Here is a 57671-nt window from a genome sequence, read left to right on the forward strand (position 1 = left end):
TTGGGGGACTGCCACGGGGCGACCGGCAATCCGCACACCGACGCGGACTGCGCCGAACACGCGGCGATCGGTCCCGCCGTGGTCACCGATCCGCTCGACGTCGACCCCGTGGCGACGCTGCCCCGGGCACTGCTCGAGATGACCGACGTCGCCGACGTCCGGGACCGGCTGCGGCTCGCCCGCGACTGGCGCGACACCGCCGCCGAACTGGCGCGGCGCAGCCGTTGGGCCGCGACGACCTGGGGTTTCCTGCGCAGTTCCGCGGTGCTGGGTGTCCCGGTGGCCGGGGTGCCGGGGCTGGTCCACGCCCTCGACCCGGACGTGCCGGCCGACGACCGTCCCTTCGCCGAGGCGTACGCGACGGCGATGCGGTCGCTTGCCGGTCAGGGCGACCTGGTCTACGCGGACCGGGTCTGCCTGGTGCCCGACCCGGTGCCCGGAAGTCAGCGGATGCCCAGCTTCGCCGGTGCGGTGGACGTGGCCGCCGGGCAACCGGTACGCACGTTGCGGCTGCCGTCGCCCCGCCGGCCGCTGAGCCGGCTCGGCCGCGGGATCCTGCTGCTGTTCGAGGCGCGGCACGTGATGCTGATCCGCCACGTCCAGCGTGATCCGGACTGGGAGTCCGAGGCGGCGCTGCACCTGTTCGAGTTCGGCATGCTCGAGGAACTCGGCGGTCCCGCGTACACCTCGGCCGTGGCCGCCTACCTGGACGCTCTCCGGCGCGAGGGTGAGTTGCTCGCCCGGCCGCAGCAGGTCCTGGACCGCCGCGAACGCCGGGCGCTCGCCAGTATCTTCGGCGACATCGACGACGAGGAACTGCACCTGTGGGGTTCGGTCGCCTACCGCAACGCGATCATGGTGATGCTGGGCAGCCAGGCCGCCTTCGCCGAACATCTTCGCCGGCAGGCGTCCTGAACCGACAGCGGGCCGGCCCGGGTGGGTGGGTTCGGTGCGCGAACCCACCCACCGGGGGGCGTCAGTTACGCAGGTTCCACTGCTGGTTGGCGCCGCCGTGGCAGGCCCACAGGTGGATCACGGTGCCGTTTGTGGTGCCGTAGCCGCTGGCGTCGAGGCACAGTCCGGACTGCGCACCGGTGATGGAGCCGTTGGCGTTGACGTTCCACTGCTGGTTGACCTGGCCGTTGCAGTCCCAGATGATCGCCAGGGTGCCGTTGCTGGTGCCCTGCCCCGAAGCGTCGAGGCACTTGTTGCCGTACACCATGAGTTGCTTGCTGGCGGTGTAGGTCCACCGCTGGTTCGTCCCGCCGTGGCAGTCCCAGAGCTTCGCCTGAGCGCCGTTGGTCGTGCTCGCACCTTCGACGTCCACGCACCGCCCGGACTGGGTACCGACGATCTGCACGTTCTGGGTGCTGCTGCCGCCCTGCGGACCGGCCCCGGCCATCACCGCCTGGGCACCCGAGGGCCAGTTCCCGTTGGTCACCGTCACGTTGCCGGACACGACGTTGCCCCGGTCCCCGTTCGTCACGTTGGTGCTGCCGTTCGTCGACCAGTTGTTGGTGACGGTGAAGTTACCCATGTTCTCGGCGTACCAGTAGTTGGCGGTGGCCCAGGTGCCGGTTGACGAGAACACGTTGTTGCGGGCGGTGTAGTAGCGGGATCCCTCGTCGAAGTAGACGCCGAAGTAGCCGTTGGTCCGCAGGCAGTAGTTGTCGCTGATCAACCCGCCCGGGTTCGCCGACAGGGTGTAGATGCAGCCACCGTCGTTCATCTGCTGCATCACGTCGTGCACGTAGTTGCCGATCAGGCGGTTGTTCGACGCGGTGGTGGCCGTCGTGTAGCGCGGCTGGTAGTTGTACAGGCCACGGCCGGCGTAGTGCTCACTGCCACCGGCGTCGTTGGAGCCCCAGCCGTACCCGATGGACATGCCGGTGTACGGCATGTTGTAGACCTCGTTGTACGACACCGTGGAGTTGGTGACGTAGGTGGTGAGCACCGAGACGATGCCCCGGTACTCGATGCCCAGGTCGTGCAGGCGGTTGTTGCTGATGGTGATGTCCCGGTTGACCATCCGCTGGTCACTGGGGTGGTGGGCGTCGGCGCGTACGCCACCGACGACGATGCCGCCGGCCGCGTTGCGGGCGATCTCGGAGCGGGTGACGGTGATGTTGCTGGCCCCCAGGCCCACCCCGCTGGCGTGGGCGTTGGCGTCGTTGCCGATGCCGATGGCCGTCTGCCCGAGGTTGACGAACTGGGAGTCGCTGAAGGTGATGTTGTTGGCGGCCGAGACCTGCACGGCGGCGGGCATCTGCTGCCAGTTCGGCCGGGTGGCCTCGAACTGCGGGCAGCCGTTGTGGCAGGAGGAGAAGCTGGGCCAGTTCCAGTTGCCGTAGATGTAGGCGCCGGTCTGCTGGTCCACGTAGCCCTGGTTGCTGCTCGCCCCCAGCCAGGTCGTGCCGGTGAAGGTGATCCCGGTGAACGAGATGTGGTGTGCCGGCGAGGCGTAGGTCCCGCCGAGGTTGACCAGGGACTGCTGCGTCGGCAGTTCCACGCTCACACTGCTCATGTTCTGGCCGGCGAGCGGGATGTAGTTCAGCGCGCCGCTGCCCGGGTCGAGGTACCACTCCCCCGGGGTGTTCAGGAACTCGTAGGCGTTGGCCAGGTAGAGCGGCCCGGCGCGGTGCGGGCTGGTGAAGGTGTCGTACCCGAAGTTGTTGTTGCTCCAGCCGGGCTGCTGCATCCGGATCAGGTTGCCGCTGATGCTCTGCACCGACACGTACCGGTCGGTGAACGAGTTGACGCTCTCCATCTGGATGCGGCTCTGGTTGGCCAGGTTGTTGAGGTAGCTCAGGGCGCCGCTGGTGAACCGCATGCCGGTGCTGTCAGCGGTGAAGTCCGCCCGGTTGACCTGGGTGCGGGCCCGGGTGGCGAGTGCGCCGTTGACGTAGAGCTGGCGGGTGCCGGCGCCGACGTTGGCCCGCCAGATGTTGCGGCCGGCGTCCACCTGCGACCAGCCGGTGACCGCCCGGGCGCCGCTGATCACGGGACGGGCCGACGGTGCCGCCTGCCAGATCACCCGGTAGCCGTTGGTGCCGGAGTCGGCGGCGGTGAACCGCAGCGGCGAGGAGAGCCGGTAGACGCCGTCGGCCAGTTGCACGACGATGTCGCCCGACATCGAGCTGTTCATCGAGCGGACGGCGGTCTGCGCACCGGTCAACGAGCACGGTTGGGCGGCGGTGCAGCTGCTGCCGCCACCGGAGGGGGAGGCGTAGAGGGTGGTGGTCGCGGCGAGGGCCGGTGCGGCGAACGTGGTCACGGCGGCCACGGTGGCCGCGGCGGTCAGCGCCACCGCCGCGGTCGCGGCGAGCACCCGTCGGGGTGTGCCGGGGGATGGAGGTACGGACACGGGGGTCTCCTTACCTGGGCCGGTGGTGCGGTGTGGTGGGTGGCTTGTGGACGGCAGTTCATCATACGAATGATGTCTGCGCAAGGATCGACCGAGCTCACGCCGGTGACCTGCTGCCGGCGTGGCGGCGCAGCTCAGCCGAGGATGCTGCGGAGATAGGCCAGCCCGTCCCCCGCGAGCCGGTCCGGTGACGGGGCGAGCGGGCGCCAGATCGAGGCGGCGGTCGCGATCGTCGCGTTCTCCGGGGTGAACGACTCGATGCAGATCGCCCCCCAGTAGCCGGTGGCGGCCAGGGCGGCGAGCAGCCGGGGCCAGTCCAGGTGATCCGACCCGGGCGCGCCCCGGTTGGTGCCGCTGACCTGTACGTGCTTGATGTGCGGACCCGCCGCGGCCAGCGCCGCGTACGGGTTCGCCTCCTCGATGTTCATGTGATACGTGTCAATCATGAGACCGACGTTCGACGGCAGACCGTCGATCATCTCCACGGCCTGTTCGAGCGTGTTCACGACGCTGGTCTCGTACCGGTTGAGCGCCTCCACCCCGATGGACACCCCCCGCTCGCCGGCCCGGTCGGCGACCGGCACCAGCGCCCTACGGAAATCCACGTAACAGGTGGCGCGTTCGGCCGGCGTCATCCGCCAGGTGCGGCCGACCGACGCGTAGACCGGACCACCGACGCACGGCGCACCGATGATCGCCGCGCTGTCCACGCAGCCGTTCAGGTACGCCACCGTGGCCTCCACCACGGCGGGCTCGGCGTTGACGAGTTCCCGCCCGGGCGGGGTGACCGCACAGACGCCGGCCGCGGCCAGCCCGTACCTGGCGAGCAGGTCGCGGACGCGGTACGGATCCCAGTCGCCCGGCTGCTCGATCGGCAGTTCGACCGCGTCGAAGCCGAGCGCCGCGATCCGTGGAATCAGCGCGGCCAGGGCCTCGTCGTCGACCGGCGAGGCCCAGACCCAGGGATTGACACCGACGGCACGCATCGGACGCCTACTTCCAGCGCTGCGGGTAACCCGGCAGGTCGGTGCAGCCGCACATGGCGTAGTGCAGCGGCGGCATGTTCGGGTCGAGATAGCTGTCCAGGTTCTCCTGGGTGATCGTCGGCTGGGGCAGCTTCCACGGGTCGGACACCTGCTGGCCGTCGAGGATCCGCAGCGCCGCGATGATCGGCGTACGCCACTGGTAGGTCGGGTACGTGGGCGCGATCGCGGTGAGCCCCTCGTCCTTCCACATCTTGAGGAAGTCGAGCTGGTCCTCACCGTTGATCGGCGGCACCGGCTGACCGGCGTCCTGGAACGCCTCCACCGCCGCGACGGCGACCGCGCCCGCGTCCATCCAGACGCCGTCGATGGTGCCGTGCCGCTGGATGTAGTCGTTGACGATCTTCTTGGTCTTGGCCGGGTCGCCGTCGGTGAACTCGACACCGACCACGTCGACCTGCGCCTTGTCGAACGCCACCTTCGCGGCGGACCACCGGGTCTCCAGCACGTCGACACCGGGCAGGATGCGCAGCGCGAGGACCTTGCCGCCGGGCTTCATCCGCTGGCTGACGAACTCCGCGCCGACGTGGCCGAACCCGTACCCGCCGATCGGGTTGATGAACGTCACCGGGCAGTCGGTGTCCACGCCACGGTCGAAGACGATGACCGGCAGACCGGCGTCGCAGGCCGCCGTCACGGCCGGGGTGAGCGTGGCGGTGGTGTTCGGCGAGACGATGAGCGCGTCGCAGCTCTTGCCGAGCAGGTCGTTGATGTCGGCGATCTGCTTCTGGTCCTTGCCCTCGGCGTCGACGTGGACGAACTCGGAGATCCGGTCGCCCTGCGCCTCGACCTCGGCCTGCATGGTCTTGAAGCCGACCTGCCGCCACGGGTTGTTCAGCGCCGCGTTCGAGAAGCAGATCTTGTGGGGACCGTCCTTCTTGAACTTGGCGGTGTCCACCATCTTCGGGTTGAGCACCTGCTCCCACGGCTTGTCGGCCGGCCCGGTCGGTGCGGCGTCGAGCAACGCGAGTTCGTTGTCGTAGTCGGCCTGCACGAAGAACTTCGACTGCTCGCCGGTGCCGGCCCCGGCCGGTGGTGCGGAGGCACCGTCCGACGGGGTCGCCACGGGCTCGTCGGTGGCACAGCCGACGAGGGACACCAGGAGGAGCGCGGCCGTGGCCGCCATGTGTCGTTTCATGAAGGATTCCCCTTATCTCGACGTGGAACGTCGGGTCGAGACCGCCACGGCGAACAGGATGATGGCGCCCTGGACGGTCGGTCTGAGGGCGCCGGAGACGCCGTAGAAGTTCATGAGCGTGAAGAGCAGTTCCAGGGTCAGCGCGCCGAGCATCGCGCCGACGACCGAGCCACGTCCGCCACCCAGGGCGACGCCGCCGAGGACGACCGCGGTGATGGCACCGAACTCCAGACCGGCACCGGCCTGGAAGGACACCCCGCTGTAGCCGCCGATCAGGATGGCCGCGACGGCGGCGGCGAGGCCGCTGAGCATGAAGGCGATGGTCCGGGTACGGGCCACCCGGGCGCCGCTCAGCGCCGCCGTCCGCGCGTTGTCCCCGACCGCGACCAGGATCCGGCCGAAGTCGGAGCGCATCAGCAGCACCGCGAGCGTGGCGAGGACCAGCAGGACGACCAGGGCGTACGGGATGCGGCCGAGCACCGGAACGTCCTCGAAGGCACGCCGGCCGAACCGACGGAACTCCTCCGACAGCCCGCCCTTCGGCGCGCCGTCGGACCAGAGATAGACCGCCCCCACCAGGATCAGGAACATGCCGAGGGTGGTGATGAACGAGGGCACCCGCAGCCGCGTGGTGATGAGCCCGTTGACCAGCCCGACGAGCACCCCACCGGCGAGCAGCACCAGCACCACCGGCCAGGTCCGGGACGGATCGCTGTCGATGAGCCGGGCGGCGACCACGACCTGCGCGGTGACCAACGAGCCCACGGACAGGTCGAACTCACCGGAGACGATCACGAAGTACTGACCGGCGGCGAGCAGGATGATCGGCGCCGACCGGCCGAGGAAGGACATCAGGGAGGCCGGAGCCAGGAAGTCGGGCTGGCGTACGGCGACCAGAACCAGCAGCACCGCGAGTATCGCGAGCAGGGGCAGCAGGCCGCCGGTGCGTACCCGGGACAGCTGGGGCGGCAGCGGGCGACGCTGGACGAGCTGCATGTCAGACGGCCGCCTTTCGCATGGCCCGACGGGCGTAGACGGCCACGGCGGCGATGATGATGGCCCCCCGGATGACCTGCTTGAAGAAGGCGTCCACCTCGAGCTGGTTGAAGATGGCGTCGATGCTGGCGAGCAGCAACACGCCGCCGAGCGTGCCGACGACGCCGCCCTTGCCACCGGCGAGCGCGGTGCCACCGATCACCACGGCGGCGATCGACTCCAGGTCGTAGAGGCCCTCGGTGCCCACCCGTGGGGCACCCGAGCCGAGCCGACTGGCCAGGTAGATCCCGGCGAGTCCGGCGCAGATTGAGCAGAGCACGTGAGCGGTGACCAGCACCCGGTCGTTGCGGACGCCGGAGAGTCGGGCGACCTCCGGATCACCGCCGACGGCGACCAGGTGGTGACCGAACCGGGTCCGTGCCAGGGCGAACCAGCACGCCCCGGTGACGGCGAGCAGCAGCAGGAAGGACAGCGGCACCGGGCCGATGCGCTGATAGCCCAGGCTCTGCACGAGCCCCGGCGAGGTGCTGCCGGCCGGACCGTCGTAGCCGTTGTCGAGATATCCCTTGAGCAGCAGCCCGACGCCGAGAGTGGCGATGAACGCGTTGATCCGCAGCCGGGTGACGAGCAGTCCGTTGAGCAGCCCGACCGCGGCGCTGACCGTGAGCGCCAGACCGACCGCGGGCAGCAGCGCACCGTCGCGGCCGTTCATCGTCTCGGCCGCGACGAGGGTGCTCAGGCTGATCACGTACGCCACCGAGAGGTCGAGCGAACCCCCGAGGATGACCAGGGTCTGCCCGACGGCGACGAGGCCCAGTCCGGCGGCGACGTGCAACAGGCTCACCGTCGTCGACTGGTTGAACAGCTGACCGCCGTCGATCATGACGACCAGCCAACCGACCGCCAGCGTGATGGCCAGCGCCACGAACACGCCCGGCACCGGCCGTCGGGTCGGCCGCAGCGACAGCACGCTCACGCCACCGAGCCCGGTGGCTCGCTCGCTACGCTCGCTCACGCCGCCGCCTCCCGTACCGTCCCGACCGCCAGGGCGAGGACGTCCTCCTCGGTGGCGCCGGCGGGTAGCTCACCGGCGACGCGGCCGTCGCGCATGACGAGCAGCCGGTCACTCATGCCGAGCAGCTCCGGCAGCTCGGAGGAGATCATCAGTACCGCCGCACCCGCGCGGGCGAGCCGACGGACGAGATCGTGGATCGCCGACTTCGCGCCCACGTCGATGCCCCGGGTGGGTTCGTCGAAGAGCAGGATCAGCGGGTCGAGTGCGAGCCACCGGGCCAGCACCACTTACTGCTGGTTGCCGCCGGACAGGAACCGGATCTCCTGGTCGTCACCGGCGGCCCGGACCTCCACCGCGGCGAGCAGCTCGCGGACGCGTGCGGTGCGCGCGGCGCGGCCCGAGCGGGCCGGCACGACCGCCCGGCTCGCGAGCAGGGCGTTGTCGAGCACGGACTGCCGGCCGACGATGCCCTCGCCCTTGCGGTCCTCGGTGACGTACGCGAGGCCGGCCCGCGTCGCCGCGCGCGGTGAGCGCAGTCGGGTCGGCCGACCGTCGATCGTGACCACCCCGGAGGTGAACGGTTCCACTCCGAACAGCGCGCGGGCCAGCGCCGATCGCCCGGAGCCCTGCAGGCCACCTATTCCCAGCACCTCACCGGCGCGCAGGTCCAGGTCTACGTCGCGCAGTTTCCGGTTGCCGCCGCCGCGCACGGTGAGCCGTACCGCGCCGATGTCCGCGGGAACGGCCCGGTCCGGGTAGTAGCTGGACAGTTCCCGACCGACCATCTGGCGCACCACGTCCTCGGCAGTGGCGTCGGCGGTAGGCATCGTCCGCACCAGCCGCCCGTCCTTGAGGACCGTGATCCGGTCGGACAGGTCGAAGACCTCGGTCAACCGGTGCGAGACGTACAGCAGGCCGATGCCCTGCTGTTGCAGCCGTCGGACCAGGCCGTAGAGCAGTTCGACCTCGTGGTCGGCGAGCGCGGCGGTGGGCTCGTCCATGATGAGCAGGCGCGCGTCCAGCGCGAGCGCCTTGGCGATCTCCACCACCTGCTGCTGGGCGACCCCGAGGCGGCCCACCACGGCCTCGGCGGGCAGGTCCGTCTCCCCGATGGTGGCCAGCAGCTCCGCTGTGCGGCTGAGCATCTGTCGCCGGTCGACCAGGCCGCGCCGCTTCGGCTCATGGCCCAGGTACACGTTCTCCGCGACGGTGCGCTCCGGCAGGAGGTTGAACTCCTGGTGGATGATGCCGATGCCGGCCCGCTGCGCGTCCCGCGGGCCGCCGAAGACGCGCGGTTGCCCGGCGAACTCGATGGTGCCGGTGTCCGGGGCGTACCCACCCGAGACGATCTTCATCAGGGTGGACTTGCCGGCGCCGTTCTCCCCCACCACGGCGTGCACCTCGCCCGGCGCCACGTCGAGGTCGACACCGTCGAGGACGCGTACCCCGAAGAAGGACTTGCCGATGCCCCGCAGGGTCAGCAGCGCCGGGGGTCGAGCCGACATCAATAATCCTCACGGATAGTAATCGCCAAGGGCATCGGTGTGCCACCTCAGAATTCGCTCGGGACCGGCCGGTCACCTGGCTTTAGTTATCGGAAGCGAAGCTTCCTGTTGTCGTGCTCAAACTTTCGCTTGACATGACCGAAACATCACACGTATGAAGATAGATGCTCGGGGATGGGTACGCAATCCCCGATCTTCCCGGACTCTCGACCGGGCCGGTAGCAGGCAACGACGCCGGGTCGGGTCCACTGGGGAACGCGGGTGCCGATGATCAGTCCCATTCATGTTGTCGTTAACATCAATATATGTCCATATCAACACTATTTAGGCTCCTTGCCATCACGGGGCCCGGAACCCACTCAGGCGTGACGCTGCGTTACATCCGGCACTGTCACGCCGGTGCGACGATCCGCGCGACGACAATCGCGCGTCCCGTCGTGGCACCAGGCACCACCCGACGTGCCGTGGGAGGCGACCGGACTCGTGGTCGCGCCCCCTGTTGCTCCGCCCCGACGAGGAGACGGCATGCGTCGTAAGACAGCCATCATCGGACTGATCACCGGTCTGTTACTGGCGCTCGCGCTGGTCCAGCCGGCATCAGCGGCTCCGGAGTTCCGCGCCCTGTTGTTCACCAAGACCACCGGTTACCGGCACGACTCGATCCCGGCCGGGGTCTCGATGTTCCAGCAGCAGGCCGCCTCCGACAATTTCGAGCTGGTACACAGTGAGGACTCCAGCGTCTTCACCGCAGCCAACCTGGCCACCTTCGATGTCCTGATCATGTTCCAGACGTCCGGCATGGTGTGGACCTCCGCCAGCCAACGCCAGGCGGTGGAGGGCTACCTCGCCAGCGGCAAGGGCATCGTGGCCATCCACAACGCCACCGACATGGGCATCGAGAACGAGTACCCGTGGTGGGACCAGACCATCAACGCGGGTGCCCACATGCCGGAGCACTCCCCCGGCGTCCTGCCCGGCACCGCCATCGTCGCCGACAAGAAGCACCCGTCGACGGCAAGCCTGCCGGATCGCTGGAACCGCAGCGAGGAGTGGTACAACTTCGACAAGAACCCGCGCGGTGAGGTGCACGTCCTGGTCACCGCCGACGAGCGCACGTACAACCCGGGCCCTCGCGCGATGGGCTCCGATCACCCGATCTCCTGGTGCCGTAACACCGGCGGCGGCCGGGTCTGGGCCACCGCGATGGGTCACGCCGCGGCCTCCTACAGCGAGACCCACTTCCGCAACCACGTCCTCGGCGGGGTGAAGTGGGCCGCCGGCAACGAGCCGGGCGACTGTGGCGGCACCGTCTGGGGCAACTTCGAGAAGCGGACCCTCGACAGCAACACCGTCGACCCGATGGCGCTGGCCGTGGCACCCGACGGCCGGGTGCTCTACGTCCAGCGTGGCGGCCAGGTCAAGATCTTCAAGCCGAGCACCAACAGCACGGTGACCGCCGGCACGCTCAGCGTCTACACCGGAGGTGAGGACGGACTGACCGGGCTGGCTCTCGACCCGAACTTCGCCAGCAACGGGTACGTGTACCTGTACCACGCACCGGCAAGCAGCTCCACCGACGTCAACCGGGTCTCCCGCTACACGCTCAACGGCGACACGTTGAACATGTCCAGCGGGGTGACGATCATCGACATCCCCGCCTACCGGGACCGGACGTACCCCGAGCCCGGGCACACCGGCGGGTACATCGCCTTCGGGCCCGACGGCAACCTGTACATCGGCACCGGTGACGACGTCGCACCGAACCTCGACCCGAACTGGCAGGGCTACGCCCCGCTGGACTGGCGCCCGGGCAAGCACATGCTCGACTCCGCCCGTACCGCCGGCAACACCAACGACCTGCGCGGCAAACTGCTGCGCATCCGCCCCTCCGCCAGCGGCGGCTACACCGTGCCGTCGGGCAACCTCTACCCGCAGGGGACGGCGCAGACCCGGCCCGAGATCTACGCGATGGGCTTCCGCAACCCGTTCCGCTTCTCGATCGACCCGGCCAACGGCTGGGTCTACCTGGCCGACTACGGACCGGACCGGAACCCGCCGACCACCAACCGGGGGCCCGAGGGCCTCGTCGAACTCAATGTGATCAAGGCGCCGGGCAACTACGGCTGGCCGTTCTGCCACGGCGACAACCAGCCGTACGCGCCGTACAACCCGGACACCGGCCAGGTCGGTGCCAAGTTCAACTGCGCCGCGCCGGTGAACAACTCGCCGAACAACACCGGCCTGACCAACCTCCGGCCGGTCGTCGCACCCAACATGTGGTACGGCTACGGCGCCTCGCAGAACTTCCCGGAGGTGGGCACGGGTGGCTCGGCACCGATGGGCGGACCGGTCTACCGTTACGACCCGGAGAACCCGTCTGCGACGAAGTTCCCGCCGTACTACGACGGCGTGCACTTCTTCTACGAGTGGTCGCGTGACTACATCAAGGAGATGCACTTCGACTCGGCGTCGGCGGTCACCCGGACCAACCCGTTCCTGCCCGCCACCCGGTTCAACAGCCCGATGGACCTCGAGTTCGGCCCGGACGGCTCGCTCTACCTGCTGGAGTGGGGCACCAACTTCGGTGGCGGCAACAGCGACTCCGGTCTCTACCGGATCGACTACGTCCAGGGTGGCCGGTCACCGATCGCCAAGGCCAGCGGTACGCCGACCAGTGGCAACGCCCCGTTGACCGTGCAGTTCTCCAGCGCCGGGTCGGCCGATCCCGACCCCGGTGACACGATCAGCTACCAGTGGACGTTCGGCGACGGCACCACCTCCACGGCGGCCAACCCGTCGAAGGTCTACATCAGCAACGGCAACTACACGGCGCAGTTGAAGGTCACCGACAGCTCGGGCAAGACCGCCTTCGCCAACGTGCCGATCACCGTCGGCAACACCGCTCCGGTGGTCACCATCACCACGCCGGCCAACGGTGGCATGCTCGCCTTCGGCGACCGGGTGTCGTACCAGATCACCGTCACCGACCCGGGTGGCGCGGCGATCGACTGCAGCAAGGTCTTCCTCAACCCGGCGCTCGGGCACGACGACCACGCGCACGAGACCACCGACTACGCCGGCTGTTCCGGGAGCATCCCCACCGACCTGCTCGGCGGGCACCCGGACGGCGCCAACCTGTTCTACGTGCTCAACGCGCGGTACACCGACAACGGTGGGGCGGGCGGCGCGGCCCCGCTCACCGGCCGCGCCCAGGTGATCCTCCAGCCCAAGCACAAGCAGGCCGAGTACCACAGCAGCCAGTCCGGCACCCGGATCATCGACCAGGCCGGCGCGGAGAGCGGCAAGCGCATCGGGGACATCTCCAACAACGACTGGGTGGCGTTCACCCCGATGAGCCTGTCCGGCATCAACACCGTCAGCTACCGGCTGTCGTCGCCCTCCGGCGGCGGATCGATCGAGTTGCGGGCCGGGTCGCCGACCGGCACGCTGCTGGCCACCACTCCGGTGCCGAGCACCGGCGGCTGGGACAACTACCAGTCCACACCGCCGGTGAACGTCACCCCCCTCGCCGGCACCCACACCCTGTACCTGGTGTTCAAGGGCAGCTCCAACAACTGGTTCGACCTCGACTCGCACACCTTCGGTGGTCCGGGAGTGGGCGTCGGTGACACCGGCGGCGGGATTGCCGGCCGCACGTGGACGCTCACCGCCCAACACAGCAACAAGCTGATGGACGTCAGCGGCGTCTCCACCGCCGACGGCGCGCAGATCCACCAGTGGGCGTCCACCGGGGGCAACAACCAGAAGTGGCAGGCGGTCGACGCCGGCGGCGGCGCCGTCTATCTCCGGGCCGTGCACAGCAACAAGTGCGCGGAGATCATTGGTGGCTCCACCACCCCCGGCGCCTTCCTCCAGCAGGCCACCTGCAACAACGGCAACCAACAGAAGTTCACCGTCACCTCCACCGGCACCACCGGGGTCTACACGGTGAAGAGTGTGCTGAGCGGGCTCTGCATCGACGTCAACGGCGGCGCCACCACCGACGGCGCCCGCCTGTTGCAGTGGACCTGCCACAGCGGCACCAACCAGCAGTGGCGGTTCAGCCTGGCCTGACACTCGCGACCATCGGCGACGTCCCTGGTCCGCTCCGGCGGACCAGGGACGTCGGTCAGAGGTCAGATCGAGGCGAGCAGCCCGGCGCTGGCCAACGACTGCCACAGCTCGTCGGGCACCACCGCCGCCGAGCGCCGCACGGTCTGCGCCATCTGCGTGCCGTTGCGGACACCGACCACGGTCGAGACCACGGCCGGGTGCCGGCGGACGAAGGCCAGCGCCGCCTGCGGCAGAGTGACACCGTGCGCGTCGCAGACCTCGGCGATCCGGCGGGCCCGCTCGATCAGCTCCGACGGCGCCTGCTGGTAGTTGTAGAACGCGTCGGCGGACGGGTGGTCCCGGGACAGCAGCCCCGAGTTGTAGACGCCGGCGATCACCACGCCGACTCCCCGGCTCTGCGCGAGCGGCAACAGGTCGTCGGCCGCGCCCTGTTCGAGCAGGGTGTACCGGCCGGCGCACATCATCACGTCCACGTCGGTCTCCCGGACGAACCGGGCGAGCATCGCCGACTGGTTCATGCCGGCCCCGATCGCACCCACCACGCCCTGTTCGCGCAGCTCGACCAGGGCGGGCACGGCCTCGGCGGCGGCCTGCTCCCAGTGGTCGTCAGGATCGTGCAGGTAGACGATGTCGATCCGATCCAGGCCGGTGCGCTCCAGGCTGGCCTCGATGCACCGGCGTACCCCGTCCCGGCTGAAGTCCCACACCCGGCGATGGCTCGCGGGCACGTCGAAGCCCTCGGGGTCGCGCTGGTGCGCGTTCTGCGGCGACGGCTCCAGCAGCCGCCCCACCTTCGTCGACACCACGTACTCGTCGCGTGGTCGGTGCCGCAACGCGCCGCCCAGGCGACGCTCGGACAGCCCGAGGCCGTAGTGCGGCGCGGTGTCGAAGTACCGCACGCCCGCCGCCCAGGCGGTGTCGACCGCGGCGGCGAACTCCTCGTCCGTGGTCGCCCGGTACAGGTTGCCGCCCTGCGCCGCACCGAAGCCCAGCTCGGTGAGGCCGATCGCCGGCCGGCGCGGCAGCGCGTGCGTCCTCATGACGCTGCCAACCGGTAGCAGCGCCGGGCGGTGCCGGCCCAGAACGCCGCGCGGTCGGTCGGGTCGAGGTCGCCCAGCAACTCCGTCACCGCCGCCACCCAGCGGGCGTACGAGGTGGCGAGCAGGGACACCGGCCAGTCCGAGCCGAACATCAGTCGCCGCGGCCCGAACACGTCGAGCGCGTGGTCGACGGGGGGCCTGAGATCGGCCACCGTCCAGGGTGACCGGGGCACCTCGGTCGTCAGGCCGGACACCTTGGCCGTCGTGTTGGGCGCTTCGGCGAGAACCCGTAGGTCTCGCTTCCAGTTGTCGAACTCCGGGGTGCCCAGCGCGGGCTTGCCGAGGTGGTCCAGGACGAAGCGCACGTCGGGCAGGTCGTGCGCCAACCGGGCGGCCATGGGCAACTGGTGTTGCCGGACCAGCAGGTCGAAGACCAGGCCGGCGGCACCGACCGCGGCGATGCCCCGGCGGACGTCCGGTCGGTCCAGGTAGGCCGGGTCGGTCTCGCTCTGCACGAGGTGACGGATGCCGACCAGGTGCCGCCCGCCGGGGGCCGCGCGCAGCCGGTCGAGGCGATCGGGGACGTCGTCGGCCGTCAGGTCGACCCAGCCGACGACGCCGCCGACCAGGACGTCGTCGGCCGCGACGCGGAGCAGGTCCACGGTCTCCCGCGCCGAGGCGATGGACTGCACGACGACCGTGGCGGTGACGCCCGCCGACCGGGCCAGCGGGGCCAGGTCGGCCAGTTCGAAGTCGGCGTCGATGGCCGCCATGGTCACCGGGTCGATCCACGGCTGGGGATGCCGGGCCCGGACCCACAGGTGGTGGTGGGCGTCGACGATGCCGCCCGCGCCCGGAGCTTCGTCGGTCATCGGCCCAACCACCCTCCGTCGACCGGCAGGACGATCCCGTTGACGTAGTCGGAGGCCGCCGACGCCAGGAACACGGTGGCGCCACCGAGGTCGTCGGCGGCACCCCACCTGCCGGCCGGAATCCGGGCGAGGATCGCCCGGTCGCGCTCGGGATCCTCACGCAGGGCCCGGGTGTTGTCGGTGGCGATGTAACCGGGGGCGATGGCATTCACGTTCACCCCGTGCGCCGCCCACTCGTTGGCCAGGGCCTTGGTGAGACCGGCCACGCCCGACTTCGACGCGGCGTACCCGGGCACCGTGATGCCGCCCTGGAAGCTGAGCAGCGACGCGGTGAAGATGATTTTCCCGTGGCCGCGCTGCACCATCGTCCGACCGATCTCCCGACTCAGCACGAACTGGCTGTTCAGGTTCACCTCGATGACATGGTCCCAGAGTTCGTCGGGATGGTCGACGGCCGGGGCGCGGGCGATCGTGCCGCCGTTGTTGACCAGGATGTCGATCGGTCCGAGCGCGATCAGTTCGTCGGCCAGCCGGCGTACCGCCGCCCGGTCGGCGAGATCGGCGCGCAGCGCGGTGAACCGTCGCCCGGTGGCCCGCACCCGGCGCGCCACCTCGCTCTCCTCCGGTTCCAGGTGCGCGGAGACACCGACGACGTCGGCACCGGCCGCGGCGAGGGCCTCGGCCATGGCCAGGCCGATGCCCCGCCGGGCCCCGGTGACCACGGCGGTCCGTCCGGACAGGTCGAACGGGTTCGTCACCGGTCATCCTCCCGCCAGTCCAGCAGCACCTTCATGACACCGCCGCCCTCCAGCGCGGTGAACGCCGCGGTCGCCGCCTCCGGCGGTTCGACCCGGGAGATCAGTTGCCGCGCCGGAATCGCACCCGAGGCGACCAGCCGGATCGCCTCGGCCATGTCGTCGCGCTGGTACAGGCGGGCGCCGCGCAGTTCCAGTTCGCGCCAGAAGAACCGGTGCAGGTCGACCTCCCGGGGCCGGGGGTGGATCGCCACCATCACCAGCCGACCCCGGACAGCCAGCACCTCGACCGCGGTGGCGACACCCGCCGCCGCGCCGGACACCTCGAAGGCGACGTCGGCCCCCGCGCCGTCGGTCCGGTCGGCGACCAACGCCGCCACGTCGACCGCGGCCGGGTCGACCGCCTCGATGCCGATGTCGCCCGCCACGGCGCGCCGCGTCGGGTCCGGCTCGACGAGCAGTACCCGCGCACCGCGGCCCTGGGCGACGGTGCCGATGAGCACCCCGATCGGCCCGCCGCCGACGACGACCACGTGATCGCCGGAGGCCACCTCGCCGCGCCGTACGTCGTGCACGGCGACGGCCACCGGTTCCACGAGTGCGCCCTGGTCGAGCGGCAGTTCCTCGGGCAGCGGCAGGACGAGTTCCGCCGGCACGTTCCAGCCGGACTGCATGGCGCCGGGCGAGTCGATGCCGAGGAAGTTCATGGCGTGGCAGATGTGCGAGTTGCCGCGTCGGCAGGCGGCACACCGCCCGCACCATCTGGTGGGAAGTACCGTCACCGGCTGGCCGACGGCCCAACCGGTGACGCCCTCGCCCAGCGCCGCGACCCGCCCGGACATCTCGTGCCCGATGATGGCGGCGGCACCGACCCGGGAGTCCATGTCCCCGTGGTAGATGTGCAGGTCGGTGCCGCAGATCCCGGTGTAGGCCACCGAGATGCCCAGTTCGCCGGGCCCGGGTGCCGCCGGCTCACGTTCCTCGATTCCGAGGCGCCGTGCTCCCCGGTAGACCACTGCCTTCATCGATCCTCCGTATCAACGGCCGCACGCCGCTCGTGCCGCCGGCCACCACCGTGGGGTCGTTGTCAGTGACGTCCGGTCGGCGACACCTGATTGCTGTTGTGTGCCGGGGTGGCAGCCCGGGCCAGCGGGAAGCCGCCGGCGGCCGGCAGGACACCGTCCGTCGTCGCCAACAGCCGTCGCCCGGCCTGCTCCGGCCGGACGTTCGGGCCGTCGACCGCCGGCGCCTGCGGGTGCCGGTCCACGGCCCGGATCCGTTGTTCGTCGACCCGCAGGCCGAGCCCCGGCGAGTCGCCCAGGACGAAGGCCCCGTCCTCGACGTGCACGTCGACGGAGACGCCGACCGGCGGCCAGAGGTCCTGCAACTCACTGGTCAGGTGGTTCGGCACCGAGGTGGCCGCGTGCAGCAGCCCGAACGGGCTGTTGCCGATCGGGCTGACCGGCAGGTCGTAGGCGTGCGCCAGGGCGGACACCCGCAGGAAGTGGGTGACTCCACCGATCGCGGACGTCTGGACGACGTCGACCGCGCCGGCGGCGATCAGCGGTCGGTACTGCTCAAGCCCGGTGAGGTTCTCTCCGGTGGCGACGGAGGCACGCACCCCCCGGCCGACGGCGGCGAGCCCTTCGGCGTCCCAGCGCCGAACCGGCTCCTCGATCCAGATGAGGTCGAGGGTGCGTTCGAGTTCGCAGACGTGCCGGACGGCCTGCTTGCGGGTCCACGCCTCGTTGACGTCGAGCATCAGGCCCGGCCGCAGTCCGTGGCCAGCCTCGGTCAGGATCTCCTTCACCAGGTGGAGCCGGTGTCGGTCGTGCTCGATGTCGAGTCCGCCCTTGAGCTTGGCGGCCCGCAGCCCGTGCTCGGCGTAACGGATGTACGCCGAGACGAGTTCCTCGTCGCTGAGGGCGATGTCGAGCCCGGACGCGTACGCCGGGACCCGGCGGTCGCGGCCGCCCAGCAACCGCCACAGCGGCTGGCCAGCCGCCTGCGCCTTGATGTCCCACAACGCGGTGTCGAGTGCGCCGATCGTGCCGAACACCGGGCCGGCGTGACCGGCCTTGAAGGTGTGTCGCAGCATCCGGTCGTAGAGCGTCGTCACCGCACGGGGATCTTCACCGTCGATGGCCGCGAAGATCCGCTCGATCTCGACGTGCGGGCCGATGCCGACACCCGACAGTCCTTCGTCGGTCTCCACGACGACGATCGGTACCGGGACCCTCCCGTCGGCGAACACGCCGTTGGCGTCGCCGACCGGGCGCCCCCATTCGTGGACCGTGGTGAGCGTCCGATATCCCGTGATGCGCATGTCAGCCCTTCGTGGAGCCGGCGGCGACGCCGTCGGCGATCTGGCGCTGGAGGAAGAGGTAGACCACCAGGACCGGTATCGCGGCGATCAGTACCCCCGAGGCGAAGGTGGGAATGTCGTCGGAGTACTGGCCACGCAGCGAGGTCACGCCGACCATGAGCGTTCGGTGATCAGCCGACGGCATCATCACCAGCGACATCAGGACGTCGTTCCAGCAGAACAGCGCGTTGAGGATGCCGACCGACAGCAGCGCCGGGGTGCCCAGCGGCAGCATGATCCGGCGGTACACGCCGTACACGCTGTTGCCGTCGATCCGGGCCGCGTCGATGACCTCCCGCGGGATGGTCTTGTAGTAACTCGTCATCAGGAAGACGGTGAAGGGCAGGAACTGGGCCACGAAGACCAGGACCAGTCCGGGGTACGTGTCGATGAGGGCGGTGTCGGCCATGATCCGGGCAAGCGGCACCATGATCACCTGGAACGGCACGAACAGGCCGGCGAGGCAGCCCAGGAACAGCGCCGAGGAGCCACGGAACCGGAGCTGGCTCAGGGCGAAGCCGGCCATGGACCCGAGCAGCAGCAGCAGGACGACCGACGACGTCACCACGATCAGGGAGTTGAGGAAGTACCGGTCCATGCCGACGCTGTTCCACGCCGCGCTGATGTTGTCCCAGCGCAGGGTGTCGGTCACGGAGAACCGGTCGAGGATGTAGTCGCGCCGGGTCTTCATCGCCACGTTGACGGTGAACAGCAGTGGGTAGATCGTCGCCAGCGCGAGCAGCGACATCGGGATGGCCAGCAGCCACCGGCTCAGTCGTACCCGGGACATCAGTCCTCACCTCCCGCCCGCCGGAGCAGCTTCACCTGGAGCAGCCCCACGACGAGCATGATCACGAAGAGCACCGTCGACGCGGCCGAGGCGAGTGCGGGCCGGTTCATCTGACCCTGCTGGATCCAGATGTAGTACTCCGGGAGATAGGTGGATCCCTCCGGCCCACCGCTGGTCATCACGTAGAGCAGGCCGAACATCGAGGTCAGCATCCCGACCATGGTGGTCACGGCGACGAACGCGATGGTGCGGGACAGGCCCGGGATGATCACGTGCCGGATGACCTGGGGCAGCGAGGCACCGTCCACGCGGGCGGCGTCCAGCAGCGCGGCGTCCAGGGTCGCGAACCCGGCCAGGAACACCACGAGCGCCATTCCGAAGGTGGCCCAGACGTGTACGCCGACCACCACGAACATCGCGACGTCGGGATTGCCGAGCCAGTCCACCGGGCTGATGCCGACCGCCTCGAACACGGCGTTGACCGGGCCGTCGAAGGCGAGCAGCAGGTTGAAGATCGCGCCGACGATGACCGGTGAGAGCACCGCCGGGAAGAAGTAGACGCTGCGGTAGAAGCGATGCCCGGGCACCTTGAGGTAGATGAACGTCGCCAGCAGCCCGGGGATCGCCACCGCCACCGGGAGCAACAGCACCAGCAGCCCGACGTTGCTCAGTGCGGTGCGGAACAACGGGTCCTCGATCAACTCGAGGTAGTTGTCGAGACCCACCGCCTGACCGTTGCGCTCGCCGTCTCCGGTGAAGGAGAAGTTGACCCCGAGCAGCAACGGATACAGCCGCAGCACCACGATGATCAGGATGGCGGGTGCGACCAGGACGTAGGGGGCGAAGCGCTCGGCCCGCGAGCCGCCGCGGCCGGGCCGAGCCGGGGCACCACGGCGGCGACCCGCGGAGCCGGCCGCCGCCCCGTCGGTCCGTCCGGCGGGCACCGGACGGACCGACGGTTCTGCGTTTCCGATCGGCACGAAATCAGCCCGCCTGGTCGGAAGCTGCCAGCTGCTTCACCGCCTCGTCGACGCTGATCGAGCCGCTGAGCAGTTGCTGGGAGACCCGTCCCATCAGGTCCAGGGTCTTCGAGGAGAGCGCCACGTGCAGGGCGGGCTTACCGCTGTCGAGCGCGGCGACGATCGCGGCGGCGGCCGGGCCGGCCTGCGACACGTCGATGGTGGTGTCGGCGGCGATCGCGCCGGCCTCGGCGTAGAACGCCTGGAGCGCCCCGGTCGACGTCAGCGACCGCACCAGGTCGGCGGCGACCTTGGGATCCTTGGTCCACTTCGCCACCGCGTACCCGATGCCGCCGTCGTAGGCCAGGCTCGGCGTGGTGCCCGCGGTGACCACCGGGGCCTTCATCACGCCGAGCTTCTCGGGCGTGAGGAACTCGTTGAAGTCCTTCAAGTGCCCCACGTCCGACATCAGCCCGATGACGTGCGCGGCCTTGGCGGACTGGAAGAGCGCGAACGAGTCGTTGAACATCGCGGTCGAGTTGGCCCCGTCGTTGTTCAGGCCCGCGTCGCCGGCCTCCTTCCAGAGCTCGAAGATCCGCTTCACGTTCGGCGAGGTCCAGTCGCGCTTGCCCGCGATCCAGTCGTCGTACTCCTGGGCGGTGAGGATGCCGGAGCCCAGGGCCGACATCCAGAACTGGATCCCGGCACCCTCCTTGTTGCCCAGGGCGAAGCACTTGGCACCGGCCTTGCCGATGGCGGCGCAGTCGGCGAGGAACTCGTCCCAGGTCGTGGCGGGGCTCGCCGGATCGAGCCCGGCCTTCTCGTAGAGCGCCTTGTTGTAGTAGATGGGGTGCCCCTGCAACGTCACCGGCGCGGCGTAGGCCTTGCCGTCCTTGTTGAAGGCGTCCCAACCCGCGAGCCGCTGCTTGTCCTCGGCCACGTACTCGTCGAGCGGCACCAGCGCGTCGACCCGGTCCCGGATCTGGCCGCCGCCGTTGAACAGCATCACGTCCGGGCCCTTGCCGGACTGGATGGCCGCGCCGAGCAGCGTGTAGTACTGGTCGAACGGCTGCGCGACGAACTCGACCGTGACGTCGGGGTGCTTGGCGGCGAAGTCGGCCTTCGCCTTGTCGACATACGCTTTGGCCGACGGCTCGCCGGACTTCCAGTCCCACACCACCAGCTTGTCGGTCGAGCCGCCGGAGGAGGAGCCCGTGTCGCTGGCACTTCCACAACCTGCCGTCGCCAGTCCCACAACGAGGACGGCGGACCACAATGCTCGTTGTTTCATCGTTGTTCACCTCTGAAGGGAGTGGCTGACGGCCTGCCGCAGCCAACGTGATCAAGAACGTAACTCGTATGACGTCTGACGTCAACAGTCAGCCGTACACTGGCCTTGGACGTCGTGGCACGACGAGCCAATCGGAGGGGGACATGACGCCATCGCAGGAGACGGCCCTGGAAAAGCTGGCCGCCCCGACCTGGTCGCGCCGCCCCACCAACCTCGCCACGGCGGTCACCGCCGAGCTGGTGGAACGCATCGTCCGCGGGGTGCATCCCTCCGGCACCGCGCTGCCCCCCGAGCCGGTGCTCTGCGAGACCTTCTCCGTCAGTCGGACCGTCGTCCGGGAGGCGGTGAAGATTCTCCAGGAGAAGGGTCTGGTGCAGGTCCGTCAGGGTGCCGGCACCATGGTCACCCCGCAGTCGATGTGGGACATGCTCGACGAACTCGTCCTCGGGGCCACCATCGCCGAGGACGACAGCCTCGCCATCCTCGACGACGTGGTGGTGACCCGGCGGCTGCTGGAGTCCGACATGGCACACGTCGCCGCCCGGGTCGCCGATGAGGAGACCGTGGACCGCCTGCGTGCCCTGGTCGACCGGATGGACGAGCTCGTCGGCGACACCGTGGCCTACCACGAACTCGACCGCGCCTTTCACGACACCGTCATGCAGGCGTCCGGGAACCGCATCGCTCGTGGCGTTGTGCAGGCGCTGGAGAGTCAGGTCGTGAACACGGCGCGGTACACCGGCCGCACCGAGCGGTCGCTCTGCGTCGCCTCCAACCGTGGACACCGACGTGTCTACGAGATGATCGCCGCCCACGACCCGGAAGGGGCCGCGACGGCGATGTTCACCCACATCACCGAGGCCTGGCTGGTGCGACGCAGCGGCCCGGGCAAGCCGGACCGCCTGCAACGCTGACCCGGGACACGACGGGCCGACGGGCCCGACCTCCTGGCTCCCACTGCCGCCAGGAGGCCGAGACCCGCCGTCGCGCTCGGCCCGGTCAGGAGAACTGGGCGAAGAATCGCCAGATCTCACCCTTGGTCCAGGTGGTGATGCCACTCTCGGCGTACGTCCCGTCCACCGGCCCGGGCATGTGCCCGTTGTCGAACGCCGCCCACTGCACCGGGTAGCCGGCGCGGCAGCCGGAGTAGGCCGTGGTGATGTGCGTACGGCTGCCCGCTCCCGGCTCCGGCGGGTTCTGGGCGTTGCACCCGTTGTTGCGGACGAAGGTGTCGCGCAGCCCCCGGCCCTGGCCGATGCTGAGGACGTTGTCCGAGATGCCGTGCAGACCGAAGTACGCGATCGGCTGGGTACCGCCACTGCACCCGCTGATCTGCGCACCGGCGATCACGGCGACCGCCCGGAAGACGGTGGCCCGGGCGCAGGCGAGGGCGTAGCTCATGCCGCCGCCCCAACTGAAGCCGAGGGCGAAGCGCTGCCTCGGGTTGACGCACAGGTCGCTCTCGATCCGGCGGATCATGTCGTCGACGAAGGTGACGTCCTCGCCGCCGGCGTTGCCCCAACCGTTACCGAGCCCCTGCGGCGCGACCAGGATCGCGCTGTTGTTCGACTGCTCCTGCTGGCCGTAGTAGGACCAGGCACTCCCGCTGGTGCCGCCGGAGGAGATGTCCTGCATGGTGCCACCACGCCAGTGGAAGGCGAAGATCAGCCGGTAGGCGTTGGTGTTGTTGTAGTTGGCCGGCAGGCGCAGGATGAACTGGCGGCTCTTGCCGTTGCTCTGGATCGTGTGCGTGCCGTTGTACAGCGTCGGGGCCTTGCCGCACCCGGTGCCACCGGTCGGTGGTGGCGACGTGGGGCCACCCCCGTCGACCCGGGCCAGCTGCCACTGCTGGTTGGCGCCGTTCCAGTCGGCGTACTGCACCACGTTCGCGCCGTCCGCCGTGGCCGCACCCTGCACCTCCACGACCTTACCGCTGTGCCGACCGACCAACCGCACATGACCACCATCGGAATCGGCCAACCGGAACTGCTGATTGGTGCCGTTGTGATCAGACCACTGCACCACCGCCGCACCATCCGCGGTCGACGCGTTCGACACATCCAGCACCTTGCCCGAATGCCGCGACTTCAACCGGTAGTAACCACCACCGGAATCCACGAACTGCCACTGCTGATTCGCACCGTTGTTACGCGTCCACTGACTGATCCGCGCACCATCGCTGGTCGCCAGACCATACACGTCCAACGCCTTACCACTGTTGCGGTTCACCAACACGTACCAGGCATTGGTGTCCACGGTCGCCGCCGCCGCGGGCGCCGCGTTCACCACCACGAGCGCGCTCGCCGCCAGGATCGCGGCGGCCGCCGCGGCCATTCCGGACCGCCAACCGCGTCTGGATGGGGAGGCGGGACGAGCCTCACCGATGGCCTTCATGGTCCACTCCTTCGATCGGGGTCATCCACGCACAGCTCGTGGATGCCCGGCGGATGTGCCGGCGTCAGGTGGTGGCGTCAGCACGGTGGGGTGGTGCGGAAGATCTGGTCACCAGGAACCGCCGGCCAGCATGGCGACGCGCCCACGGTCGCGGCTGGCCGGCGCGGGACCACGGCGGGAAATCGGGCTCCCGGCAGCCACAACACCCGCTCGTGACAGCGAAGTTAGCGTTAACGACGTCATACGTCAAACGACAGAGGTCTATCGATTCTCGGTGCTTCCGACCCCGGTCCCGGACCACGCGAGGGCCACGCGACACCCTCGCGCACTGGGCCCGGTGGCGACTCCCGGGCCCGGGCGATGGTCACGGAGTCCAGTACACGTGCGGGTTCACCCGCCCCGACCAGTCGAAGACGGCCATGTTGTCCCAGCCGTTACCGGTTCCGTTGATGTCCGCCGGATCCCAGCCGTTGCCGCGCACCGCATGCCAGGTCGGCTCCCAGTAGAAGACACCGACCGCACCGGCGTTGCGCGCGGTGTTCTGCACCCAACTGAACTGCTGCGCCTGCCCGGACCAGGTGGCCGGGATGTTGTCGCAGCGCTCGTTACCCGAGATCACGTTCGGCTGGTGGTCGGCGTCGGCCGTGGTGAACGGGTACGCCGTCTCGGCGATCACCACCGGCTTGCCGTAGCGCGACCGCACGTTGGCGATCACGTTGTAGAGGTTGGCCAAGGTGCCGTGCCACATGCAGTAGTAGGACAGGGCGGTGACGTCCCAGGGAACTCCCTGTGCCCGGATCCCGTCGTAGAACCAGCGGGCGTTGGCGTTGCTGTCCGCGTTCGCCGTGTGGATCCACACCTGGGTGCCGCCGTGGCACGCCTTGGTGGCCTGGTAGCCCCGCTTGAGCAGGCTCGCCAGCGGGGCGAAGTCGTTGTTGACCACCTGGCCGGCGGGCCAGAGCATCCCCACGTTGATCTCGTTGCCGATCTGCACCGCGTCCGGCGTGGTGCCCTGCGCCTTCAACGCGGTGCACACGTCGTAGGTGTAGTTGTAGACGTCGGCCTGCAACTGGCTGAGCGAGTGGTTGGCCCAGGCCGCCAGCGGATACTGCTTGCCCGGATCCGCCCAGGTGTCCGAGTAGTGGAAGTCGATCAGCAGCTTGAAACCCTTCGCCTTGATCGTTCTGGCCTGCTGGAGCACCCTGGCCTTGTTGTTGTAGCCGCTGGCCGGGTTGTTCCAGACGCGCAGCCGCAGGTAGTTGACCCCCTTCGAGGCGAGGATGTCGTAGGGGTCGGCCGGCGCGCCGGAGGCGTTGTAGTAGCGGGCACCGAGGTCGAGGCTGCGTTGCAGCGAGGAGACGTCCGCGCCGCGCATGGTGAGAGTGTTCGCCGCCTGTGCGGGGGCGGTCAGGGCCAGCGGGGCCGCGAGGACGACCACCGCCGCGAAGGCCCGGAGGGACGGTTTCATGGCGCTCCTTCACATCCGCGGGATGCGGGTGCCCGACGGTTCGGGCACGTCCGGCGGGTCTGCCGGACGGTCTCGGAACCAGGTGAGGTGGTGACGGGTGTCGATGCATCAAGCCTGACCGCAAGAGTGACCCACGCCGGTGCCGCCGCACCAGCCCTGACCGTCGAGGCGTGATGGCGGCGCGGCGGTCAGGCGAGGAAGTGGCACAGGGCGGCGGTGAGGTCGTCGGGGTTCTCCTCGGCGACGTGGTGCCCGGACTCGATCGGGTGGCCGCGCAGATCGTCGGCCCAGGAACGCCAGACGGCGAGCGGGTCGCCGTAGAGATCCGCCAGATCGTCCCGGGTCGACCAGAGCAGCAGGGTGGGGCACCGGACCGTACGACCGGCCCGCCGGTCGGCCTCCTCGTGCGCCCGATCGACCCCGAGGCCGGCGCGGTAGTCCTCCAACATCGCCCGTACCGTCGCCGGGTCGTGGATGGCCTGCCGGAACTCCCGGTGGTTGTCGACTCCCATCCGGTCCGGTCGCGCCTTGTCGCCGTACCAGGCGTCGGGATCGGCGCCGATGGCCCGTTCCGGCTTGTCCGGCTGGGCGAAGAAGAACCAGTGGTACCAGTTCCGGGCGAACGTCGCGTCGCACCTGGCGAGGGCCTCGCTGATGGGTACGCCGTCGATGACCACCAGTCGGCTGACGGTGTCGGGATGGTCGAGCGCCAGGCGTAGCGCCACGTAACAACCGCGATCGTGCCCGACGGCGGCGAACGTCGCGTGGCCGAGTGTGTGCATGAGTCGGACCATGTCCGCCGCGACCGCGCGCTTGGACTGCTGGGAGTGGTCCGGCAGGATCCGCGCCTTGCCGGACTGGCCGTAGCCCCGCATGTCGGGGCAGACCACGGCGAACCCGCGATCCACCAGCCCCGGGGCGACCCGGTGCCAGGTCGATCCGGTACGCGGATGTCCGTGGACGAGTAGGACGGCGGGGCCGTGCCCGGCATGCCGGACGCGCAGTTCCACCTCGCCCACGTCGACCCGCTCGTCGGTGAAGCCGTCGAACATGTGCCTCCAGTACCCAGGTCGGCTCCACGTCAACAGGCGGACCGAGAGGCGATATTACTCATTAATTATCTTGCATGTATCGATCAGCTTCGGTAAGAAAGCTTAGGAATCGTTCAGGTTCCGCTTCCTGGGAGGAGCGACGATGAAACCTGTCCTGCGCCGTCTACGTACGGTGACCGTCACACTCGCCACCTGCACACTCGGCCTGAGCCTGCTGTCCGCCCCCGCCGCGGCAGGCCCGGTACAGCCGGTCACGCCACTCTCGGACCGGGCACCCGAATCGGACCAGTTCTCGGCCGAGGGTGTGACGACCGTCGGTGAGCTGCGCACCGTCGGCGGTTCCTTGTCGTACGCCCGCGACGGCCGGACCCAGATCATCCAGCACCCCGGCGCCACGTACATCAAGGTGCACTTCAGCTCGCTGCGACTGGCTCCCGGCGAGTACGTCACCGTGTCGAGCCCGGACGGCCGGGAGAGCTACCGGTACGACCGTCACCTGAACCGGGCGACCGGCGCGGACTACACCACCGACGGCCGGCCGGGCTTCTGGGCGATGTCGGTGGAGGGCGACACGGCGGTGGTGACGCTGCACAGCAACCGCTCCTCCCGGGGCAGCGCCGCGACCATCGACCGGTTCTGGCGCGGCTACGACCGCACGGAGATCGGCCAGTACAACTTCTCCACCCAGTCGGTGTGCAGCACCGACGCCCGCCGCGACGTGGTCTGCTACCAGAGCAGCCACCCCACCGAGTACGCCCGGGGCAACGCGGTGGCCCGGCTGCTGATCAGCGGCGGCGGAATGTGCACCACCTGGCGGGTCGGCAACACCAACCGCATGCTGACCAACAAGCACTGCTTCTCGACCCAGGCCGCGGTCAGCGGCAGCGAGATGCAGTTCAACTACCAGTGCGCCACCTGCGGCGGCGCGAACCCCGGGCCCGGCACGAAGGTGAGCGGTGCGACGCTCTACCGGGTGAGCAGTGGTGGCTCCAGCCAGCTCGACTACGCCCTGTTCTCGGTGAACAACTTCGCCGCCATCCAGGGCTTCGGCACGCTCTACCTGGCGACGTCCGCCACCACCACCGGGACGCAGATGTACATCCCGGGGCACGGTGACGGCAGCCCGAAGCGGCTGTCCATCTTCGAGAACACCCAGAACGGGGCGCGCTGCACCGTGCGGAACGCCAACTACAACACCTGGAACATCAGCTACAGCTGCGACACCTCCGGCGGCAACTCGGGCTCACCGGTGCTGAACAGCAGCCACCGGGTGATCGCTCTGCACCACCTCGGCGGATGCCCGTCCAACCAGGGCGCCAAGGCACACCTCATCTACAACGAGATCGCGAGTCTGATCGACAACGGGTGACCACCGTGGTGGCGACCCGGATCGGAGCCGTTCGCCGGGTCGCCACCACCCTCGTCGGGCACGCACCGGACGCCGCCGTACCATCCGGTCCATGACGATTGCCGTCGAACGGCACGTGGCCGCCGACCCCGCCACCGTCTGGCGCATCGTGAGCGACGTCGACCGTTGGGCCGAGTTGCTGCCCACCATCGACGAGATCATCCGCATCGACGACGCCGCTCCGGTGACGGTCGGCAGCCGCTTTCGGATTCGCCAGCCCGGGCTGGCCACCGCCAGGTACGAGATAACCGACTGGCGACCCGGGGCCGGCTTCACCTGGCAGGCCCGTACGCCGGGCGTCCGGACCACGGCGAGCCACGAGCTGCGTCCGGAGGGCTCCGCGACCCGCCTGCGGCTGAGCATCGACTGGGACGGCCCGGCGGCCCGCCTGGTCGAGCTGCTGTATGGCAGGCGCGCCCGGCGGCTCCTCGAACAGGAGGCGACGGTCTTCGCCCGACTCGCCTCGGGCAGCGAGGGTGCACGATGAGCCCGGTCGAGCGCACCGTCACCCGGTGGGAGGTCCTGGACGATCGGTTCCGGGCGGTCAGCGGTGACCACGTGGTGCAGCGGCTGTTCGACGGCGGGCGGTGGCTCGAGGGGCCGGCGTACTCCCCCGCGTGGCGCTGCCTGCTGTTCAGTGACATCCCGAACGACCGGGTGCTGCGGTGGGACGAGATCACCGGGCGGTGCGACGTCTTCCAGACGCCCGCCGGTCACCCCAACGGCCGCACCATCGACCGCCTCGGTCGCGTCGTGACCTGCGAACACGGCCATCGTCGGGTCACCCGTACCGAGCCCGACGGGTCACTGACGGTGGTGGCGGACCGGTGGCGGGGCAAGCGGTTCAACAGCCCGAACGACGTCGTCGAGACCAGCGACGGCTCGTTGTGGTTCACCGATCCGAGCTACGGCATCGACAGCGACTACGAGGGGTACCGGGCGGATCCGGAACTGGACGGCTGCCACGTCTACCGCTGCTCGCCGGACGGCCGGGTCGAGCGGGTCGCCGACGACTTCCTGCGACCCAACGGTCTCGCGTTCTCGGCGGACGAACGACGACTGTTCATCGTCGACACCCGACGTCGGCACCTGCGTCACTTCGACGTGGGCCCCGACTGGACGCTGCGCGACCGTGGCGTGCTCGCCGAGTGTGATGCCGGCTCGTTCGACGGGATCCGACTCGACCGGGAGGGCCGGCTGTGGGTCGCCGCCCACGACGGCCTGCACTGCTTCGACCAGGAGGGCACGCTGCTCGGCAAGCTCCGGCTACCGGAGATCTGCTCGAACCTGACCTTCGGTGGCCGCAAGCGCAACGTGCTGTTCGTGACGGCCACCACCTCGGTCTACTCGCTCGCGCTGAACGTCACCGGCGCGGGCCCGACCGGCCCCGCCACCGGGTAGGCACACCGACGTCCGCTGTTCGGACCACCCGAACACCAGCCACCGGTCTACCGCTGGCGGGCCACGGCACCCGGGGAGGGTTGGGTGGCCACCGGCCCGGGTATGGCACACCTGTTCGAGAGAAGGGGTGCCGAGATGACCGAGAAGCATGATCCGCAGGCTGCGGTGAAGGATCCGGACGAGTGGCTGACCGGCGACGAGCCGACGACGGCGGCACAGGAGTCCTACCTGCGGACCCTGGCCCGCGAGGCGGGCGAGAGCGTGCCGGACGACCTCACCAAGGCCGAGGCGGCGAAGTTGATCGACCAGTTGCAGCAGCAGACCGGGCGGGGCGACCAGGGCTGATCCCGGGAGGCCACCTCCAGCTTATCCACGCGTCAAGTCGCGCGAATCGCCCTGGATGCCGATTTTGTGGGTCTGGCCGGTACATATTCTCGACCGGTCCCCGAGCGGCAAACCGCTGGCAGACCAGGGAGCAGTGTGTCCGAGACGGTGCGGCAGCTCGCCATCGAGCAGCAGGTGGTCGACAAGGTGTACGCGCGACTGGAGGTCATGCGGTCGCAGGCGAGGGAACTGGAGTCCGAGGGTCGCGGTCGCGCCTCGGCCGGCCCGCTGACCGGGCTGGTCGAGCGCGACGCGATGGTGCTGCGCGCCGCCACGCGGCTGTCCGACCTGGACGGCCAGGAGGAGGGCCTGGTCTTCGGTCGGTTGGACTTCGACGACGGCGAGACCTACCGCGTCGGCCGGCTGGGCGTACGCGACGAGGACCGGGAGCCGCTGGTGGTGGACTGGCGTGCGCCGGCTGCCGCGCCCTTCTACCGAGCCACCCCCGGCGAGCCGCTGGGCGTGGTCCGCCGTCGGATCATCACCTGCGCCGGCCCTCGGGTGGTCGGGGTCGACGACGAGGTGCTGTCGGCCGGCGACGTCGACGGTGTGGTGGGTGAGGGCGCCCTGCTCGCGTCCCTCACCCGGGAACGCGGCCCGCACATGCGGGACATCGTCAGCACCATCCAACGCGAGCAGGACGAGGCGATCCGCGCGCCGGCGCACGGCGTCACCGTCATCACCGGTGGTCCCGGAACGGGCAAGACCCAGGTCGCTCTGCACCGTGCCGCCTATCTGCTCTACACCGACCGGGGCAGGTTCGCCGACGGCCGGGTGCTGGTGGTCGGTCCGTCGACCGTGTTCACCGAGTACATCGGCCGGGTGCTGCCCGGTCTCGGTGAGGACAGCGTCCACCTGCGGGCGATCGGCGAGCTGTTCGACGGTGTGGTGGCGACCCGGCGTGACCGCGCCGAGGTCGCCAGGTCCAAGGGCGACCTGAAGATGGTGCGGGTGCTCACCGAACTGGCCTGGGACACCCCGCCGAACGCGCCACAACGGTTGGGCAGGCTCGACGCCGACGACCTGGCGAAAGCCCGCCAGGAGGTACGTCGACGGTGCGAGGCTCGGGGCATCAAGCCCAACCTCGCCCGCGCCGAGGCGGCGCAGGTGCTCTCGGACCTGCTCGGCTGCCGGGAGATTCCGGACACCTTCCTGAGGTCGTGGTGGCCGATGCTGACCCCGCAGGACGTGCTGCCCGCGCAGCACGGGCAGTGGTCGGTGGACGACGTCCCGCTGCTCGACGAACTCGCCGAGATCCTGGGCCCGCCGGTCGCCCCGACGGTGACCGGGAACGAGTGGCAGGTGCGTGAGTTGAGCAGCGGTCCGCGTCTGGCGGAGACCTTCGTGCTCAGCCTGAGCCTCAACGACGGTTGGCAGCTCTTCGCGCCCGGCCTGTCCACCCCGATCGCCGTCTCCGGCCAGTCCCTGGACACCGGCAACGCCTGGGCGGCGCAGCGCTGGGCGGCGGCGATCATCCTGCGCGAGGGCCACACGGTGGTGGGCTGGGCGGACGGCTTCGACCCGTACGGCGAGGAGGGGTACGTGCCGGAGCTGGCCGAGCCGCTGCCGGTCGCCGAGGCGGCCGAGCCGGTCGAGGACGCGTACCTGCACGTGATCCTCGACGAGGCCCAGGACCTGTCACCGATGGAGTGCCGGATGATCGCCCGCCGGGCCGCCCACGCCTCGATGACGATCGTGGGCGACCTCGGTCAGGCGACCCATCCGCTGGCCGCCGGTAGCTGGCCGGAGCTGGTGAAGCAGCTCGGCAAGCGCGAGGTCCGGATGCTCGATCTGCCCACCGGCTATCGGGTGCCGCAGGTCATCGCCGACTTCGCCGCCCGGGCGCTGGCGCCCGGGATCGCGCCGACCCGCTCCTTCCGACCCGGCGGCACCCTCACGATCCGCCAGGTGGACGATCTGCGGGCGGCCCTCGCCGAGGAAACCGGCGCGGTCATCGCCGCGGACGCGATCGCCGACCAGCTCGGGGCGATCCCGGTCAGCCAGGTCAAGGGACTGGAGTACGACCGGGTGGTGCTGGTGGAACCCGCCGACATCGTCGCCGCCGAGCCTCGCGGCATGAACCGGCTCTACGTGGCCCTGACCCGGGCCGTCGCCGAACTGGTCATCCTGCACACCAAGGCACTGCCGGAGGCACTCAGGTCGTGACCTCCGCGACGACCCGCCACACCTGGACGGCGAGCCAGTCGTTGAGCTGGTCCGGCTCCACCTCGTCCCGGTGGTCGAACCACCAGATGATCCCGGCGTCGACCATGCCGACGACGCTGGCCACCACGTACGCGGGCAGGTGCGCCTCGTGCCCCGCGGCGCGCAGGTTGGCGACGGCCGCTTCGGTGATCTCGGGAACGGCGTGCGCGGTGCCGAGGCGGGCCCGGAACCGATAGAGGTTGGGGTGGGCCACCGCCCAGCTCAACACCCGGCCGATGACGCCGTGCACCACCTCCGGCGGGGTGCCCGGAGCCGACAGCGACGGGCGGATCCAGGCGCTCACCTGGCGGGCGGCGTGCCGGGCCACGGCCTGATCGAGGTCGTCCTTGCTGGTGAAATGACGGTAAACGTGCGGTCTGGGCAGCCCGGCGTGGTCGGCCACCGTGCCCAGCCCGGCGCCGGTGCCGTGTTCCTCGATGACGCGGACCGCGGCCTCCACGATCGCCTGCCGCCGCCGGGCCCGCTCCTGCGGGATGCCACCGGCGCGGCGGGCGGCGATGGTGTCCCGTTTCACCGCCGCATTGCTCACCGGATCACTGTAGCGGCTCGGTACCCTTGGCTGGGTACGAGCTGTACCCAACCAGCGTCCTGCGAGGTAGCCATGCCCAGTCCAGCACCCGGCCCCGTCGACCTCACCCGCCTTCAGGACGTGCTCGACGGACCGTGGGCCGAGGTCCGCAACGCGCACCGCAGGCACCTCGACGAGCGCTTCCTCCCGGTGTACGGCGAGACCGGCGACCAGGCGCGCGAGCGGGTCACCCGGCTGCTCGGCGAGCTTCCGGTGAAGCTGGGCATCGCCTCGGCCTTCCCCACCCAGTACGGCGGCGGATCCGACGTCGGCGGCTCGATCATCGCCACCGAGATGCTGGCCCAGGTGGACCTCTCGCTGATGGTCAAGGCCGGCGTGCAGTGGGGCCTGTTCGGCGGCGCGGTCGCGGCCCTGGGCACCCGACGCCACCACGACGCCTACCTTCGGGACATCATCTCCGGCCGGATCCTGGGCTGCTTCGCGATGACCGAGACCGGGCACGGCTCCGACGTCCAGCAGCTCCGCACCACCTGCACCTACGACCCCGAAACGCAGAGCTTCGACCTGCACACCCCGCACCAGGCGGCCCGCAAGGACTACATCGGCAACGCCGCCCGGGACGGACGGATGGCGGTGGTCTTCGCGCAGTTGGTCACCAACGGGCAGCGGCACGGCGTGCACGCGTGGCTGGTGCCGATCCGCGACGAGCGGGGCGACCCGCTACCCGGCGTGACCATCGGCGACGCCGGGCCCAAGGCCGGCCTGCTCGGCGTGGACAACGGACGACTGAGCTTCGACCACGTGACGGTGCCCCGGGACATGCTGCTGGACCGTTACGGCCAGGTCGCCGAGGACGGCACGTACTCCAGCCCGATCGAGAACGACTCGCGGCGCTTCTTCACCATGCTCGGCACCCTGGTCCGGGGCCGGGTCAGCGTGGGTGGAGCCGCGTCGGCGGCCACCAAGTCGGCGTTGACCATCGCGGTCCGGTACGGCGACATCCGCCGCCAGTTCAGCACCCCCGACGCCGAGCGGGAGGTGCCGCTCAACGACTACCTGGCGCACCAGCGCAAGCTCCTGCCCGCCCTGGCAACCACCTACGCACTGCACTTCGCCCAGGCCGAACTGGTCGCCGCGGTGCACGAGGTGCAGGGCGGCGACGGCCCGGTCGACGAGCGGCGGCAGCGGGAGTTGGAGTCCCGCGCCGCCGGGCTCAAGGCCGCGCAGACCTGGCACGCCGCGCGCACCATCCAGCTGTGCCGCGAGGCGTGCGGCGGCGCCGGCTACCTGGCCGAGAACCGGCTGCCGGGCCTGCGCGCCGACACCGACGTCTTCACCACCTTCGAGGGCGACAACACGGTCCTGCTGCAACTGGTGGCCAAGGGGCTGCTGACCGGGTACCGGGACGAGTTCGGTTCGCTGGACGGCTGGGGACGCGCCTCCTTCGTCGCCGAGCAGGTCCGGGAGATGGTGCTCGAACGCAGCGCCGCCCGGTCGCTGATCCAGCAACTGATCAGCGCCGTACCCGGACGCGACGAGGAGGTCGCCGTCACCGACCGGGGTTGGCAGCTCAAGATCTTCGACGACCGCGAGAAGCACCTGCTCGAAGGGGCGATCCGCCGCCTGCGCAGCGGCGCGGCCAGCAAGCGGGACCGCCCGTTCGACATCTTCAACGACGTCCAGGACCACGTCCTCACCGCCGCCGCGGCGCACATCGACCGGATCACCCTGGAGGCGTTCGTCGCCGGCATCGAGGACACCGCAGACCCGGCGGTCCGGGCGCTGCTCTCCCGCGTCTGCGACCTGTACGCCCTCAGCGTCATCGAGTCCCACAAGGGGTGGCTGCTGGAGCACGGCCGACTCACCCCGGTCCGCTCGAAGGCGATCACCGCGGTGGTGAACGGCCTGCTCAAGGAGCTGCGTCCGCACATGCGAACGCTTGTTGACGGCTTCGCCATCCCGGAGACCTGGCTGCACGCCGCCATTCTGCGCGAGGAATCCGGCCGCCAGGACACCATGACCGCCCACGACAGCACACGAGGCAGTTGACATCACGCGCGGTGGAAATGTGCAATATGTTGCATGCCGATTCCTGCGCGCGCTGGCGTCGTTGCCCGGTCACTGCTGCGCGACGACGCCTTCCGGGCGATCCGCGACGCGATCGTGAACGGGACGCTGGCCCCTGGTGAGCGGCTCAACGACGGCGATCTCGCCCAGTGGCTCGGGGTCAGCCGCACGCCGGTGCGCGAGGCGCTGACCCGGCTCGAGGAGGCGGGCCTGGTCCGGACGAGGCCGGGCCGCTACACCATGGTCAGCCCGCTGGACCTGCGGGCACTGCGTGGTGCCCAGTCCGTGACCACCGCGATGCACGAACTGGCGGTGCGCGAGGCACTGCCGAACCTGTCCACCGCCGAACTGGACGCCATGCGGGCGGCGAACGCCCGGTTCGCGCGGGCGCTCCGGGACGACGACGTGGACGCCGCCGTCACGGCGGACGACGACTTCCACGGCGTCCTGGTGGGCGCCTCGGCGAACGCGGCGCTGCGGTCGGTGCTCGACCAGTTCACGCCCGCGCTGCGGCGGCTGGAACGACTCCGCTTCGCCTCGCTGAGCGGCCGTGGCTCCGTCGCGCAACACGAGCGGATCATCGCGCGGTGCGCGGCCGGTGACGTCGAGGGTGCGGTCGCGGCCACCCGCGCCAACTGGCAGACCCTGGCCCCCCTGCTGGACACCGCGATCGACGCGGGCGGGCCCGACACCTGAGCTACCGCGGCAGCCGCGCCGCCTCGTCGATTTGGTGCGTCACCCGACAGGCGACCTCCCGCAGCGCGGTGACCTGTTCCTCGGTGAGCCCGTCGATGACGAACCGGCGTACCGCCGCGACATGCCCCGGCGCCGCGGCGACCACGAGATCCCACCCGGCCCCGGTCAGCACCGCCCGGTTGTAGCGGGGGTTCTCCGGGTCGGGCTCACGACGCAGCAGGCCTCGCTGCTCGAGACGCTTGACGACGTTCGACAGCCGGGACAGCGAGCTGCTGATCTGGCTGGCCAGGGCGCTGAGCCGCAGGGTGCGCCCGGGTGCCATGGACAGGCCGCTCAGCACGAAGTAGTCGAACAGCGTGAGGTCGTGGTCGCGTAGCAGCTGCGCGTCGAGCGCGCCGGGCAGCTTGAACATGAGGCTGGCCAGGGCGAGCCAGGCCTCGCGCTCGCACTCGTTCAACCACCGGGGTTCCTCCGGCATGCCGCCCAGCCTAGCCGTCGACCGCGCGGCGGGAGGTGAGCCATCTCGCATTCACTTCAACCTTGAACCTCACTGGCCCTATCGTCGACTTCAAGCTTGAACTCAACAGACCTTGGAGTTGTCGTGACCCTGTTCCGACTGGACGCCAGCATCCGTACCCACGGGTCCGCGAGCCGCGAGATCGCGGACATCGTCGAAGCGGAGTGGCTCGCCGCTCACCCCGGTGACCCGATCGAACGTCGCCACATCGGCGTCGACGCCCTGCCCGCCACCGCCTGGGCGGCGGCGGTCACCGCCGGGACGACCGCGCCCGAGGAGCACACCGCCGAGCAGCGCGCGGCCCTCGCCCTCGCCGCGACCCTGGTGGACGAGCTGCTCGCCGCCGACGCCGTCCTGTTCGCCGTGCCGTTGTACAACTACGGCGTCTCACAGCACTTCAAGACCTACGTCGACCTGGTCAGCACCGACCAGCGCGCATTCGGCGAGCCGTTCCTCGCCGGCAAGCGGGTCGTGCTGGTCACGGTCCGGGGCGGAGCGTACGGGGGTGGCACCCCCCGGGAGGGCTGGGACCACGCCACGCCGTACCTGCGCCGGATCATCGCCGACTGCTGGGGAGCCGACCTCACCGTCGTCGAACGCGAGTTCACCCTCGTCGGCGTCAACCCCGCCCTCGACCCGTTCACCGACCAGGCCGCGACGATGCACGCCGAGGCCCTGCAGGCCGCCCGGGAAGCCGGTCGCGCGCTCGGCGCCGTTCCGGTCCCAGCCTGAGCCGGCCACCGGGAACCTGCCGGGCAGTCCGTGCCGCACACCGAGGTGTGCGGCACGGTTGCGACCGCCCCGTCCCTGCCCGACATGACAGCTCGACCATCCACGCGGCAGGCGGGATTCGCCGACCGTTAACGCCCGCGCCGGACGGGGGTCAACTTCTCGGGGGAAGGTGACCGCTTGCCTGCTTTGTGCGGGCGCTTCTGAGGTGGACTCTGCGTGGAACGGGGCCGGCAGACAATGCGATCCGACGTGACCGGAGAGACGACCCTGTCCGTGGTCGTACCGATGTACAACGAAGAGGCCGTGATCGACGGCCTCGTCGCCCGACTCCGCCCGGTGCTCGACGACCTGCACGTCGACTATGAGGTGGTGGCCGTCGACGACGGCAGCCGAGACGCGACGGTGGCGCTGCTCACCGCGCAGGCGCGGGACTGGCCGCAGCTGCGCATCGTCCGGTTGCGGCGCAACAGCGGCCATCAGGCGGCGCTGACCGCCGGCCTGCACCGGGCTCGCGGGCGGTGGGTGGTCAGCCTCGACGCCGATCTCCAGGATCCACCGGAGACGATCGCCGAGATGTTGCGGTTGGCGCGGGCCGGTGCCGCCGTGGTGTACGGGGTACGCGCCGACCGCAGCACCGACACCTTCTTCAAGCGGCACACCGCGCGGATCTACTACCGGCTGATGCGGCGGATCGTCGGCGCGGAGGTGCCCGCCCAGGCGGGCGACTTCCGGATGGTCAGCCGGGAGGTGGTGCAGACGCTGCGTCGGCTGCCGGAACGGAACCCGGTCTACCGGCTGCTGATCCCGGCCCTCGGCTTTCCCAGCGCCGAGGTCCGCTACGTGCGCGCGGCCCGGCACGCCGGACAGACGAAGTACCCGCTGCCGCGGATGATCGCGCTGGCCTGGGACAGCGTCGCGAACTTCTCCGCCGCGCCGTTGCGGCTGGCTACCTGGCTGGGCACGGGCAGCTTCCTGGCCTGCCTGGTACTGATGGCCTTCGGCGTCGTCGGGCATCTGCGCGGGGTGACCATCCCCGGCTGGACGTCCCTGTTCGTCGCGGTGCTGCTGCTCGGCGGGGTGCAGTTGGTCTGCCTGGGCCTGCTCGGCGAGTACGTCGGCCGAATCTACGCCGCCGTGCAGAACCGGCCGACCTTCCACGTCGGGTCGGACACCGCCGACGACCGGCCCACCGGGACCGAACACCGGTCGGCCGACGCACGCCCGGTCGCTGCCGTCCGTGGCTGAGTCACCGCTGCCCGCCACCCACCCGCGACCGTCCGCCGTTCCGTCGGCACCGCCTGCTCGGGGACCGGTGGGCCCGGATCCGGCAACCGCGCAGGGCACGGCGGCACCGGTGCCGGGGACCGATCCCGGTGTGCCCACCCGTGGCCCGGCCTACCGTGAGGTGCTACGCCGGTCCGCCACGCTGCTGCCCTGGCTGGCCGTGCTCGCCGTGCTGCCGATCTGGTGGTGGGACGGCGGCATCCCGATTGCCGAGGTGGGGGCGTTCGGGGCGTACTGGACGTTGGCGGTGGTGCTGCCGGGGACACTTGTGCACCGGGCGTTGCGCGGCAGCCGGGGCAACCTGCCCGAGGATCTCGGCTACGGAGCGGCCACCGGCCTGCTGCTCGAACTGGCCGCCTGGGCGCTCGCCGCCGCCACCGGAGGCCAGCACCTGCTGCGCTGGTGGGCGCTGCCGGTGGTCGCGGTCTTCCTGGCCGTGCCCCGGTTGCGGCGGCACTGGCGCACCGGACCCGGCCGGCGGCTACCGCTGGCCTGGCACTGGGCGATCTGCGCGGTGCTGCTGCTCATCGCCGTGTGGGGTTACGCCAACTGGCGGTCGTTGCCGCTGCCGCCGGCCGACTACGCCTACTATCCGGACCTGCTCTACCACCTCGGACTGGTGCACGAACTCACCCGGGCCATGCCCTTCGAACTGCCGCACCTGGCCGGGGAGCCGCTGCGCTACCACTACCTGTCCGACGCGCACGTCGCCAGCGCCAGCATGATCACCGGCGTGCCGCCGGCCACGGTGCTGCTGCACCTGTGGGTGGTGCCGGTCGCCTGGGTCGCCGCGCTGGTCGCCGCCGCCCTGGTCCGCGAGCTGGCCGGACCCTGGTGGGCCGGTCCGCTGGCCGCCGCCGGGGGGTATCTCGGCGCCTCACCCACGTTCGGCTCGCCACTGGACATTCCGTGGACCCGCGCGCTGTCGTACGCCAGCCTTTCGCAGACGTACGCGCTGCCGCTGCTGATGCTGCTCGCCGCCGTCTGTGTCCAGGTGGTGCGCGGGCGGGCCCTCGGCCCGGCCTGGGTGCTGGTTCCGGCGCTCGGCCTGGCCTGCGCGGGTGCCAAGTCCAGCGCCCTGCCGCCCCTGATCGCCGGACTCGGGCTCGCCACGCTGGCCGCCTGGATCCGTCGTCGTCGGGTGCCGTGGCGCGTGTTCGCGGTGCTGGCATCGCTGGTCGCTGCCATGGTCGTCGGTTACCGGCTGTTCGCCGGTGGCGGCGCGGGCACCCTACGGACCCAGCCCCTCGGGCTGATCCGCCATCTGGTGCCCTATCAGCAGACCTACGGTGCGGACGACGGCGCCCAGTTCGGAGGGTTGCTGCCGCCGGGCCTGGCCGAGGCAGACGGGACGGCCGGGTGGCTGCTCGCGGCGGCTCTGTTCGGCTCGTGGCTGCTGCGGCAGACGCCTCGACTGGCTGGCGGGCCGCTGCTGGCCACACCGGCCCGACGCGATCCGGTCGCCTGGTTGTTCACCGGTGCGGTCGCCGCCGGCCTCGCGGTGGCCTGGCTCACCTACCACCCCTCCGCCAGCCAGATCTACTTCTGGCTACCCGTCATCCCGTTCGGCGCCCTGCTCGCCTGCTGGCTGCTCGCCCGGATCCGGGTGCGGTGGCCGGTGCTCGTGACGGCCGGTCTGCTCGGTCTACTCGCCCAACTTCTCGCCCCGCCGCTCGGGTCGCCGCCCGCGCTGACCCAGGCGGAACGGGCCGTCGAGTCGCTACGCGTCGCCAACGCCAACGACTGGATGACGACGCTCGGCTGGTCGGCTGCCCGGTACGCCGCCCTGATCGTCCTGGCCGCACTGCTCGCCGTCGCGGTGGAGGCGCTGCTCCTCACGTGGCCCCGGGCCGCTGTCACCGCCCGCCGTGCCGCCCTGGTCCGTCGGCTGGGCCGCCCGGCGCGGACCACGCTGCTCGGCAGGTCGGCGCTGGCCGGAACGGTCACGGCACTGCTCGGTGCCAGCATCGCCACCGGAGTGGAGATCCCGGTGCGGCACCTGCTCGCCCGTGCGGACCCGCTCGCCGCCATCAACCAGCAGCTCGTGGTCTCCGAGACCGAGATGCGGGCCGCGCTCTGGCTGCGGGAGCACACCGACCCCGACGAGCGGGTCGCCACCAACGTGCACTGCCGACCCGTACGCACCACGCCGCACTGCGACGCCCGCGCCTACTGGGTCACCGGCCTGGGCGGCCGCCGCGCGCTTGTCGAGAGTTGGGCGTACGCCGACGACGTCGTCGCCGCCCACGGCCGTGACGGTTACGGCTACCCCCGACAACCCGCACCCGACCCGGCGCTGTTCGCCCTCAACGAACGGATCTTCACCGATCCCACCCCCACCGACCTGGCCCGGCTCCGCGACACCCACGGAGTGCGCTGGTTGCTCGCCGACACGAACGCCGGACCGGTCTCCACCGACCTGGCCCGGCTCGCCCCGGTCCGCTACACCGCCGGCCCGGTCACCATCCACGAACTGCCCTGACGTCTTCCGGCACGGGGTGCCGACCGGGACCGGGGGTGGTCGGCTCGCCTCGGCGAACCGACCACCCCCGACCCGACAGCTCAGAACAGCCAGGTCGGCAGCGCCGGGGCACCGCGCAGCGGCACCGGTGGCTGTGCGGTGGGGCCGGACTCCTGGCTCGGCGTCCGACCACGGGCCGACGTCGTGCCCGGCGGCGGGGCGGCGGCGCACCGGGTACCTTCCGCCGGCACGACCCGGTCGATCAGGTACGTCTCGATGGCCTCGTCCGCGCAGCTCACGCGGCCGTACACGATGTGTCCCCAGCCCTCGTAGGTGAGCAGTTCGGCGTGGTCACCGAACTGGTCGGCGGCACCGAGCGCCCAGTTGTAGCCGGTCGCCGGGTCGTGCAGCGAGTTGACCAGCAGCAGTTTCGACTCGTTCGTCGGGTTGATCCGCCGCTGCGGGTTGTTCGCCGAAGTCGGCCAGCCCAGGCAGATCGCGCCGACCGACGCCCGGGGCGGGTCCGGCAGGTCCGGTGCGGCGCGTTGGGCCTCGGCGAGAATGGACCGCCACCGGGTGACGTCACGCGCCTTCAGGTTCCAGTCCTGGCAGAGCACCGCCTGGTACGCGAAGGGCACCACGGTCGGCGGTTCGTCGGCGACCTCCCGCGCCACCGCCGCCGAGGTCCCCCACGGCCGTCCCGCGTCGACCCGCTCCAGCTCGGCGGCGATCTCCAGCCAGTACGGCTGGTAGTTGAGATTGCCCAACACGAAGTTGACCAGATCCCGCTGGGTGATCTTGTAGCTGTGGTCGTCCGGATCCGGCAGCTCGCCCCGGGCGGCGCGGTCGAGCAGCCGTTGCCAGAACTGGCGGATGTCGCGGCCGTACAGGGCACACTGCGGCAACCGGGAGCAGCCCGCCACGAACTCGTTGAACGAATCCTGCCCGGTGGCCGCCTGGGTGACGGCGAACCCACGCGCGTCCTGGCTGTGGTCCATCACGCTGTCGGCCACGATGGCGCCGACGCGGTCCGGATACATCTCCGCGTACTGCTGGGCCATCAACGTGCCGTATGACATTCCGAGGAAATTCAGCTCGGTGTCACCGACGGCCGCGCGTATCGCGTCGATGTCCTGGATCACCTGGATCGTGTCCACGTGATCGAATACCGGCCCACTGTTGGCGCGGCAGTCGTCGGCCAGCGCCCGGCTCGCGGAGACCATCCGGGAAAATGCGCTGGATGTTTTGATCGGCTCGACCGGCAAATCGTTGATCCGGTCGAGAGTGCACATGATCGGTGAACTGCGGGCCACCCCGCGTGGATCGAATCCGACGATGTCGAAATGACGACGCAGTTCGTCGCCGTAGCTGGCCCACAGCGCCGAGTCGACACCGGAGCCGCCCGGACCGCCCGGGTTCACCAGCAGCGACCCGCGGCGCACCGCCGGATCCGTCGCCGGTCGCTTGGCCAGCGCCAACTCGATGGTCGGCCCGTCCGGATCGGCCCAGTCGACCGGTACCTCCAGGGTGCCGCACAGGGCGCCCGCGTCCTGCTCGCACGGCATCCACTCCACGTCCCCGCTCGGGGATGCGGACCCGGACGACGGGGCGAGCGGCGCCAGCACCACCCCCACGGTGACCCCGGCGAGCAATCGCCGGATCAATTTTCTGCGCATGCTCCCTCTTCCAGATCGTTTTCCGGCTTTCCGCCGGCCGGTGCTGAACGTAGCGAATGCGCCACGGTGCGGGGTTACCGGAGAATGTCGTCGTCACTACCATTCAGGTCGCGACCCGAATGACCGGAATGACAGGATCCGGGAGCGCTCCCAAGGATCGCTCGTGAATGGCGAGGTCAGGCAGGAGAAATTGGGCGTCGCGACCGGCGGCCCGACATCCTTCCGACGATTGTCAACATGGCGGAGGTCACAGGCGGCGGCGATGTTCGCGCTAACATCAGAGGCACTTCATCGCGACGCCCGGCCAAATTGCGTGACGAATTGGAAACCCCGAATTCACGTACTCGAACGGCGGGTCCGCTCCCCGACCTCGGGCGTTCGGCGTACGGTCGGGTACGGCGATCCGCCGGTCGTGGTGGCTCTGTGCGGCCGGGACGCGCCGGCTGTCGGTTTTGCCGGGCGCGCCGACGGGCAGGAAGCCACGAGATCCGACGGTGGAGGCGACGCGATGAGCCAGCACGTACCCCAGGAGGCAGGGCGGGCACGCCTGGTGAGAAGGGCGCTGGTGCTGCCGCTGCTCGGCGCTCTCGCGGTCGCCGCCGGCTGCGGAGGTGCCGACACCACCGGCGAACCGGACCCGGCCGCCACCCCACCACCGTCGGCGTCGAGCGTCGCGACCGAGCCGGCGACGGCCACCCCCACGGCCGACGCGACGGTGGTCATCCCGAAGTCGGCCTTCCTCGAACTGCCCGCGGAGTTGCGGAAGCTGCCGGCGCGCACGATGCCCGTCGCCGACGCCCTACCCGAGTTGTGCGACGACGGGTTCGGCACCGGCGGTCGGTCGGTCACCGCCAGCGCCGCGATGATGAGCGGCTACCGGCAGCCCGGCGACCCGCCCTCCAACGTCCCGTACGGCACGATCGCACAGACGATCTTCACCTTCTCCGGTGACGGCGCGGCGGACTACCTCCGGCGGCTCCGGGCGACCCTCGCCGACTGCGCCTCCTTCACCATCGACAACGGCGACACCGTGAAGGTTCGCAGCGAGGCGTTGCCCGACGCCGGCGACGAGGGACTGCTCGTCGTCCAGGTACGGCCGGCACGGAACCTGCCGGGCGACCTCGTCGAGGGCGAGACGACGACCACGCAGGTCGCCGTGGTACGGGTGGCCGACGCGGTCACCCTGCTGCACGACGAGGGGTGGGAAGGCACCAGCGGCGACCCCGCTCTGGTGGACGACTTCGTGCGGGCGGCGGTGGACGCCCTCGACACCTGGCAGCGCTGAGACCCGGAGCACGCCGGCGCCGAGCCGCTGTCAGTCGATGCCACGGAGTCGACGGCGCATGATCCAGGTCGACGCGGTGCCCTCTGCGGTCACCGCGCCCGTACCCGGGTCGATCGCCCTCCAGCGGTGCCGGTGCGGTCCTACGATCACGTAGCCCAACCTCGCGTAGAACGAGACGGCGGCCTCGTCGTCGACGTCCACGTCGAGACTCATCGCCTCGGCTCCCCGTGCCGCACCCGCCGCCTCACCGGCTCCGACGAGCGCCCGTCCGATGCCACGGCGACGGGCCGACGCGACCACCGCCAGCCCGTACAGCCATGGGTTCGGTGGGTCGCAGCCGTCCCGCCACCGGACGCTCACCACTCCCACCACGCGCTCGACACCGCCTTCCGCTCCTGGCCCACCGAAGGGAATCTCAATGACCATGTCAAGCCCTCGCGGTGAGTGGGGGTGAGTCGTGGAACTGGCGATTGTCACGAAGGAGTGCCCACAGCACGTCGACGAGTCGGCGGGCCAGGGCGATGAGGGCCTGGGTGTGGCGCAGTCGTTCCTCGCGTTTGCGTCGGTAGTACGCCTGGGAGGCGCCGCTGGCGCGGAGGCTGGACAGGGCGGCCATGTAGAAGACCCGGCGCAGGCCGCGGTGGTAGCGCTTTGGGCGGTGCAGGTTGCCGGTGCGGCGGCCGGAATCGCGGGGCACCGGCGCCAGGCCGGCGTAGGCGGCCAGGCGTGCCGAGGTACCGAACGCGGCCAGATCGCCGCCAGTGGCGACGAGGAATTCGGCGCCGAGGATTGGGCCCATGCCGGGCATGCTCTCAATGATCTTCGCTTGTGGGTGGGTGCGGAACCGCTCGGTGAGCAGCTTGTCGGTGTCCTTGATTTCCCGGTCCAGGTCGAGCAGTCGACGGGCCAGCCGGGCGATCAGCGCCGCGGTGGTGGCCTCGGCCGGCAGCCGTATGGTCTGTGCGGCAGCGGCGGCCAGGGCCTTGTCGACCATGCTGGGGATGCCCTTGCGCCACGCGCCCGCCTCGCTGAGGTGGGCGGCCAAACCGTCCGGGCCGGCCTCGCGGATCGCTTGTGGGGTTTGATAGCCGGCGACCAGAATCAGCGCGCTGCGGGTGGTGTAGTCGAACGTCCGTTCCAGCGCCGGGAAGATGGCGGTGAGCAGTTCCCGCAGCCGGTTCACCCCGCGCACCCAGTCGCCCATCAGATCAGCCCGCTGAGCGACCAGCAGGGACATCTCCACCACCAGTTCGTTCGGCGTGGACAGTTCGGTCAGATCCCGACGCAGCCGGGCGGTGTCGGCGATGATCCGGGCGTCCTTGGCGTCGGTCTTGCCCTCACCGGCGAACGCGCCGGCCATCCGGTTCACAGTCCGCCCGGGCACGTAGACCACTCGCTGACCGGCCGTGACCAGCAGCGCCAACAGCAGCGTCGCGGCAGCACAGGTCAGGTCGACAGCCCAGCACACCTCAGCACCGCTGCGGCCAGCCCGGGCGACCAGCGCCTCAATCGCGGCCTGATCATTGGCGACTCGCGTCGACCACAACAGCCGCCCTTCGGCATCCACCGCCACCGCGTGGTGCGCCTGCTTCCCAGCATCGACGCCGACCCACATCACTTCCCGAGCCGTCACCCGGCCCGACCTCCCCTCCGCGCAGGTCAACCCCGTGGACAACCCCGCCGGCAGGTCCTTAGACAGCGACGACTCGCACAGATCTCAATCAGCGGCCGGGGCGTCCAGAACGGCAGGGCGGCCATTCCTCTCGAGCCACCGAGCGGCAACCACCGATCAGCCACACCCCGCCGTCCTGGGCATCCAGGGCTCCAGCCCCAGACCCTTCAACCCTAAGGACCACCGATGACCGTCTCCTCCGACCTTCTCCGCGGCGTCGCCGAGACCGAGGTGACCCCGCGCGGCATCCGGCCACACCGGCTGCCGGCCTGGGTACGGCAGCAGTTCCCGGACGGTCAGTTGCTCGCGATGGAGAGCCAGCCCTCCGGCGTACGCCTCGTCTTCCGGACCGCGGCGAGCACGCTCGACCTGGTGACCCACCCGACCCGGATCACCTACCTGGGCGCCGAGCGATCGCGTGGCCGCATCGACGTCTATGTCGACGGCGTACTCGCCCTCCGCGACCCGCTCGGCGGCGGCGACCGGGTGGAGGTCGACCTCACCACCGGCCAGAGCGTCTTCCATCCCGGGCAGGCGCACACCACACGCGTTTCCGGGCTGCCCGCCGGCCGGCACCGGATCGAGGTCTGGCTGCCGCACAACGAGAGCGTCGAACTTGTCGACCTGCGGGCGGACGCCCCGATCGAGCCGGACGACGCCACCCTGCCGCTGTGGGTACACCATGGCAGCTCCATCAGTCACGGCTCGAACGCGCTCGCACCCAGCGAGACCTGGCCGGCCGTCGCCGCCCGCCGGGCCGGCGTCGAGTTGCGCAACCTCGGGCTGGGCGGCAGCGCGTTCGTCGACCCGTTCCTGGCCCGCGTGATCCGCGACGCCCCCGCCGACTACATCAGCGTCAAGCTCGGCATCAACGTGGTGAACCTCGACGGGATGCGGCTACGCACCTTCGTCCCCGCCGTGCACGGCTTCCTCGACACCATCCGCGACGGTCACCCGGACGTCCCGCTGCTGCTGATCTCGCCGCTGTTCTGCGGCATCCACGAGGACACCCCCGGGCCGGGCGCGATCGACCCCGACTCGATCGGCACCGACCAGGTGCGTTTCGTCGCGACCGGAACACCGGGGGACGTCGCGCTGGGACGCCTGACGCTCCAGGTCATCCGGCGTGAGCTGAGCTCGCTGGCCGAGCGACGCGCCGCCGACAAGAACCTGCACTACCTCGACGGCACCACCCTGTACGGCCCGGCTGACGCCGTCGACCTTCCGCTACCGGACGGCCTGCACCCGAGCGCCGAGGCCCACCATCGGATCGGTACCCGTTTCGCCGAGTACGCCTTCACCCAGAACGGCCCGTTCGCGTAGGTGTCGCGGGGCTACCCCGCGGTGACCGGTCCGGCGGCGAACGAGTTCGGCTGGGCCTGGACGACGGGGAACGTGACTCCGGTGAGGTCTTCGGAGACGGCCCACAGTCGCTGCTGGACGGCCACCTCGTACGACTCCGGGCTGGAGGTGACCAGCCGAGGGTGGCCCATGACCTCCTGGCGTCCACCGGGACCGTAGTACTGGCCGCCGAGCACGGCGGGATCGGTGGCGGCGCGCAGGGTCGGCAGCGCGCCCATCGCCGGTGTCTGGGCGATCAGCGGCGCGAGCCAGGTGAGCGGAAGCCGGAGCGCTGCGGGGCTGTTGCGGGCGAGTTCGGTGCTGGACACGCCGGGGTGCGCGGCCACCGCGACCGTGGTGCCGAGCGGGGCGAGCCGGCGCTGCAACTCGTAGGTGAACATCAGGTTCGCCAGCTTGGACTGGCCGTAGGCGGCGACCCGGCGGTACGACCGCTCCCAGTGCAGGTCGTCGAAGTGGATCGCGGCCCGGATGCGGTGACCGACGCTGCTGACCGTCACCACCCGGGAGCCGGGCACCGGCAGCATCAGGTCGAGCAGCAGGCCGGTCAGCGCGAAGTGGCCGAGGTGGTTGGTGCCGAACTGCATCTCGAAGCCGTCCCGGGTGGTCTGCTTCGGGGTGTACATCACGCCGGCGTTGTTGATCAGCAGGTCGAGCCGGTCGAACCTGGAGCGCAGTGCCGCCGCCGCGGTCCGGACGGAGTCGAGCGAGGTCAGGTCCAGTTCCTGCACGGTCACATCGCCGGCCATCCGGGCCGCCGCCCGCTCACCCTTGCCGATGTCGCGGACGGCGAGCACCACGGCTGCCCCGCGCTCGGCGAGGGCCTTCGCGGTCTCGTACCCCAGGCCGGTGTTGGCCCCGGTCACCACGGCCACCCGCCCGCGCTGGTCCGGAATGTTCGCCGTCGTCCACTTCTCGCCCATGCCAGACTCCCTTTACGTACCGGAGGTATCTTGTGTCCGTAACGCTAAAGTACTATCGGTACGTTGTCAACGTACCGACGGTACGTAAGTTAGGATGGCGACCGTGACATTCCAGCGGGCGCGTACCGAGGAGCAGCGGGAGATCCGCCGGCAGGCGATCCTCGACGCCGCGTCGGCGATGCTCGACGAGATGCCGGTGGCCGCGGTCACGCTCAACGAACTCAGCCGCCGGGCAGGTCTGGCGAAGCCGAACGTGCTGCGCTATTTCGAGTCCCGCGAGGCGGTGCTGCTGGAACTGCTGGACCGGTTCCTGGCGGAGTGGCTGGCCGACCTGACAGCCGAGCTGACCAACGGCATCGACGCGAAGCTACCCATGGCCGAGCGGGCGGTAGCGGTGGCCGAGATCCTCAGCCGCTCACTCTCCGGTCGCGTGGTGCTGTGCGACCTCTTCGGCGCGCAGGGCAGCGTCCTGGAACACAACGTCTCCGTCGAGGTCGCCGTACGCCACAAGCGCGCCTCCCTGGCCCACCTGGCCACCATGGCCGAACTGGTCCAGCAGCATCTGCCGGAACTGGGCGAGAACGCGGAGCTGTTCGGCCTGCAAACGCTGGTCATGGCCGGCTCGCTGTCGGCGTACGCCACTCCCCCACCCAGCCTGGCGGCGGCCTACCAGGCCGAACCAAGCCTGGCCCGCTTCCACATGGAGTTGAAGGACGCCTTGAAGCTGGCCCTGACCGCGGCCCTGCTGGGCGTACTACCCCGCAGCTGACCCGACGGGATCGGACATCATCACCGCATGGGCGACCTGCTGATCAATCTGCTGGCAAGTGTCATCGCCGGCACGGCCGTCTGGCTCACGGGCTTCCTGCTGCGGCGACACAAGCTGAACCGGGCCCGTGCCTTCTTCGGCCTCGCCGCCGGAGCGAGCTGCCTGCTGGTGGTGTCCCGGCACGCCTCGTCGCCGCGCGAGTTCAGCGTCCACCGCCGCGACGTCGCCGCGCTCGTGAGCTGGCGACCATCGCCCGCGAATGCGGCGCCCGGGCGGACCGGGTCGGCGAGAACCAACCGACCGGCGAGATCGGCCGGTTGACCGAGTTCTGCGTCGGCGGCCCCGGCGGCGCGAGCCCGCGCAGCGTCACGCACGTACGCGCGATCCTCCGTGGCGTGGCGTACGAGGTCTTCGACGAGGAGAAGCGTCGACTGTCGTTCACCGTCGGCGGCACCGAGTACGTCTACAGTCCGGAAACCAGCTACGTCCTGCTCGCCCGCTTCTGAGGGCCGGTCGGTGGACGCCCGGTGTTCTTCATCGGTGGCCTGACCGCCGGCAGCAACCTCGCCGGCGCCCGCTACCTGGCCCGGTACCACCCCGAGCTGTACCGCCAGTTCGGCGCCGACCGGCCGTTCGCACTGGTGCTGCGGATCGTCGAGCCCGCCGCGTACGGCACCGATTTCACCGAGCTGGCCGCCGACGTGACCGACGTGGCGTTCCAGCCGGCACCACAGCCTGGTGTCATCGACTCGGCCGGGACACCGCCGTCGACGAACTCGGACGACGGAGATCCACCCCGGACACTCCAGCCGGGCGTCTCGCCGGCACAGTAGGACAACACGGACCGACACCTGTCGGGGTGTAGGCAGGCGGAATGCCGGGTACCTCGCGCCCCAACCCCGCACCCCCGCCCAGGAGGACCCCATGACCGTCGTACTCGCCGTCGTCTGCAGCGACGGGGTGGTGATCGGCGCGGACTCCCAGATCACCGACAGCGACCGTGGCCTGAGCTTCCCCGCCCGGAAGCTGCACCCGCTGGGCTCCTGCGCCGCCTGGGGCGGCAGCGGCGCGCGGGGAGTACTCAACGACCTGCGCCCCCTCCTTGAGGACTCGGCCACCGCCATCCTCGAAGCACCCGACATCGGCGACGAGTTGCAGGAGCGCGTCCTGCCCGTCTTCAAGAAGCACTACGAGAACTACATCCCGGACGTGCCCGGCGAGGACGACGGCGGCGGGGTGTCGGCGTACCTGCTCGCGGCCGGCTACAGCCAGGGCGCGCCGTGGATCGTGGAGATCAACCCCAACGGGCTCATCGGCCGTTACGAGGACGTGGGCTTCCACGCCATCGGCTCCGGCGCGCCGATGGCCCAGCAGGCCGGCGCGCTGCTGTCCCACTTCCGGATGACCACGCGCACCGTCGAGTACGGCGTGGTGGGCGTGATACGGGTGCTGGAGGCGCTGGATCTGACCTCACCGTCGGTCGGCGGGCCGTTCAACGTCGCGTGCATCCGCGAGGAGGGCGCCCACCACCTCGACGAGAAGGAGATCGCCAAGGCGCTGAAGGACTCCCAGCGCTGGCGCGACCTCGAACAGGAAGCACTCGACCGGCTGTTCGACTGAAGCCGGCGATGACGGCCGACGGCTGCTGCAGCCAGGTCAGGTCGTAACCGACGACGAGCAGTTCCGCGGTATACGCCGCCCGTAAGGAGCTCGTAAGGCCGCCCGAGCCGGTGGCCGGGTTAGCATCCGATCATGCCCGGCATCCGTACCGCCCCCGCCGTCGCCGCCCTCACCGCAGCCGTCCTCGCCCTGACCGCCTGCGGTGGCACGGAGCAGCCCGCCGATCCGAAGAGCACGACTGCCGGGCCGAGCACAGTGGCTCAGCCGACACCGTCGGGTGCCGCCGCGCCGACGGCGAGCAGCGGGACGGAAACGACGGTCCCGCAGGCGCTCTCGTTCACTGCCCGGACGATCGACGGTGAGAACTTCGCGGGTAGCAGCCTCGTCGGCAAGCCGGCGGTGTTGTGGTTCTGGGCGGCCTGGTGTACCCGGTGCCGCGCGGTGGCCGACGAGGTCGCCGCTGTGCAGCGGGACAACGCAGGCCGGGTAAACGTGATCGGCGTGGCCGGGCTCGGCAGCGGCGACGAGGCGATGCGGCGGTTCGCGAAGCAGACCGGAATCGAGCGCTTCCCCAACCTGGCCGACGACGACGGTCAGGTATGGCGCCGCTTCGAGGTGACCAGCCAGGAGCAGTACGTGCTGCTCGACTCCGCCGGCACTGTCGTGCACTCGGGACCACTGTCGCAGCAGGACCTGCGCAAGCGGGTCAGCGAGCTGAGCTGACCATGACAGACACCCCGTACGGCCTCGCCGTCGGTGCCGGGCTGTTGGCTGCGGTCAACCCCTGTGGCTTCGCACTGCTACCGGCGTACCTGTCGATGCTGGTGCTGGGTGACGAGCCATCAGCCGAACGGGACGCGCTTGCGTCCGTCGGTCGGGCGGTCGCGTTGACCGGTGCCATGACGCTCGGATTCGTCGCGGTGTTCGGCGCGTTCGGGCTGCTCGCCGCCCCCGCGGCGGACGCGGTCGCCCGTCACCTGCCCTGGGTGTCGATCCTCATCGGGCTCGCCCTGGTGGCTGCCGGTGGTTGGCTGCTGGCGGGGTGCCAGTTGCCCACCTTCGCGCCGAAACTGGCCACCGGGCCGGAGGTCCGCCGGCGCTTCGGCTCGATGGTGCTGTTCGGTGCGGCGTACGCGATCGCTTCGCTCGGATGCACCATCGGCCCGTTCCTCGCCGTCGTGGTCGCCGCATTCCGCGCCGGATCCGCCCTGTCCGGCGTCGCCCTGTTCGTGGCGTACGCCTTCGGTATGGGGCTTGCGGTGGGGGCAGCCGCGCTGGCCGTCGCGCTGGCCCGTGAGTCGCTGGTACGCCGCGCCCGCCGGGCTTACTCGCTGCTCGGGCGGGTCGCCGGGCTGCTGCTGGTGGTCACCGGCGGGTACGTGGCCTGGTACGGCTGGTACGAGGTGCGGACTTTCTCCGGTCGCGGTGCCGTGGACGACCCGATCATCGACGCGGCCGGCACCGTCCAGACAGCGGTCAGCACCTGGCTGGCAGAGCTGGGTCCGTGGACGGTCGCGGTGGCGGTGCTGGCGCTGCTCGCCCTGGCCGCGGGGATCACCCTGCGGCGCCGGCTACCTGCCCGCCGGGCCGTCGCCCGCCCGGCGGGACCTGACCGTGCGTCGGACGACCGGGCATGAGTGCGGGTCTGCTCCATCCCGCAGGTGGCGGCCACGACCGTCAACGGCGAGCCTGGCTGGCCGAGCCGTCAAGGAGCGCCTGCACAGTGTCACGCACACGAGCGGCGCAGCGGGCGACGTACTCGTCGTCGGCGGCGGCCTCCGGGCCGTGCCGTTCGAAATAAATGGGCGGACCGATCCTGACGGTGATCCGGGCCGGCAGTGGCAGGTAGGGCACCGCGGGGAGAAAGGTCAGCCCCCATGGCAGGCTGAGCAGCAGCGGCCACCGTGCGAGACGCAGCCACCGTCGGGTGCGTAGCAGCCGGGCCACGGCGGCACCGTCGTACAGGACCACGGCGGTGTTGTGCGCGCCGGCTGCGGCGACCGGAACAACCGGCACGCCGCAGGCGACCGCGAGGCGCGCATGGCCGACGCGACCATCGAAGATCACCTGGTGTCGGTCGGTCCAGCGGCGAGCACCGTCGGCGTCGCCGCCCGGATAGACGAGGACCTTGTCGCCCTTCGTGAGCAGCGCCACGGCGGTGGCGAAGTCGGCGGGCACGGCGCCGAGTGGTCGGAGCCAGCGCCCGAGCAGGGTCAGCCCGAGGTCGTGGGTGAGCACCCACGGTGTGTCGGCCAGTCCCCGCGCGTGGTGCACGGCCGCGGCGAACAGGTAGGTGTCGCCGGTGTAGAAACCGCCGTTGTGGTTGGCGACGTACAGCGCCGGACCGGACGGGATGTGTTCGATGCCGATGACCCGCGCACGGTGGTAGGGCACCAGGATGCGCCGGACCCGTCCGGCCGCGCGGGCGATCGCCCGCGGATCGCGCTGCGGCTTCATCTGGTACGGGCGGCGGTGCGCAGCGCGGCCAGCAGTGGCCGGGTCAGCCGGCGGGTGGCCGGGGTCAGCAGCCGCGCCTGCAGGTGCTCGCCCACGGCGTCGACGGCGGCAAGTGCATACGTCGGGTAGGGGTGCACGGTGCGGTACAGGTCGGTGAGCCGGCCGCGGCGGGCGACCATCGCGGCCAGTTCACCGATGACCTCACCCGCGGCGGGCGCCACCACGGTGGCGCCGACCAGCCGCCCCCGCGGATCGGCGACCAGCTGCGCCCACCCGTCGGTGCGTCCGGCGGCCACCGCCCGGTCCACCTCGGTCAGGTCGAGGCGGGTGATGATGGCGCGGTCGCCCCACCGGTGGCGGGCCTGCGCGGCGCGCAGGCCGACCCGGGCGACCTCGGGGTCCGTGAAGATCACGTACGGCATCGGCAGGTAGCGAACGTGGCTCGGCAGCCAGAACAGCGCGTTGAGCGTGGCCGTGCCCGCCTGGTGGGCAGCGACGTGGGTGAAGGGCAGCACGCCCGTGACGTCGCCGGCGGCGTACACACCCGGGGCGGTGGTCCGCATCCGGCTGTCCACCCGGACCGCACCCTGGTCGGTGACGGCCACGCCGGCAGCTCCCAGGCCCAACTCGGCGGTGCGCGGCCGTCGCCCGCCCGCGACGAGGATCCGGTCGAAACCGACCGCCCCCGGCTGGTCCCCGGTCAATCGCACCCGCCACGGGTCGGCGGCGGCCACCTCGGTCACCTGTGTGCCGGTGCGCACGTCGACGCCCTCGTCGCGTAACCGGTCGGTGATCAGCTGCCCGACCTCTGGATCTTCGCGGGGCAGTAGCCGCGGCGCCCGCTCCACCAGCGTCACCGCGCTGCCGAGACGGGCGAACGCCTGACCGAGTTCGCAGCCGACCGGCCCGCCGCCGAGCACCAGCAGCCGCGGCGGCAGAACCTGCAGGTCCCAGATGGTGTCACTGGTCAGCGGGCCGGCCGCCGCCAGCCCCGGCACCGGCGGCAGCTGCGGCTGCGATCCGGTCGCCACCAGCACACACCGCGCCGTCACCTCCCGGCCGTCAGAGGCCAGCCGCACCCGCCGAGGACCGACGAAGACGGCCTCGTCCGTGATGACCTCGGCTCCGGCCGCGCGGACCCGTTCCGGTGCGTCATGCGGTGCGATCGCCTCCTGGGCCGCTCGCACATGCGCCATCACGCCCGTCAGGTCGATGTCCGGTTCCACCGGGGTCAGGCCGACCCGGTCGGCGCGGCGCATCCGGTGCGCCAGGTCGGCCGCCTCGATCAACGCCTTGCTCGGCACACACCCGGTCCACAGGCACTCACCGCCGGTACGGTCCCGTTCGATCAGCGCCACCCGGGCACCGAGCCCGCCGGCGATCACGGCGGAGACCAAGCCGGCGGTACCGCCGCCGAGCACCAACAGATCCAGGTCGGTCATGAGCACCTCACCGCAGGCCAGGTGGGTCGCAGCCCATTGTCGATCACGCCGCGACGCTACCCGGCGGCACACCGGCCGGCATCCCCGTACGGGAACTCGTCACCAACCGGTAAGCCCGGCGAGGTCAAGGTAGGCGGCTTGCGTGCCGGAGACCACGTGCACGTGCCCACCGCGCATCACCTTGACCCCTGTCATCCGCCCGCCGGGCCGCAGCAGGCCGACCGCCTGCTCCCACGCCGGTCGCCAGTCGCCGTCGACGCTGAGCGCGTACATGAACAACACCGCGTCGAACAGCTGCCCAAAGGGACGTCTCGTAACTCCGGCGTTCGTCCATGATGGATCATGTCGGGGTGCAGGTGATCTCGGCAGCCCGCCCAGAGTGGATCTTCCCGTTCACCGGGCTGCAGCCCGTCCAGTTCCGCCGGCTGGTCAGGCTGGTCTCCGAGCGGGGCGGTGACGCGATCGCAGATGGTCGGCCGGGGCGGCAGTGGTCGCTCGATCTGGCTGATCGGGTGTTGCTGGTCGCCGCGCACTGGCGGACGACCCTGACGATGCGGCAGATCGGTCCGCTGTTCGGGGTGTCGCACTCCGCCGCGCACCGGGTCATCGACACCCTCGGCCCGCTCCTCGCCTTGGCTCCGGTACGCCGACGCCGGGTCGACCAGATCGCCATCGTCGACGGCACCCTTGTCCCGACCCGCGACCACCGCCTCGCCGCACCGAGCAAGAACTACCGCTACTCCACGAACCCTGCAGGTCGCCATCGACGCCCACACCCGCCTCGTCGTCGCCCTGGGCGACCCGCAGCCCGGCAACCGCAACGACACCATTGTCTACCGCACCTGCGGCATCGACGCCAAGCTCGCAGGCAGGCCGGTCATGGCCGACGGCGCCTACCGCAGCAACCCCGACGTGATCATCCCCTACCGCAAACCCATTAACGGCAGTGAACTAACCTGCTGGAAGAAGAACCTGAACAAGCAGCACCGCACCGTCCGAGCCCAGGTCGAACACGCCCTCGCCCGGATGAAGACCTTCAAAATCCTCCGCGACTACCGCCGCGCCGCCCACACATCGACCGACACCGCATCCGGCATCGCCCACCTCCACAACATCATCCTGCTCGGATGACACCAGCACCGGTACCAGGCAACGCCTCCACCGAGTTACGAGACGTCCTTTAGCGACCACGGAGGTTCACGGTGTTGGATAACACACCGTCCGAGTACCGATTTTCGGCGTGGGTTTCCACGCGACCACGGACGCCAGCAGGCGCCGGTGTGCGCGCAGCGCAGCTCCGTGCGACGTCGCTGCTCGCGTCAGCCGGCCGATGACGGAGTGAGCGGCGCGACAGGTAGGTCGGCCCGGGGCGTCGAGTTGGATTCGGCGGCGTGGCGAGGGCGGAGTCCGTCGGTATCCCGTCCACCCATCGCCGCCTCCTCAATCAGCATCGCCACCCGACTCCCGGTCCATCGGTTCGACGGCCGGTCCAGCTGAACGATCGGAACGGCACTGGCCAGGCCGGCTATCCACCGCAGATGCGCCTGATGCTGAAGGATGCAGAAATAGGGCCGGAGCGTGTTGGTGATGAGAGCCGTGAGGGCTGCCGGGCCCGTCAACGCGTGGACATCCGACACCACCTCGCCGCCCTCCGGGCGTAGGACGACCACCAACTCCAGGGACAGTTCGTCGTGATCGGTGGGGACGAGGGGAAAGCCGAGCTTGCCCGTTCCGATTATCTCCTCGCCACCGTCCCGGCTCATGCCGAGACGTTCCACGGTCTCCCGCCGCAGCCTCAACCGGCGACCTGACGGGCAGACGGTGGGGATGACGACGCCCTCCCGCACGGCAAAGTCGACGGCGGTGACCTCGTCAGTGACGATGGAGTGCCCTCGGCCGGCCAGGAGTGCGGCGGTAGTCGATTTTCCCGCACCGCTCGGCCCGGCCACTGCCACCAGGCGTCCTCCTACCCGGATCGTCGAGGCGTGCAGGGCGAATCGGCGTTGCTGGATGAGGACCAGCGAGGCGACCATGCCTTCGAGCCACATGCGGATCACTGAGGCCGATGCCCCGGGCATCACCTGCACCTGGACGTGCCGGCCCTGCCAGACGTGGAACCTGGCAGCACCGGGGATCTCCAGTACCGCCTCCGAGGCGTCCGCCGTCAACCAGGGCGTAGCGATGATCGGATTCGACACCCTACGGTCGACCCGACCGGCCTCCACCTTGGCCCCGAACACCGTCGGCACCGCAGCGATCAATCGGTCCTGACATACCTCCATGAGTTCTCTTTCTAGCACAAAATAGACATATGCACCTTAAGATCGACAGTATGCTCCTGGTTGCCCGTCGCCCGACGGTTGTCATCACCGCCTGGTTTCGATCCGTCTATTCAGACGTCCGCTCAGGTGAAGTCAAACTAGCCGCACTCGCCTGTCTGGGTCTCGTCAAAGGCATCGTCGAGGCGGCTCTCATCGTCCAATTGGTGACCCTGGCCCTGGCCGTGACCGGCGACGACGGCAGATCCACGATGAACCCCCTCATCGGCCTCTACCAGCTTCCGCTGCCCCACGCGGTGACCGCGCTGGCCGCATGCACCCTGCTCGCGGGCTACCTGCACTGGCTTTCCGAACGCCTCATCATGACCGTCTGCACCGAAGCCACCGTCACCGTCCGGTCGCGACTGCTGTCCTCGTACTGCAATGCGGGGTGGCACCAGCAGGCCGCCGAGCGGCCCGGTTCCCTGCAGGAACTCGTCAGCAGTTGCGCCGTGACCGTCAGCCAGGGAATGCTCACCGCGTCGTCGGCGCTCGTCGCCGCTGCGCAGATGGCCGTACTCACAGTAACCGCCGTCGTGATCAGTCCGGTCGCTGCTCTCGCCATCGTCACGGTCGGCACGGCGGGCCTGGCGGTCGCCCACCCGTTTCGGGCCAGGACGCGTCGGCTCGCCCGCGACGCCGTCCGCGCGAACGACGACCTAGCCGCCATCATCGGCGAAACCACCCTGCTCAGCAGGGACATGTGGGCCAACGGCGTGCACACGGTTGGCCCCCGCAGGGCGCGCACACCAATTGAAAAGGCCGCGCGGCTCACCGCCCGCGTCCGGTTCGAGTCGAGGATGGTACCCACGGTGAGTCGCGACCTCACCATCCTCGGCGTGGGTCTGGCCCTGGCCGTCGTCAGTCAGACCACGGTGATCGCGATCGGTTCGATCGGCGCCATCGTGCTGTTGGTGGTGCGTGCGGTCGGCCTGGGACAACAGATCTCCACGGCTTTGCAGGCCCTTTCCGACCGCCAGGCAAGCCTCAACCAGATAAGCACCGCGATCGAGCGCTACCGCAGGGCCGCCCCGAGCACCACCGGCCGCCCCGCACCGCGCCTGGAGGTCGTACGGTTCGAGGACGTCTGGTTCACATACCCGTCGACGAGCGAACCGACCTTGGCCGGCGTCGACCTGACCCTGCGTCCAGGCAGTGTCGTGGGCATCGTCGGCGGCAACGCCGCCGGCAAGTCGACGCTCCTTCACCTGCTGCTCCGGCTCGCCCAACCCACTCGGGGCCGGATCGCCGTCAATGACGTCGACATCCGCCACGTCTCCCTCACCAGCTGGCTCAGCCAGGTTTCGCTGGTGCCGCAGGATCCCGCTCTGCTCGACGGGACGGTAGCGGAGAACATCCGGTTCTTGCGCCACGGCATCGAAGAGGTCGACGTGCAGCGTGCCGCCCAGGCGGCCGGGCTGGACGAGGATCTCCGATCCTGGCCGCAAGGGTTGTCGCACCCGGTCGGCCCCCTTGGCCGGGCACTCTCTGGTGGGCAGCGTCAGCGAATCGCCCTGGCCCGAGCGTTGGCGGGTAAGCCACGACTGCTCGTGCTCGACGAACCCACCAGCGCTCTGGACACCCACACCGAAGCCATCGTGCGGGACACGATCGAACGGGTCCGTCAACACGCGGCGGTGCTGATCGTCACCCACCGTGCCAGCACCCTGTCGGCCTGCGACCGGGTGTTGGAACTACGACGTGGGCGGCTGATCGAGCAGGTCGGCACGGCTCACGGAGACAGCGTTCTCGTCGAGGGGTGAAGGAGCACTCCGCCTTCACCGCGGACGGACCGCCCACGCGCGCGCGGCTCGCCGCCAGGCACGGATCGCCGACGATAGTTGGGTGGCCATCCAGACCGGCCGGAGCAGATAACACGCGACGAGCCAGAAGGTGCCCCGCGCGGCGAGCGGCATCGACCGCCGCAACACCACCTTCGACGGGAAGACCCGTTGCACGACGAGCAGAGGACGCCGCCAGGGACGAGCGGCGTGCAAAGCGTTCAGAGTTCCCGTGCCGCGCACCTCGGTCAGGGCCCGCACCGCGAGTTCAACTGGTACGTACACCCCTCCGCCGAGCTCATCGGCCAGCTTGGACGACTCGGGAACCATACGCAGCCCCGCCACAAACGCAGGCATCGCGCCGAGTTGCGCGGCCACCGTCGCCGCTGCCCGCATCGTGTCGTCGCCGAGAATCTCCAGACCACGCCGGAGATCGCTCGGTGGTTTGGGGTCCTTCACGCCGGTACGTGCCGCGTGCAGTGCCAGGTGACAGGCCAGCGCCACGTCGTCGAGCACGGCCACCTCGGTCGTCCCGATCGTCGA

Annotated in this window: 52 protein-coding genes and 1 pseudogene (2 of these 53 running past the window's edge); 24 read left to right on the forward strand and 29 right to left on the reverse strand. The window is 70.3% G+C overall.

Going from position 1 to position 57671, the window contains the following annotated elements; translation table 11 throughout:
• Positions 1–915, forward strand: partial view of a hypothetical protein gene (locus O3597_RS16360; RefSeq protein ID WP_281601669.1) — the 3' portion only. The gene continues 348 nt to the left of window position 1, outside the view; 915 of the gene's 1263 nt are visible here — the last part of the coding sequence; its start codon lies beyond the left edge, outside the window; it ends in the stop codon at positions 913–915.
• Between the two features lie 61 nt (positions 916–976).
• On the opposite strand, the gene O3597_RS16365 is transcribed toward O3597_RS16360, so the two are convergent.
• The 7 genes from O3597_RS16365 to O3597_RS16395 all read right to left on the reverse strand — a co-directional run bounded on the left by O3597_RS16365 (position 977) and on the right by O3597_RS16395 (position 9061).
• Entirely contained in the window at positions 977–3364 is a 2388-nt protein-coding gene (locus tag O3597_RS16365) for an RICIN domain-containing protein (RefSeq protein WP_281601670.1), read from the reverse strand.
• Positions 3365–3498: 134 nt separating this feature from the next.
• On the reverse strand, positions 3499–4350 hold the full coding sequence (locus tag O3597_RS16370; protein WP_164445410.1) for a sugar phosphate isomerase/epimerase family protein: 852 nt from the start codon (positions 4348–4350) through the stop codon (positions 3499–3501).
• A 7-nt stretch (positions 4351–4357) separates the two neighbouring features.
• Positions 4358–5545, reverse strand: a complete 1188-nt coding sequence (locus O3597_RS16375) for a substrate-binding domain-containing protein (RefSeq protein WP_235944356.1) — start codon at positions 5543–5545, stop codon at positions 4358–4360.
• A 12-nt stretch (positions 5546–5557) separates the two neighbouring features.
• Positions 5558–6541: an ABC transporter permease gene (locus O3597_RS16380; RefSeq protein WP_281601671.1), complete on the reverse strand. Its 984-nt coding sequence runs from the start codon at positions 6539–6541 to the stop codon at positions 5558–5560.
• Position 6542: 1 nt separating this feature from the next.
• A complete protein-coding gene (locus O3597_RS16385; protein ID WP_281601672.1) occupies positions 6543–7556 on the reverse strand; it encodes an ABC transporter permease in 1014 nt (337 codons plus the stop codon).
• Positions 7553–7840, reverse strand: a complete 288-nt coding sequence (locus tag O3597_RS16390) for a hypothetical protein (protein ID WP_281601673.1) — start codon at positions 7838–7840, stop codon at positions 7553–7555. The genes O3597_RS16385 and O3597_RS16390 overlap by 4 nt, the downstream gene beginning before the upstream one ends.
• A 3-nt stretch (positions 7841–7843) precedes the next feature.
• The gene (locus tag O3597_RS16395; protein WP_281601674.1) at positions 7844–9061 is read right to left on the reverse strand and encodes a sugar ABC transporter ATP-binding protein; all 1218 of its coding nucleotides are present in this window, start codon (positions 9059–9061) and stop codon (positions 7844–7846) included.
• Positions 9062–9586: 525 nt separating this feature from the next.
• Here O3597_RS16395 and O3597_RS16400 point away from each other — a divergent pair.
• Positions 9587–13135, forward strand: a complete 3549-nt coding sequence (locus tag O3597_RS16400; RefSeq protein WP_281601675.1) for a ThuA domain-containing protein — start codon at positions 9587–9589, stop codon at positions 13133–13135.
• Positions 13136–13197: 62 nt separating this feature from the next.
• On the opposite strand, the gene O3597_RS16405 is transcribed toward O3597_RS16400, so the two are convergent.
• The 8 genes from O3597_RS16405 to O3597_RS16440 all read right to left on the reverse strand — a co-directional run bounded on the left by O3597_RS16405 (position 13198) and on the right by O3597_RS16440 (position 21207).
• Entirely contained in the window at positions 13198–14175 is a 978-nt protein-coding gene (locus O3597_RS16405; RefSeq protein ID WP_164445414.1) for an aldo/keto reductase, read from the reverse strand.
• Positions 14172–15047, reverse strand: coding sequence for an amidohydrolase family protein (locus tag O3597_RS16410; RefSeq protein ID WP_281601676.1), 876 nt, complete (start codon positions 15045–15047; stop codon positions 14172–14174). The genes O3597_RS16405 and O3597_RS16410 overlap by 4 nt, the downstream gene beginning before the upstream one ends.
• The gene (gene kduD / locus O3597_RS16415; protein WP_281601677.1) at positions 15044–15805 is read right to left on the reverse strand and encodes a 2-dehydro-3-deoxy-D-gluconate 5-dehydrogenase KduD; all 762 of its coding nucleotides are present in this window, start codon (positions 15803–15805) and stop codon (positions 15044–15046) included. Before kduD ends, O3597_RS16410 begins: the two co-directional genes overlap by 4 nt.
• Positions 15802–16827, reverse strand: coding sequence for an alcohol dehydrogenase catalytic domain-containing protein (locus O3597_RS16420; protein WP_281601678.1), 1026 nt, complete (start codon positions 16825–16827; stop codon positions 15802–15804). Before O3597_RS16420 ends, kduD begins: the two co-directional genes overlap by 4 nt.
• 62 nt (positions 16828–16889) lie before the next feature.
• The gene (locus O3597_RS16425) at positions 16890–18128 is read right to left on the reverse strand and encodes a mandelate racemase/muconate lactonizing enzyme family protein (protein ID WP_281601679.1); all 1239 of its coding nucleotides are present in this window, start codon (positions 18126–18128) and stop codon (positions 16890–16892) included.
• A gap of 1 nt (position 18129) precedes the next feature.
• The gene (locus O3597_RS16430; RefSeq protein WP_164445419.1) at positions 18130–18957 is read right to left on the reverse strand and encodes a carbohydrate ABC transporter permease; all 828 of its coding nucleotides are present in this window, start codon (positions 18955–18957) and stop codon (positions 18130–18132) included.
• Positions 18957–19901: a sugar ABC transporter permease gene (locus tag O3597_RS16435; protein WP_281601680.1), complete on the reverse strand. Its 945-nt coding sequence runs from the start codon at positions 19899–19901 to the stop codon at positions 18957–18959. Before O3597_RS16435 ends, O3597_RS16430 begins: the two co-directional genes overlap by 1 nt.
• 40 nt (positions 19902–19941) lie before the next feature.
• Positions 19942–21207 carry an extracellular solute-binding protein gene (locus tag O3597_RS16440; protein WP_281601681.1) on the reverse strand — a complete coding sequence of 422 codons (1266 nt, stop codon included), beginning with the start codon at positions 21205–21207 and terminating at the stop codon, positions 19942–19944.
• 143 nt (positions 21208–21350) lie between these two features.
• Between O3597_RS16440 and O3597_RS16445 the strand changes: the two genes are divergently transcribed.
• Complete coding sequence (locus O3597_RS16445) at positions 21351–22121, forward strand: FadR/GntR family transcriptional regulator (protein ID WP_164445422.1); 771 nt, start codon at positions 21351–21353, stop codon at positions 22119–22121.
• Between the two features lie 85 nt (positions 22122–22206).
• Here the strand turns inward: O3597_RS16445 and O3597_RS16450 are convergent, their stop codons facing one another.
• The 3 genes from O3597_RS16450 to O3597_RS16460 all read right to left on the reverse strand — a co-directional run bounded on the left by O3597_RS16450 (position 22207) and on the right by O3597_RS16460 (position 26121).
• Complete coding sequence (locus O3597_RS16450; protein ID WP_164445423.1) at positions 22207–23601, reverse strand: RICIN domain-containing protein; 1395 nt, start codon at positions 23599–23601, stop codon at positions 22207–22209.
• Between the two features lie 364 nt (positions 23602–23965).
• The gene (locus O3597_RS16455) at positions 23966–25069 is read right to left on the reverse strand and encodes a glycosyl hydrolase 53 family protein (protein WP_281601682.1); all 1104 of its coding nucleotides are present in this window, start codon (positions 25067–25069) and stop codon (positions 23966–23968) included.
• A 188-nt stretch (positions 25070–25257) separates the two neighbouring features.
• Positions 25258–26121 (reverse strand): alpha/beta hydrolase, encoded by an 864-nt coding sequence (locus tag O3597_RS16460; protein WP_281601683.1) that lies wholly within the window; start codon positions 26119–26121, stop codon positions 25258–25260.
• Positions 26122–26263: 142 nt separating this feature from the next.
• Here O3597_RS16460 and O3597_RS16465 point away from each other — a divergent pair, with 142 nt between their 5' ends.
• The 5 genes from O3597_RS16465 (at position 26264) to O3597_RS16485 (ending at position 31480) form a co-directional block, all read left to right on the forward strand.
• The gene (locus tag O3597_RS16465; protein ID WP_164445426.1) at positions 26264–27490 is read left to right on the forward strand and encodes a serine protease; all 1227 of its coding nucleotides are present in this window, start codon (positions 26264–26266) and stop codon (positions 27488–27490) included.
• Between the two features lie 91 nt (positions 27491–27581).
• Positions 27582–28016 (forward strand): SRPBCC family protein, encoded by a 435-nt coding sequence (locus O3597_RS16470; RefSeq protein WP_281601684.1) that lies wholly within the window; start codon positions 27582–27584, stop codon positions 28014–28016.
• On the forward strand, positions 28013–28930 hold the full coding sequence (locus O3597_RS16475) for an SMP-30/gluconolactonase/LRE family protein (RefSeq protein WP_164445428.1): 918 nt from the start codon (positions 28013–28015) through the stop codon (positions 28928–28930). Before O3597_RS16470 ends, O3597_RS16475 begins: the two co-directional genes overlap by 4 nt.
• A 135-nt stretch (positions 28931–29065) precedes the next feature.
• Positions 29066–29275, forward strand: coding sequence for a DUF3072 domain-containing protein (locus tag O3597_RS16480; protein ID WP_281601685.1), 210 nt, complete (start codon positions 29066–29068; stop codon positions 29273–29275).
• Between the two features lie 135 nt (positions 29276–29410).
• Positions 29411–31480 carry a UvrD-helicase domain-containing protein gene (locus O3597_RS16485; protein ID WP_281601686.1) on the forward strand — a complete coding sequence of 690 codons (2070 nt, stop codon included), beginning with the start codon at positions 29411–29413 and terminating at the stop codon, positions 31478–31480.
• On the opposite strand, the gene O3597_RS16490 is transcribed toward O3597_RS16485, so the two are convergent.
• Entirely contained in the window at positions 31470–32069 is a 600-nt protein-coding gene (locus O3597_RS16490; RefSeq protein ID WP_164445430.1) for a TetR/AcrR family transcriptional regulator, read from the reverse strand. The genes O3597_RS16485 and O3597_RS16490 overlap by 11 nt on opposite strands.
• Positions 32070–32141: 72 nt before the next feature.
• Between O3597_RS16490 and O3597_RS16495 the strand changes: the two genes are divergently transcribed.
• Both O3597_RS16495 and O3597_RS16500 read left to right on the forward strand, forming a co-directional pair.
• A complete protein-coding gene (locus O3597_RS16495; RefSeq protein ID WP_281601687.1) occupies positions 32142–34118 on the forward strand; it encodes an acyl-CoA dehydrogenase in 1977 nt (658 codons plus the stop codon).
• 33 nt (positions 34119–34151) lie between these two features.
• The gene (locus O3597_RS16500; protein ID WP_281601688.1) at positions 34152–34832 is read left to right on the forward strand and encodes a GntR family transcriptional regulator; all 681 of its coding nucleotides are present in this window, start codon (positions 34152–34154) and stop codon (positions 34830–34832) included.
• A gap of 1 nt (position 34833) precedes the next feature.
• Here O3597_RS16500 and O3597_RS16505 read toward each other — a convergent pair whose 3' ends face one another.
• A complete protein-coding gene (locus O3597_RS16505; RefSeq protein ID WP_164445433.1) occupies positions 34834–35310 on the reverse strand; it encodes a MarR family transcriptional regulator in 477 nt (158 codons plus the stop codon).
• A gap of 123 nt (positions 35311–35433) precedes the next feature.
• Between O3597_RS16505 and O3597_RS16510 the strand changes: the two genes are divergently transcribed.
• The 3 genes from O3597_RS16510 (at position 35434) to O3597_RS16520 (ending at position 39847) form a co-directional block, all read left to right on the forward strand.
• Positions 35434–36081: an NAD(P)H-dependent oxidoreductase gene (locus tag O3597_RS16510; RefSeq protein WP_281601689.1), complete on the forward strand. Its 648-nt coding sequence runs from the start codon at positions 35434–35436 to the stop codon at positions 36079–36081.
• Between the two features lie 249 nt (positions 36082–36330).
• Positions 36331–37326, forward strand: a complete 996-nt coding sequence (locus O3597_RS16515) for a glycosyltransferase family 2 protein (RefSeq protein WP_281601690.1) — start codon at positions 36331–36333, stop codon at positions 37324–37326.
• Positions 37319–39847 carry a hypothetical protein gene (locus O3597_RS16520; RefSeq protein WP_281601691.1) on the forward strand — a complete coding sequence of 843 codons (2529 nt, stop codon included), beginning with the start codon at positions 37319–37321 and terminating at the stop codon, positions 39845–39847. Before O3597_RS16515 ends, O3597_RS16520 begins: the two co-directional genes overlap by 8 nt.
• Positions 39848–39927: 80 nt before the next feature.
• Here O3597_RS16520 and O3597_RS16525 read toward each other — a convergent pair whose 3' ends face one another.
• Complete coding sequence (locus tag O3597_RS16525; RefSeq protein ID WP_164445438.1) at positions 39928–41502, reverse strand: alpha/beta hydrolase; 1575 nt, start codon at positions 41500–41502, stop codon at positions 39928–39930.
• A gap of 508 nt (positions 41503–42010) precedes the next feature.
• On the opposite strand from O3597_RS16525, the gene O3597_RS16530 reads away from it, so the two are divergent.
• Entirely contained in the window at positions 42011–42787 is a 777-nt protein-coding gene (locus tag O3597_RS16530) for a hypothetical protein (protein WP_164445439.1), read from the forward strand.
• 30 nt (positions 42788–42817) lie between these two features.
• On the opposite strand, the gene O3597_RS16535 is transcribed toward O3597_RS16530, so the two are convergent.
• Together O3597_RS16535 and O3597_RS16540 are read right to left on the reverse strand one after the other, a co-directional pair.
• Positions 42818–43213, reverse strand: coding sequence for a GNAT family N-acetyltransferase (locus O3597_RS16535; protein ID WP_281601692.1), 396 nt, complete (start codon positions 43211–43213; stop codon positions 42818–42820).
• A gap of 1 nt (position 43214) precedes the next feature.
• A complete protein-coding gene (locus tag O3597_RS16540; protein WP_164446343.1) occupies positions 43215–44420 on the reverse strand; it encodes an IS110 family transposase in 1206 nt (401 codons plus the stop codon).
• A gap of 225 nt (positions 44421–44645) precedes the next feature.
• Here O3597_RS16540 and O3597_RS16545 point away from each other — a divergent pair, with 225 nt between their 5' ends.
• On the forward strand, positions 44646–45782 hold the full coding sequence (locus tag O3597_RS16545) for a GDSL-type esterase/lipase family protein (RefSeq protein WP_281601693.1): 1137 nt from the start codon (positions 44646–44648) through the stop codon (positions 45780–45782).
• Between the two features lie 11 nt (positions 45783–45793).
• On the opposite strand, the gene O3597_RS16550 is transcribed toward O3597_RS16545, so the two are convergent.
• Positions 45794–46741 (reverse strand): SDR family NAD(P)-dependent oxidoreductase, encoded by a 948-nt coding sequence (locus O3597_RS16550; RefSeq protein ID WP_164445443.1) that lies wholly within the window; start codon positions 46739–46741, stop codon positions 45794–45796.
• Between the two features lie 94 nt (positions 46742–46835).
• Between O3597_RS16550 and O3597_RS16555 the strand changes: the two genes are divergently transcribed.
• From O3597_RS16555 to O3597_RS16585, 7 genes are all read left to right on the forward strand, one after another.
• Entirely contained in the window at positions 46836–47510 is a 675-nt protein-coding gene (locus O3597_RS16555; RefSeq protein ID WP_166457894.1) for a TetR family transcriptional regulator, read from the forward strand.
• A 27-nt stretch (positions 47511–47537) separates the two neighbouring features.
• Positions 47538–47831 (forward strand): hypothetical protein, encoded by a 294-nt coding sequence (locus tag O3597_RS16560; protein ID WP_281601694.1) that lies wholly within the window; start codon positions 47538–47540, stop codon positions 47829–47831.
• Positions 47828–48016, forward strand: coding sequence for a hypothetical protein (locus O3597_RS16565; protein ID WP_281601695.1), 189 nt, complete (start codon positions 47828–47830; stop codon positions 48014–48016). The genes O3597_RS16560 and O3597_RS16565 overlap by 4 nt, the downstream gene beginning before the upstream one ends.
• Positions 48017–48037: 21 nt before the next feature.
• Complete coding sequence (locus O3597_RS16570) at positions 48038–48343, forward strand: hypothetical protein (RefSeq protein WP_281601696.1); 306 nt, start codon at positions 48038–48040, stop codon at positions 48341–48343.
• Between the two features lie 91 nt (positions 48344–48434).
• Entirely contained in the window at positions 48435–49130 is a 696-nt protein-coding gene (locus O3597_RS16575; protein WP_164445445.1) for a proteasome protein, read from the forward strand.
• A gap of 132 nt (positions 49131–49262) precedes the next feature.
• Positions 49263–49853 carry a redoxin domain-containing protein gene (locus O3597_RS16580; protein WP_281601697.1) on the forward strand — a complete coding sequence of 197 codons (591 nt, stop codon included), beginning with the start codon at positions 49263–49265 and terminating at the stop codon, positions 49851–49853.
• A 2-nt stretch (positions 49854–49855) separates the two neighbouring features.
• Positions 49856–50767 (forward strand): cytochrome c biogenesis CcdA family protein, encoded by a 912-nt coding sequence (locus O3597_RS16585; protein ID WP_281601698.1) that lies wholly within the window; start codon positions 49856–49858, stop codon positions 50765–50767.
• 40 nt (positions 50768–50807) lie between these two features.
• Here the strand turns inward: O3597_RS16585 and O3597_RS16590 are convergent, their stop codons facing one another.
• The 3 genes from O3597_RS16590 to O3597_RS16600 form a co-directional block, all read right to left on the reverse strand.
• The gene (locus O3597_RS16590; protein ID WP_281601699.1) at positions 50808–51587 is read right to left on the reverse strand and encodes a 1-acyl-sn-glycerol-3-phosphate acyltransferase; all 780 of its coding nucleotides are present in this window, start codon (positions 51585–51587) and stop codon (positions 50808–50810) included.
• On the reverse strand, positions 51584–53029 hold the full coding sequence (locus tag O3597_RS16595; RefSeq protein ID WP_281601700.1) for an NAD(P)/FAD-dependent oxidoreductase: 1446 nt from the start codon (positions 53027–53029) through the stop codon (positions 51584–51586). The genes O3597_RS16590 and O3597_RS16595 overlap by 4 nt, the downstream gene beginning before the upstream one ends.
• Before the next feature lie 99 nt (positions 53030–53128).
• The gene (locus O3597_RS16600; RefSeq protein WP_164445450.1) at positions 53129–53302 is read right to left on the reverse strand and encodes a hypothetical protein; all 174 of its coding nucleotides are present in this window, start codon (positions 53300–53302) and stop codon (positions 53129–53131) included.
• 77 nt (positions 53303–53379) lie between these two features.
• On the opposite strand from O3597_RS16600, the pseudogene O3597_RS16605 reads away from it, so the two are divergent.
• Positions 53380–54160 (forward strand): annotated as a pseudogene (locus O3597_RS16605) (transposase family protein).
• A 188-nt stretch (positions 54161–54348) separates the two neighbouring features.
• On the opposite strand, the gene O3597_RS16610 reads toward O3597_RS16605, so the two are convergent.
• Complete coding sequence (locus tag O3597_RS16610; protein WP_164445451.1) at positions 54349–55269, reverse strand: hypothetical protein; 921 nt, start codon at positions 55267–55269, stop codon at positions 54349–54351.
• Between the two features lie 245 nt (positions 55270–55514).
• Here O3597_RS16610 and O3597_RS16615 point away from each other — a divergent pair, with 245 nt between their 5' ends.
• Complete coding sequence (locus tag O3597_RS16615) at positions 55515–57110, forward strand: ABC transporter ATP-binding protein (RefSeq protein WP_164445452.1); 1596 nt, start codon at positions 55515–55517, stop codon at positions 57108–57110.
• 15 nt (positions 57111–57125) lie between these two features.
• Here the strand turns inward: O3597_RS16615 and O3597_RS16620 are convergent, their stop codons facing one another.
• On the reverse strand, positions 57126–57671 hold the 3' portion of the coding sequence (locus O3597_RS16620) for a nucleotidyltransferase family protein (protein ID WP_164445453.1). It continues 393 nt past the right edge of the window; 546 of the gene's 939 nt are visible here — the last part of the coding sequence; its start codon lies off the right edge, out of view — the gene reads right to left on this strand; it ends in the stop codon at positions 57126–57128.

The sequence above is a fragment of the Verrucosispora sp. WMMA2044 genome, assembly GCF_027497155.1.
GTDB classification, from domain to species: Bacteria; Actinomycetota; Actinomycetes; order Mycobacteriales; family Micromonosporaceae; genus Micromonospora; species Micromonospora palythoicola.

Coding starts and splice junctions, on each gene's coding strand:
- O3597_RS16525 (WP_164445438.1), bottom strand. CDS start 41,502: ATGCGCAGAAAATTGATCCGGCGATTGCTCGCCGGGGTCACCGTGGGG.
- O3597_RS16545 (WP_281601693.1), top strand. CDS start 44,646: ATGACCGTCTCCTCCGACCTTCTCCGCGGCGTCGCCGAGACCGAGGTG.
- O3597_RS16505 (WP_164445433.1), bottom strand. CDS start 35,310: ATGCCGGAGGAACCCCGGTGGTTGAACGAGTGCGAGCGCGAGGCCTGG.
- O3597_RS16400 (WP_281601675.1), top strand. CDS start 9,587: ATGCGTCGTAAGACAGCCATCATCGGACTGATCACCGGTCTGTTACTG.
- O3597_RS16470 (WP_281601684.1), top strand. CDS start 27,582: ATGACGATTGCCGTCGAACGGCACGTGGCCGCCGACCCCGCCACCGTC.
- O3597_RS16455 (WP_281601682.1), bottom strand. CDS start 25,069: ATGAAACCGTCCCTCCGGGCCTTCGCGGCGGTGGTCGTCCTCGCGGCC.
- O3597_RS16600 (WP_164445450.1), bottom strand. CDS start 53,302: ATGTACGCGCTCAGCGTCGACGGCGACTGGCGACCGGCGTGGGAGCAG.
- O3597_RS16445 (WP_164445422.1), top strand. CDS start 21,351: ATGACGCCATCGCAGGAGACGGCCCTGGAAAAGCTGGCCGCCCCGACC.
- O3597_RS16560 (WP_281601694.1), top strand. CDS start 47,538: ATGGGCGACCTGCTGATCAATCTGCTGGCAAGTGTCATCGCCGGCACG.
- O3597_RS16420 (WP_281601678.1), bottom strand. CDS start 16,827: ATGAAGGCAGTGGTCTACCGGGGAGCACGGCGCCTCGGAATCGAGGAA.
- O3597_RS16595 (WP_281601700.1), bottom strand. CDS start 53,029: ATGACCGACCTGGATCTGTTGGTGCTCGGCGGCGGTACCGCCGGCTTG.
- O3597_RS16440 (WP_281601681.1), bottom strand. CDS start 21,207: ATGAAACAACGAGCATTGTGGTCCGCCGTCCTCGTTGTGGGACTGGCG.
- O3597_RS16380 (WP_281601671.1), bottom strand. CDS start 6,541: ATGCAGCTCGTCCAGCGTCGCCCGCTGCCGCCCCAGCTGTCCCGGGTA.
- O3597_RS16430 (WP_164445419.1), bottom strand. CDS start 18,957: ATGTCCCGGGTACGACTGAGCCGGTGGCTGCTGGCCATCCCGATGTCG.
- O3597_RS16500 (WP_281601688.1), top strand. CDS start 34,152: ATGCCGATTCCTGCGCGCGCTGGCGTCGTTGCCCGGTCACTGCTGCGC.
- O3597_RS16550 (WP_164445443.1), bottom strand. CDS start 46,741: ATGGGCGAGAAGTGGACGACGGCGAACATTCCGGACCAGCGCGGGCGG.
- O3597_RS16585 (WP_281601698.1), top strand. CDS start 49,856: ATGACAGACACCCCGTACGGCCTCGCCGTCGGTGCCGGGCTGTTGGCT.
- O3597_RS16555 (WP_166457894.1), top strand. CDS start 46,836: ATGGCGACCGTGACATTCCAGCGGGCGCGTACCGAGGAGCAGCGGGAG.
- O3597_RS16460 (WP_281601683.1), bottom strand. CDS start 26,121: ATGTTCGACGGCTTCACCGACGAGCGGGTCGACGTGGGCGAGGTGGAA.
- O3597_RS16475 (WP_164445428.1), top strand. CDS start 28,013: ATGAGCCCGGTCGAGCGCACCGTCACCCGGTGGGAGGTCCTGGACGAT.
- O3597_RS16590 (WP_281601699.1), bottom strand. CDS start 51,587: ATGAAGCCGCAGCGCGATCCGCGGGCGATCGCCCGCGCGGCCGGACGG.
- O3597_RS16575 (WP_164445445.1), top strand. CDS start 48,435: ATGACCGTCGTACTCGCCGTCGTCTGCAGCGACGGGGTGGTGATCGGC.
- O3597_RS16450 (WP_164445423.1), bottom strand. CDS start 23,601: ATGAAGGCCATCGGTGAGGCTCGTCCCGCCTCCCCATCCAGACGCGGT.
- O3597_RS16370 (WP_164445410.1), bottom strand. CDS start 4,350: ATGCGTGCCGTCGGTGTCAATCCCTGGGTCTGGGCCTCGCCGGTCGAC.
- O3597_RS16465 (WP_164445426.1), top strand. CDS start 26,264: ATGAAACCTGTCCTGCGCCGTCTACGTACGGTGACCGTCACACTCGCC.
- O3597_RS16495 (WP_281601687.1), top strand. CDS start 32,142: ATGCCCAGTCCAGCACCCGGCCCCGTCGACCTCACCCGCCTTCAGGAC.
- O3597_RS16580 (WP_281601697.1), top strand. CDS start 49,263: ATGCCCGGCATCCGTACCGCCCCCGCCGTCGCCGCCCTCACCGCAGCC.
- O3597_RS16375 (WP_235944356.1), bottom strand. CDS start 5,545: ATGAAACGACACATGGCGGCCACGGCCGCGCTCCTCCTGGTGTCCCTC.
- O3597_RS16535 (WP_281601692.1), bottom strand. CDS start 43,213: ATGGTCATTGAGATTCCCTTCGGTGGGCCAGGAGCGGAAGGCGGTGTC.
- O3597_RS16410 (WP_281601676.1), bottom strand. CDS start 15,047: ATGACCGACGAAGCTCCGGGCGCGGGCGGCATCGTCGACGCCCACCAC.
- O3597_RS16405 (WP_164445414.1), bottom strand. CDS start 14,175: ATGAGGACGCACGCGCTGCCGCGCCGGCCGGCGATCGGCCTCACCGAG.
- O3597_RS16480 (WP_281601685.1), top strand. CDS start 29,066: ATGACCGAGAAGCATGATCCGCAGGCTGCGGTGAAGGATCCGGACGAG.
- O3597_RS16395 (WP_281601674.1), bottom strand. CDS start 9,061: ATGTCGGCTCGACCCCCGGCGCTGCTGACCCTGCGGGGCATCGGCAAG.
- O3597_RS16530 (WP_164445439.1), top strand. CDS start 42,011: ATGAGCCAGCACGTACCCCAGGAGGCAGGGCGGGCACGCCTGGTGAGA.
- O3597_RS16425 (WP_281601679.1), bottom strand. CDS start 18,128: ATGCGCATCACGGGATATCGGACGCTCACCACGGTCCACGAATGGGGG.